This window comes from Mycobacterium sp. E342 (assembly GCF_001667665.1).
Lineage (GTDB): Bacteria > Actinomycetota > Actinomycetes > Mycobacteriales > Mycobacteriaceae > Mycobacterium.
This window is the reverse complement of the sequence record NZ_LZJM01000225.1, coordinates 115344-173014: the sequence shown is the minus strand read 5'-3', so window position 1 is coordinate 173014 and position 57671 is coordinate 115344. Positions and strand designations below refer to the sequence as shown.

Sequence of the window (57671 nt, the reverse complement as noted above, 5' to 3'; positions counted from 1 at the left end):
CAGGCGCTGGCGGTCGGACCCGCCACCGGAAGGGGACCCGTTCGAGCCGTTTTGAGAATCAGACCCGGCTCCGCTGCCGTTCGGATCCACGTATCCGCCTTCCATTCGTTACCCGGATAGGCACTTCGCTGGAGCTTTACGTTACGCGCCGTTCAAGCGAGTCCCGCACCCTCGAGCTGTGTGTCACTAGTGGTACCAATTATGGCACTTTTTTAAGACTCTCTAAGACGAGAATGGCCGTCTCTAAACCGTTGCATACAGCGGTTTTACACCTAAAGCCGATGTCAGCGCGCGGACGGTGGTGCGGGCCGTTCAAAAGTGTGGTATTGGTCACTTTTCACGGGTGCGCTCACGTCTTTCGGCGCCGTCTCCGGCATCGCGACCAGGTAGAGGAGAAAGCCCGCGGCGGCGAGTGCTCCGAGGAAGGCGAAGGCGGCGTTGTAACCGGCTGCCACCACGATCCAGCCGGCCACGAGATTGGACACCGAGGCGCCAACCCCCGTCGCGGCCGTCACGGCACCGAGGCTCACGTTGAACCGGCCGGTGCCGTGCGTGACGTCCTGGACGACGAGGGGGAACAGCGCGCCGAACACGCCGGCCCCGATGCCGTCCAGCAGCTGCACGCCGACCAACCAATACGGGTTGCCGGACAGGGTGTAGAGAAATCCGCGTGCCGCCAGGACCGCGAAACCGAGCAGGAAGATCGGCTTTCGCCCCCACGCATCGGCCTTGGCTCCGGCCAGGTAGGCCACCGGCACCATGACCACCTGGGCGGCCACGATGCAACCGGCCATCAGCGCGGTCCCGATGTCCTTGTTGTGCAGCGCCAGCAGCTGACCGACCAGCGGCAGCATGGCCGCGTTGGCGAAGTGGAAGGCGATGACCGTCGCGGCGAAGATCATCAGCCGGCGATTGTGCAGCAGCACCGCCATCCGGGAGGGCGTCTCGTGCGGCCCACCCGGCACGTGGTCCATGCCCCGGGCGACGTCGTGGTCGATCGCGTCGCCCGGGATCCGTAGCGTGGCAAGCACACTCGCGGCCGCCATGACGGCCAGCACCCAGAACACCACCACCGGGCCGAAGAAGTAGGCCAGGCCGCCGGTGATGGCGGCGGCCGACGCGTTGCCCGCGTGGTTGAACGACTCGTTGCGTCCGATCCGGCGGGCGAAGAAACGCGGACCCACGACGCCCAGAGTGATCGCGGCCAACGCCGGGGCGAAGACCGAGCCGGCGATACCGGTCAGGGCCTGCAGGACCGAGATCGAGTACAGCCCCGGAAACACCGGCATCGCCAACGAACCGGCGGTGATGGTCAACGCGCCGCCGACGATCAACGCCCGCTTGGTTGTGCTTCGGTCCACCAACGCGCCGGCCGGGGCCTGCGCGACGATCGCCCCGATCCCCCCGACCGCCATGACGAACCCGATCGACGCCTGATCCCAGTGGTGGGCCAGCAGCAGGTAGATCGAGAGGTAGGGGCCCAGCCCGTCGCGGACGTCGGCCAGCAGAAAGTTCAGCAGGTCCAGCGCGCGCGTCAGCCGGCGCGGTACGAGGCTGGGGAGCTCAGCGGCGGCCGGCATGCGCATCTAGTACCCAAATGCGCGGCCGCTCGACCGCGAAGTGGGTTAGGCGCTTTTGTCGCGGCGCTCGGTGCGCGACGGCTTGCGCGGCACGATCGTCGGAAGCACGTTGTCTTGCACGGTCTCCTTGGTCACCACGACCTTGGCGACATCGTCCCGGCTCGGGATGTCGTACATCACCGGCAGCAGGACCTCTTCCATGATGGCGCGCAGACCACGGGCACCCGTGCCACGGTGGATGGCCTGATCGGCGATCGCCTCCAGCGCGTCGTCGGTGAACTCGAGCTCGACGCCGTCCATCTCGAACAGCCTGGTGTACTGCTTGACCAGGGCGTTCTTCGGCTCGGAGAGGATCTTGACCAGCGACTCGCGGTCGAGGTTGGTCACCGACGCGACGACCGGCAGCCGCCCGATGAACTCGGGGATGAGCCCGAACTTGATCAGGTCCTCGGGCATGACCTCGGCGAAGTGGTCGGTGGTGTCGATCTCGGCCTTCGAGCGCACCTCGGCGCCAAACCCGAGGCCGCGCTTGCCGACGCGCTCGTAGATGATCTTCTCCAGGCCGGCGAACGCCCCCGCGACGATGAACAACACGTTGGTGGTGTCGATCTGGATGAACTCCTGGTGCGGGTGCTTGCGGCCACCCTGCGGGGGCACCGAAGCCTGGGTGCCCTCCAGGATCTTCAGCAGCGCCTGCTGCACGCCCTCGCCCGAGACGTCGCGGGTGATCGACGGGTTCTCGCTCTTGCGGGCGATCTTGTCGACCTCGTCGATGTAGATGATGCCGGTTTCGGCGCGCTTGACGTCGTAGTCGGCGGCCTGAATGAGTTTGAGGAGAATGTTTTCGACGTCCTCGCCGACGTAGCCGGCTTCGGTCAGTGCGGTGGCGTCGGCGATGGCGAACGGCACGTTGAGCATCTTGGCGAGCGTCTGCGCCAGGTAGGTCTTGCCGCAGCCGGTGGGCCCGAGCATGAGGATGTTGGACTTGGTCAGCTCAACCGGCTCGTGCCGGGAGTCGCGCCCCTTCTCCCCCGCCTGAATGCGCTTGTAGTGGTTGTAGACCGCGACGGCCAGCGTCCGCTTGGCGGTGTCCTGCCCGATGACGTATCCCTCGAGGAATTCCCGGATCTCGACCGGCTTGGGCAGTTCGTCGAGTTTGACGTCGTCGGCGTCGGCCAGTTCCTCTTCGATGATCTCGTTGCAGAGGTCGATGCACTCATCGCAGATGTACACACCGGGGCCAGCAATGAGTTTCTTGACCTGCTTCTGGCTCTTCCCGCAGAACGAGCACTTCAGCAGGTCACCGCCGTCTCCGATGCGCGCCATGGTGCTGAGGGCCTACTTCCTATTCGCCGTTCGTGTGCTGTGCCGCATGTATCCCCCGACGCTACCCGCTAGATCGGGCCCGACGCGACCATTAAGGCCGAATCGCGCCGATGATATTCGGGGGAGTCATGCTGATCCCGTCTGGATGAAACATATAGCCAGACGGTGCCCGTCACTCGTGAAAGACGCGCTTTGCGTGTCTTTGGCGTGTCGCGGTCGTGACCCAACCGAGGCTGATGCGCCGACCGATCCCCACGAAATCTCCCTACAGTGGCCGGGTGGAATCGGCTCCGATCAGCGAGTCGGTCCTCAGGAGGGTGTGGCCGGCAAGCGCGGCCGACCGTCGCCGAGCGTGCACTGAGTGCGACAAATCAGGCGAAGGTTCGCCGCCAGTGCACGCTCGGGGTCGAGAAGGCTAGGCGGTCTGCGCGGAGAGCTTCCGGTATTCCAGGACGGTGTCGATGATCCCGTACTCCTTGGCGTCTTCGGCGGTCAGGATCTTGTCCCGGTCGGTGTCCTTGCGGATCGTCGCGGCGTCTTTGCCGGTGTGGCGGGCCAGCGTGGTCTCCATCAGCGTGCGCATCCGCTCGATCTCGGCGGCCTGGATCTCCAGATCGGAGAACTGGCCCTGGATCACACCCTGAAGCGAGGGCTGGTGGATCAGCACGCGAGCGTTGGGCAGCGCCATCCGCTTGCCGGGGGTTCCGGCGGCCAGCAACACCGCCGCGGCAGAAGCGGCCTGACCGAGGCACACCGTCTGGATGTCGGCGCGGACGTACTGCATGGTGTCGTAGATCGCCATCAGCGAGGTGAATCCGCCGCCGGGTGAGTTGATGTACATGGTGATGTCGCGGTCGGGGTCCAGCGATTCCAGCACCAGCAGCTGCGCCATGATGTCGTTCGCCGAAGCGTCGTCAACCTGGACACCGAGGAAGATGATGCGCTCCTCGAACAGCTTGTTGTAGGGGTTGGACTCTTTGACGCCGAAGCTGGAGTGCTCGATGAACGACGGCAGGATGTAGCGCGCCTGGGGCTGCATGTTGGGGTGCTGGGTGCTCACTGGGCTTCTCCGTTGGTGATGTGGGCGGCGCGGGTGATGATGTGGTCGACGAAGCCGTATTCCAGGGCTTCCGGTGCGGTGAACCAGCGGTCGCGGTCGGAGTCCGCCTCGATGCGTTCGATCGACTGCCCGGTGAATTCGGCGTTGAGCCGGAACATCTCCTTCTTGATGACGTGGAACTGCTCGGCCTGGATGGCGATGTCGGCCGCGCTACCGGTCACCCCGCCCAGCGGCTGGTGCATCAGGATGCGCGCGTGCGGCAGCGCGTAGCGCTTGCCCTTGGTGCCGGCCGCGAGCAGAAACTCTCCCATCGAGGCCGCCATGCCCATCGCGTAGGTGGCGATGTCGCAGGGCGCCAGCACCATGGTGTCGTAGATGGCCATGCCGGCGCTGATCGATCCGCCCGGGGAGTTGATGTACAGCGAGATGTCCTTGTCGGCGTCCTCGGCGGCGAGCAACAGGATCTGCGCGCACAGCCGGTTGGCGACCTCGTCGTTCACCTCCGAACCCAGGAAGATGATGCGCTCGGAGAGCAACCGCTCATAGACCGAGTCCGTGAGGTTGAGCCCCTGCGAGGGCGAACGCATGTCAGACACGACTGGGTTACCTGCTTTCTCGAGTTCTTCTATGCACCGACACTAACCAACCGGGCCCACTGTTTCGCGGTCACGTTCCCCCTCAATTGGGCGCTTTCGCTCACAGCGTCAAGACCGGTCACTCCGCTTCGTCGTCGGACGCTTCGGTTTCCGGGGCCTCGTCGATCTCCTCAGCCTCGCCCGCCGGCTCGGCATCGTCGGCCTCCCCGCGCTTGCCGAAGAACTCATTGGTGTCGATCGCGTTCCCGTCGGTGTCGGTCACCGTCGCCGCCCGCACCACCTCGGCGATGGCCAGCCCGCGCCGCACGTCGGCGAACATGGCCGGCAGCTGGTTGTTCTCCTGCAGGTAGCCCAGCAGCTGCTGCGGCTCGATGCCGTATTGGCGAGACGTCATCATCAGCCGCTCGGTCAGGTCGTCCTGGCCGACCTGGACCTCGAGCTCGTCGGCCAACGCATCCAGCAGCAGCTGCCTCTTGACGTCCGTCTCCGCGGCGGCGCGAGTCTCGGTCTCGAATTCATCGCGCGTCTTGCCCTGCCCGGCGAGCGCCTCGTCGAGCTTGGCCTCGTCGTGATCCAGGCCGTGCAAGGCGTTGTGCAGAGTGCTCTCGACCTGCGCCTTGACGATCGCCTCCGGCAGCGGCACGTCGACCTGGTCCAAGAGAGCGTCCAGCGCGGCGTTACGTATCTGGTCGGCCTGCTGAGCGCGCTTGACCCGGCCCACCTGCTCGCGCAGATTGGCCCGCAGCTCCTCGATGGTGTCGAACTCGCTGGCCAACTGGGCGAACTCGTCGTCGGGCTCGGGGAGCTCGCGCTGCTTGATCGACTTGACGGTGACGGTCACCTGCGCGTCCTGCCCCGCCTGTTCGCCGGCCGCCAGCTGCGCGGTGAACTCACGGGACTCATCGACGGACAGACCGATCAGGGCGTCGTCGAGGCCCGCGATGAGACGGCCGGAGCCCACCTCGTGAGACAGCCCCTCTGCGGACGCCCCCGGCACCTCTTGGCCGTCGATGGTGGCCGACAGGTCGATCGACACGAAGTCGCCGGTGGCCACGGGCCGGTCCACCCCCGTCAGGGTGCCGAACCGGGCGCGCAGCGACTGCAATTCGGCGTCGACGTCTTCGTCGCTGACCTCGACCGGGTCGACGGACACCTTCAGCGTGGCCAGATCCGGAAGCTCGATCTTGGGGCGGATGTCGACCTCGGCGGTGAACGCCAGCTCCTGGCCGTATTCCTTCTTGGTGACCTCGATCTCGGGCTGACCGAGGGGCTGCACTTCCGAATCCACGACCGCCTGGCCGTACCGCGCGGGCAGCGCTTCGTTCACGACCTGGTCCAACAGGGCCTCCCGGCCGAACCGGGCCTCCAGCAACTTCGCGGGCGCCTTGCCGGGGCGGAAGCCGGGCAGCCGCACCTGCTTGGCCAGCTCCCGGTAGGCCCGCTGGAAGTCGGGCTCCAGTTCGGCGAACGGCACCTCCACGTTGATGCGGACCCGGGTGGGGCTCAGCTGCTCGACGGTGCTCTTCACGGGGGTGCTCCTCGGTGGTCGTTCCTGGCGTTCGGTGGGCCGCGTGCATGCGGCGCGGGGTGGTGCTGGTCGGGGTGACAGGATTTGAACCTGCGGCCTTCCGCTCCCAAAGCGGATGCGCTACCAAGCTGCGCTACACCCCGCGCTGACCTCGATGATCCTAAGGCCCGTCGAGTCCGGGTCGGCCACGGCCTTCGCGGCGACCTCACAGACCCTCACGGAGCGATCACAAGACCGCGTCGATTAGATTTGATCTTCGTCGACAGCTACAGTCACGCTCGACCAATACATGCGGGCGTAGCTCAATGGTAGAGCCCTAGTCTTCCAAACTAGCTACGCGGGTTCGATTCCCGTCGCCCGCTCGGGTTAGGGATCTGCTCCACAGAGAGGCGCCATGAGCGACCTGGAAACGGATGCGCCGATCCACGGCTCATGCGCGCCGGACTTCGTCGGAGTGCGCGAGGCATTCGAACTCAACTTCACGCGGGGCGATGAAGTCGGCGCGGCCGTCGCGGTCTGGGTGGACGGGGACCTCGTCGTCAACCTCTGGGGCGGTTGGGCCGACGCCGCCCACACCCGGCCCTGGCAGCAGAACACCCTGACCACGGTGCTGTCCGGCACCAAGGGGTTATCGGCCACCTGTGTCCATCAACTGGCCGACCGCGGCGAGCTGGACCTGCAGGCTCCGGTCGCCCACTACTGGCCCGAGTTCGCGCAAGCCGGCAAACAAGACATCACGCTGGCGATGGTGATGAGCCACCGATCCGGCGTGATCGGACCCCGCACCCGGATGCGCTGGGAAGACGTCGCCGACTGGGACTTCGTCTGCCACCAGCTGGCCGCCGCCGAACCCTATTGGGAGCCGGGCACCGCCCAGGGCTACCACATGACCACGTTCGGGTTCATCCTCGGCGAGGTGTTCCGCCGCGTCACGGGCCGGACGATCGGCCAGTACCTGCGCACCGAGATCGCCGAACCGCTGGGCGCCGACGTCCACATCGGGCTGCCCCTGGCCGAACAACGTCGCTGCGCCGAACGGGTCAACAAGCCGCACGCCCGTGACCTGCTGGCCGACGCGCAGGCCCCCGGCCACCCGGTCAGCCTGGCCGAACATCCCAAGGCCGGGCTGTCGATCTCGATGGGGTTCGCCCCCGACGACGAGCTCGGCTCCCACGACTTGCAGCTGTGGCGGGAACTCGAGTTCCCGGGCACGAACGGGCAGGTGTCGGCCCTGGGGCTGGCGACGTTCTACAACGCGCTCGCCCAGGAGAAGGTGCTCAGCCGCGAGCACATGGACCTGGTGCGGGAGTGTCAGGGTGGCCTGGACACCGACTTGGTGCTGGGGCCACGGGTCGCCGACCACGGCTGGGGCCTGGGCTACATGCTCAACCAGCGGTGCGTCAACGGGCCCAACCCGCGGATCTTCGGCCACGGCGGCCTGGGCGGCTCCTTCGGGTTCGTCGATTTGGAACACCGCATCGGTTACGCGTACGTGGCGAATCGCTTCGACGCCACCAAGGCCAATGCGGACCCGCGCAGCCTCGCGCTGAGCAACGAGGTCTACGCGACGCTGGGAGTCATTGCGGAAGCGCGGACGGCGACCTGACGTTGGGGGTGCGGGCCACGCGCACGCGGCCCGCACCCATCGACGGAATCAGTGTTGCCAGGGCTGCGGCTGATAAGGGCCCGGTCCACCGGGCCAGCCAGGACCGCGTTGGTCGGGTCCCGGGCCATTCCAGTCATGGCTGTGGTCGTTGCCGTCCATGTCGCGATGGCGGTCATCGTGGCAGTTGTTCGAGTCCCAGTTCTGTCCCCAACCCGGGTCCCACCCTTGCCCCGGGCACCAGTGGTAATCGGGCAATGGCGCGGGCTGGGCCTGGGCGCTGACCGCGGCACCCAGCCCAACCAGCCCCAACCCGACGACCGCGGAAACCGTTGCAGCTAAACGTGGAAGAGTATTCACGGCTCCTACCAATACCTCCCCGGAGACGCGCTCAAACAGTAGACGTCAGCGTTTCTTGCTGAGAGTTTCCTGCCAACCGGCGCCACCTTGGGGAATGCGCAATGGTGGTGAGCCGCATCACTTCTGGCACGTCGGGCACCAGAACACGTTGCGCCCCTCGAGCACGGACGTGCGGATCGAATCTCCGCAAACGCGGCAGGCCTCGCCGGCGCGCCGGTAGACGTACGTCCGCGGCCGCCCGGCCCGATACGACGGCGGGCCGTGGTCGTGCTCGGGCCGCACCACGACGATCTGGCCGCGGCGGAAGCCGACCTTCATCAGCGCCACCAGGTCGGTCCACGCCGCATCGAACTCCGCCCGGCCGATGTCCCGGCCCAGGCGGAACGGGTCGATGTTGTGGCGGTACAGCAGCTCGCTGCGGTAAACGTTGCCCACGCCGGCGACGATGGTCTGATCCATCAACAGTGCACCAATGGGCCTGCGGGACTTACTGATTCGCTTCCACGCCCAGGACGGGTCGGCGTCGTTGCGCAGCGGGTCGGGGCCGAGCTTGGCCAGCACATCGGAAACCTGGCCCTCGTCGATCACCTCGCAGACCGTCGGCCCGCGCAAGTCGGTGCCGTACTCGGCGCCGACCATGCGCATCCGCACCTGCCCGACCGGCTCGGGAAGGACCGCGTCCTCGCGTGGCCATTCGGTGAAGGCGCCGTAGAGGCCCAGGTGCACGTGCACGATCGGGCCGCCGTCATAGTGGTGGAACAGGTGCTTGCCCCAGACGCTGGTGCGGCGCAGCACGCGGCCGTCCACCACGGCCGCGTCGGCGGCGAAGCGGCCCTGCGGGCTCGACACCGCGACGGGCGCACCGCCGAACCGGCGCTGGTGCAGCCGGGCCAGCCGGTGCAGGGTGTGCCCTTCGGGCATGGGCGCCTAGGCCCGTGCGCCGGGCACCGGCGGCGCCTGATGGGTGCGTTCGTAGTCGGCGAGAATGTCGATACGCCGTTGGTGACGTTCGGCTTTCGACCACTGCGCGGTCAGGAACGCATCCACGATTGCCAGCGCCTCTTCGACGGTGTGCATGCGACCACCGATCCCGATCAACTGGGCGTTGTTGTGTTCGCGGGCCAGCGTCGCCGTCTCCACGCTCCACGCCAGCGCGCACCGGGCTCCGGGCACCTTGTTGGCCGCGATCTGCTCGCCGTTGCCCGACCCGCCCAGCACGATGCCCAGGCTGTCCGGGTCGGCCACCGTGCGAATCGCGGCCGCGATGCAAAACGCCGGGTAGTCGTCCTCGGCGTCGTACGTGTAGGCACCGCAATCGATCGGCTCGTGCCCGGACGCCTTGAGGTGCTCGATGATCTGCTGCTTGAGCTCGAATCCGGCGTGGTCAGAGCCGAGGTAGACGCGCATGCCCGCAATCCTTACACGGGCCGCTCGCCGCGGCGATCGCGAGTGCGACGATGGGGGCACTCCCCAGATCCGCGGGTACCCCACCCGCTTGCGGAGGACCGGGCGCCGCGGGTCGCCGCCCGATGATCTAGTCGAATTCGGGCTTCTCGGTGCGCGTGCGCTTGAGCTCGAAGAAGTGCGGGTAGGACGCAAAGGTCACCGACGCGTCCCACAGCTTGCCGGCCTCCTCGCCGCGCGGGATCTTCGACAACACGGGCCCGAAGAAGGCCACGCCGTTGACGTGGATGGTCGGCGTGCCGACGTCGTCGCCGACGGCGTCCATGCCGGCGTGGTGGCTCTTGCGCAGGGCGTCGTCGTAGGCGTCGCTGTGCGCGGCCTCGGCGAGCTCGGCGGGCAGGCCGGCGTCTGCCAGCGACAACTTGATGACCTCCTCGAGGTTCTTGTTGTCCTCGTTGTGGATTCGGGTGCCCATCGCGGTGTACAGCGGGTCCAGGACTCCGGCGCCGTGGGCCTGCTCGGCGGCGATCGCGACCCGGACCGGCCCCCAGGCGTGCTTCATCATCTCGCGATACTTGTCGGGCAGGCCCTCGCGGTTCTCGTTGAGGACCGCCAGGCTCATCACGTGGAAGTGCACGTCGATGTCGCGGACCTTCTCCACCTCGAGGATCCAGCGCGACGTGATCCAGCACCACGGGCACAGCGGATCGAACCAGAAATCGGCTTGGTCTTTCCCGGCAGCCTTGTCAGACATAGCGCAGTCCTCTCGTCGGTCGACACACCGTTCAGCACAACCGTAGGCGCCGCGACCCTGTTCCCGCAGTGCCCCGGATGCGATCCGGGCACGTAAGTTGGACGCGTGGCCCTTCCTAATCTCACCCGGGACCAGGCCGTCGAACGCGCGGCCCTGATCACCGTCGACAGCTACCAGATCCAGCTCGATGTCACCGATGGCGGCGGGAACCCGGGCGACCGCACGTTCCGATCCACGACCACGGTGGTGTTCGACGCGCTCCCGGGCGCCGACACGTACATCGACCTCGCCGCCGAGACGGTGCGTGGTGCCACGCTCAACGGTCACGACATCGACGTGTCCGGATACGACGAATCGACCGGCATCGCGTTGCGCGGACTAGAGCAACACAACGTGCTCGTCGTCGACGCGGACTGTCGCTACTCGAACACCGGCGAGGGGTTGCACCGCTTCGTCGACCCGGTCGACAACGAGACGTATCTGTATTCGCAATTCGAAACCGCGGACGCCAAGCGCATGTTCGCCTGCTTCGACCAACCCGACCTCAAGGCGACGTTCGACCTGCGGGTGACGGCCCCCCGGCACTGGAAGGTGGTCTCCAACGGCGCCACGGTGTCGATCGAGGACGGGGTGCACACGTTCGCCGCGACTCCGAAGATGAGCACCTATCTGGTGGCGCTGATCGCCGGCCCATACGCGGAGTGGAAAGACACCTACACCGACGAACACGGGGAGATCCCGCTGGGGATCTTCTGCCGGGAATCCCTGGCGCGCCACATGGACGCCGAGCGGCTGTTCACCCAGACCAAACAGGGATTCGGCTTCTACCACAAGAACTTTGGACTGCCGTACGCGTTCGGCAAGTACGATCAGCTGTTCGTCCCCGAATTCAACGCCGGCGCAATGGAAAACGCGGGCGCGGTGACCTTCCTGGAGGACTACGTCTTTCGCAGCAAGGTCACCCGCGCCTCCTACGAGCGGCGCGCCGAAACCGTGCTGCACGAGATGGCACACATGTGGTTCGGGGACCTGGTCACCATGACCTGGTGGGACGACCTGTGGCTCAACGAGTCGTTCGCCACCTTCGCCTCGGTGCTCTGCCAGGCGGAGGCGACCGAATTCACCGAGGCCTGGACGACGTTCGCCACGGTCGAGAAGTCGTGGGCGTACCGCCAGGACCAACTGCCGTCGACGCACCCCATTGCCGCCGACATCCCCGACCTGGCCGCGGTCGAGGTGAACTTCGACGGCATCACCTACGCCAAGGGCGCCTCGGTCCTCAAGCAGCTCGTCGCCTACGTCGGGCTGGAGCAATTCCTGGCCGGTCTGCGCGACTACTTCCGCGCCCACGCATTCGGCAACGCCACCTTCGACGACCTGGTCGCCGCGCTGGAGAAGTCGTCGGGCCGGGACCTGTCGGACTGGGGGCGGCAATGGTTGAAGACGACCGGGCTGAACACGCTGCGCGCCGACTTCGACACCGACGGCGACGGGAGGTTCACCCGATTCGCGGTGACGCAGAGCGGTGCCGCGCCCGGGGCCGGCGAGACCCGGGTGCACCGGCTGGCGATCGGCATCTACGACGACGACGGCGCCGGCAAGCTGGTGCGGGTGCGGCGGGAAGAACTCGATGTCGAGGGCCCTGTCACGGAAGTCCCTGCGCTGGCAGGTGTTTCGCGCGGCCAGCTGGTGTTGGTCAACGACGACGACCTGACCTACTGCTCCCTGCGGCTCGATCAGGAGTCACTGCAGACCGCGCTGCGGCGCATCGCCGACATCGCCGAGCCGCTGCCACGCTCCCTGGTGTGGTCGGCGGCGTGGGAGATGACCCGCGAGGCCGAAATGCGGGCGCGCGACTTCGTGGCCCTGGTCTCGACCGGGGTGCACGCCGAAACCGAGGTCGGGGTGGCGCAGCGGCTGCTGCTGCAGGCGCAGACGGCGCTGGCTTCCTATGCCGAGCCGGGCTGGGCGCGCGAGCAGGGTTGGCCGCAGTTCGCCGACCGGCTGCTGGAGCTGGCGCGCGCGGCGCAGCCCGGCTCCGATCACCAGCTCGCCTTCGTCAACAGCCTGTGCTCGTCGGTGTTGTCGACCCGGCACGTCGTGACGCTGGCGGACCTGCTCGACCACGACCTGGCCGAGCTGGGGCTGCCCGGCCTCGAGATCGACACCGACCTGCGGTGGCGCATCGTGACCGCGCTCGCCGGCGCGGGCGAGATCGACGCCGACGGGCCCGGCACGCCCTTCATCGACGCGGAGGTGCAGCGCGACCCGACCGCCGCCGGCAAGCGGCACGGCGCGCAGGCGGCGACGGCGCGGCCGCAACGGCAGGTCAAGGAGGAGGCCTGGACCACGGTGATCGAGGACGACACCCTGGCCAACATCACGGCCCGGTCCATCATCGCGGGCTTCGCCCCGCCCGGGCAGCACGCCTTGCTCGCATCGTTCACTGACCGCTATTTCGAGGCGATATCCGGCGTGTGGGCACGACGGTCCAGCGAGGTCGCGCAGACCGTGGTGATCGGGCTTTACCCGCACTGGAACATCAGCGAGGGCGGCATCGCGGCCGCCGACAGGTTCCTGTCCGACCCCGAGGTGCCGCCCGCTCTACGACGGCTGGTGCTGGAGGGCCAGGCCGGCGTGAAACGGGCCCTACGGGCCCGCCGGTTCGACGCGGCCTGATAACGCCTGACGCGAGCGCGTGTTTGTACGGCGACACGCCGCGCTCGGCGTGCATTTGCGCACCCTCGCGCGATGGGCGGAGCAGTTAGGCCGGGGCGATTCCCGCGCTCAGGACGCGGATCGCGCTGACCAGCCCGTCGACCAGGTCGCCCCGCTGAAACGCCGACGACGCGGCGGCAACCCCGAGGGGCGCGGACGACTCGGCGCCGCGGCCGCGGACCTGCGAGCCGTAGACCACCTCGATGACCTTCTGGTCGGGTGAGACCGCCAGCAGCACCGCGTTGTCCGGCGTCGGCACCTTGGCCAGGATCTCGCGGGCCCGCGCGGCGGTGTCGTTGCCCAAGTCGCCGAGGTAGATGGCGAACCTCGCCTTCGACGCCCGCGAGCCGAACTTCAGGGCGTCGTCGATGGCGACGAGGTCCTTGATCGGGAACGGGTAGTGAACGGACAGCTCGCCCGGCTCGGTCACCCCGGAGATCCGCCCGCTGGTGGTGATCACCCACCCGTTGGGCAGCTCGCCGGGCTCGATCGTCGCTACGTCACCACGTGCCACTGGCGCCACCTCCGACTGCGAATTCCGGTGTGTCGTGCCCGCCGTGCGCGTGACCGACGTCTTCGTCCGTGGCCGCCCACAGGATCGGCGGGTGCGTCCACTTCTCGCCCAGTTTGTAGGTCGCCGGGTGCGGCCCCCTGCGGGCCACGGTCAGCAACGCCAGCACCGCCACCAGCAGCAAAGGTATCCCGAGGAAGTACAGGTGAATCTGCAAAAGGCTCACGACGAGAACCGTATCCCACGCGGTGAGCTCTCGGCACACTCGGACACGAGATGTCGTGCGATCCGGGCGCTACGCCGCGCCTTCGCCGAGGTAACGCGCCCACGCCGGGTCGAGCTCCTTGACCGTCGACAGCAGTCGCCAGTGCTGGCCCGTCGGCGGCAGCGGCGTCCGGCGCAGCACCCAGCCGAGCTCGGTGAGCAGCTTGTCGCCCTTGCGGTGGTTGCACGCCGAACAGCAGGCGACGCAATTCTCCCAGGAGTGGTCGCCGCCGCGGCTGCGTGGCACCACATGGTCGACGGTGTCGGCCTTGGCCCCGCAGTAGGCGCAGGAGAACCGGTCCCGATGCATCAGCGCGGCCCGGGTCATCGGGACCCGGGCCCGGTACGGAACGCGGACGTAGGACCGCAGCTGAATCACCGACGGCACCAGGATCGAGCTGGTGGCCGAGTGGATCACCGGTCCGCTGGGGTCATGGTGCACCACGTCGGCCTTGCCGCAGATCACCATCACGATCGCCCGCCGCATCGGCAGCGCGGTCAGCGGCTCGTAGGTCGAATTGAGCAGCAGCACCCGCCTACGACTCCACAGGGAAGCGCTGTCCTGACGGGTGGGGGGATGGGTATCGACGCTATGCAGGCATGACGCGGTCGGGGGCCCGGTTAACCCTGCCGCGGCACCGGAACTGCGGTGGCTGCGGCGTCTCTTGCCCTGCGCCATAGATCCTCCGCGGATAGTCCACCATGATTCGTCGCCAATCGCACCCCTATTGCAGGTGAACGGCATGTCGTCCGGGTGAACAGCGGTAGCGCCCACGGCCCGCCTCGGCCGGATGCCGACGCGATGGACCACAATGGAGGGGATGGATTCCGAGCCCCAGTCCTTCTATGACGCCGTCGGCGGTGCCGAGACCTTCCATGCGATCGTGTCCCGCTTCTACGCCCAGGTGGCCGAGGACGAGATCCTGCGCCAGCTGTACCCCGAGGACGACCTGGCGGGCGCCGAGGAACGATTGCGCATGTTCCTCGAGCAGTACTGGGGCGGCCCGCGCACCTACTCAGACCGCCGGGGCCATCCCCGGCTGCGGATGCGGCACGTCCCGTTCCGGATCACACCCATCGAGCGGGACGCCTGGCTGCGCTGCATGCACACCGCCGTCGCCTCGATCGACTCGCAGACCCTCGACGACGAGCACCGGCGCCAGTTGCTCGATTACCTCGAGATGGCCGCCCACTCGCTGGTCAATTCGCCCTTCTGATACCCAACCGAACGGAGCAGGATGAGCCCCGGATCATGGTGGTCAAACGCGGTGTTCTATCAGGTCTATCCCCGGTCGTTCGCCGACAGCGACGGCGACGGCGTGGGCGACATCGACGGGTTACTGGCCCATCTGGATTACCTCGAGCGGCTCGGGGTGGACGCGATCTGGCTCAACCCGGTCACCGTCTCGCCGATGGCCGACCACGGCTACGACGTCGCCGACCCCCGCGACATCGATCCGCTGTTCGGGGGGATGGCGGCCATTGAGCGCCTGATCCCGGCGGCGCACGAGCGGGGCATCAAGATCACCATGGACGTGGTGCCCAACCACACCAGCTCGGCGCACCCGTGGTTTCAGGCCGCGCTGGCCGCGGGGCCGGGCACCGAGGCGCGGGAGCGGTACTACTTTCGCGACGGCCGGGGTCCGGATGGGGAGTTGCCGCCGAACAACTGGACGTCGGTATTCGGTGGGTCCGCCTGGACGCGGGTGGTGGAGCCGGACGGCAATCCGGGCCAGTACTACCTCCACCTCTTCGACACCGAGCAGCCGGACCTGAACTGGGAACACCCGGACGTCTTCGACGATTTCGAGAAGACGCTGCGGTTCTGGCTGGAGCGCGGCGTGGACGGCTTCCGCATCGACGTCGCACACGGCATGGCCAAGCCGGCCGACCTGCCGGACGCGAAGGACGACGTCAAAGTGCTCAGTCACAGCGACGACGACCCGCGTTTCAATCATCCGAGCGTGCACGAGATCCACCGCGGGATCCGCAAGATCGTCGACGACTATCCCGACGCGGTGACCATCGGGGAGGTGTGGGTGCTCGACAACCTCCTGTGGGCCGAGTATTTGCGGCCCGACGAACTGCACCTCGGCTTCAACTTCCGGCTGACCAAGATCGACTTCGACGCCGGCCAGATCCGCCACGCGATCGAGAATTCGATGGAGGCCATCGCGATCGAAAACGCCATCCCCACCTGGACGCTGTCCAACCACGACGTGGGGCGGGAGGTCACCCGTTACGGGGGCGGCGAGGTCGGGCTGAGCCGGGCGAAAGCGATGGCGATGGCGATGCTCGCCCTGCCGGGCGCGGTGTTCATCTACAACGGCGAGGAGCTGGGGCTGCCGGACGTCGAGCTGCCCGACGAGGTGCTGCAGGACCCGACGTGGGAACGCTCCGGGCATACCGAGCGCGGCCGCGACAAGTGCCGGGTTCCGATCCCGTGGTCGGGCGACGCTTCCCCGTTCGGGTTCTCCAGCTCGCGCGACACGTGGTTACCGATGCCGCAGGAGTGGGCGGCGCTGACCGTCGAGCGCCAGCTCGCAGACCCCGAATCGACGTTCTCGTTCTTCCAGCGCGTCATCAAATTGCGCAAGGAGTGCACCGAATTCGCGGGCGACGAGATCGACTGGTTGGACGCGCCGCGGGATGCGCTGATCTTCCGGCGCCGCGGCGGCGGGGCGGTGTGCGCGGTGAACGCCGGCCGCCGACCGATCCCACTGCCGCCGGGCGAGCTCATCATTGCCAGCGCCCCGCTGGTCGACGGCGAACTCGCACCGGACGCTGCGGCGTGGCTGGCCTGAACGGCGGATCCAAAGCCGCGGCAGTCCAGTCGTATTCGCATTCCGGTTGCCGGACCGCCGGGGTGGCTCCGAGGCGGAGATACCCTGTGGGGGTACTCTCGTGCCATGACCGAGATCGAACCGCCGATTCCGGGCACTAAGTTGACGCCGTGCGAGCCCACCGGCGAAAGGCGGGTTGGTGGATAACACGTTGCGATGGCTGGTGACGGCGCTGTTCGCCGTGAGCTTCGCAGCCTACGGGTATTTCCTTGTCGCTCAACGCCGCTGCTGGACCAGCAGCGTGAGCCAGCTGCTGCACCTGGCGATGTCGGCGGTGATGATCATGATGGCGTGGGGTGTGGGCATGAGCATCCCTACCATCGTTGCCGCGACGTGTTTCCTGCTTGGCGGCGCGTGGTTCGTCGGCATCGCCGGCTACCCGCCCTGGGCCGCCGACGGCAGGCTGACCAACTACTACTACGCCCTGATGATGGTGGCGATGGCCTGGATGTACGGGGCGATGAAGGGCAGCTTGCCGGGACGCGCAGGTCATCCGGACGACGTTGCGATGAGCATGCCGGCGGATAGCGCCGCGTCGGGGATGCAGCACGCGGCGCACGGCATGTCCCAGGCCACACCGGACTGGGTCAGCATGGTGAACTGGACCGCGGCCCTGGGGTTCGGCGCGGTGGCCATTTTCTGGGCGTACCGCTGGATGGCGCAGCGCTGGACGAAACTGATGCCGCGCACCGTTAAACTCACGTACGCGCAAATCGTCACTCAGACGGTCACCGCCGCAGGTACGGCGCTGATGTTCGCCGACATCGTGTGATCCGATCCCGCCCTTCCGGCTCGGCGCCTGGCTTGCCGCTCCTCTATACCTAGTACATGGCGACCTACGCGTGGACGGTGATCGGGGCGGGACCCGCGGGTATTGCCGCGGTGGGAAGGCTGCTCGATCAGGGCATACCGCCCGACAAGATCGCCTGGGTGGATCCCGCCTTTGCCGCAGGAGACTTGGGCGGTAAGTGGCGCTCGGTGTCCAGTAACACCATCGCCGGGACTTTTATGAGCTTCTTGAATGGCTCTGCGGCCTTTGGGTTCTCACATGCTCCGCCATTGCCGCTGGCCGAAGTCGACCCCGAGGAGACCTGCGCCCTTGCCCTGGTTGCCGACCCGTTGGTGTGGGTGACCGAGCAGCTGCGCCAACGGGTGCACGTGTTCGAGACGATGGCCACCAAGCTGACCCTGGCGCAACGGCGGTGGCGGATCGAAACACGGGATCGGGAATTGAGCTCGGAAAACGTGGTTCTCGCGATCGGCGCGGTACCCAGGAGGCTCGACTACCCCATCGACGAGATTCCGGTCGAGGTCGCCCTCGATGCCGACAAGCTCGCCGAGGTGCCGCTGGATGGGGCGACGGTTGCGGTCTTCGGCTCGTCGCACTCGTCGATGATCGCGTTGCCGCACCTGCTGCGGCGTCCGGTCGCCAAGGTGATCAACTTCTACCGCAGTCCGCTCAAATACGCTGTCTACCTGGATGATTGGATCCTGTTCGACGACACCGGCCTCAAGGGGCGGGCGGCCGTGTGGGCTCGCGAGAACATCGACGGGGTGTGCCCGGATCGGCTGGAGAGGTGCCTGGTGTCGAGCCCGGATTTCGACGAGAAGGTCGCCGAGTGTGACCGCGTCGTCTACACCGTCGGTTTCGAGCCGCGGAAGCTGCCCGAGACGCCCCAATGGGGCCCGCTGGGCTACAACCGGATGAACGGAATCATTGCCCCCGGCCTGTTCGGGTTAGGCATCGCCTTCCCCGAGTACGCCGAAGACCCCTACGGCTACGGGCAATATCGCGTGGGCCTCAAGAAGTTCATGGACTACCTCGACTCGGTTCTCCCGCTATGGATGGTCTACGGCACGTGACCCGCGGTGATCGCTGCCTGACACCTCAGCGCAGCAGCAACGCCGGGTCGCCGCGGCGCCGGTGCACCGAGCCGAACCGGGCATCGATGCGCAGCCAGGTGGGCAGCATCCGGACCCGGATCATCTCGTCGGCGCCGACGGCGTCGGGGGACTGCGGCAGGAAACCCATTGCGGTCAAGGCGAACACGCACCGCATGGGCAGCCCGACGCTGGCGTCGGGCGCGCTCACCTGAATGACCTCCTGGTCGAGCAGCGACACCGGCGGGCCGTGAGAACTGCCGTGTTCCTTGGCAAGTCGCGCGCCGCGCTGCGCCAGATCCAGCACCACCCGGGCGGGGATGTCCTCGAGATGGGTGAAGCCGGTGTCCGGGGGCAACGCCCCCCGCCACGCGGAGTCCATCGCGAACCCGGGATCGACGTGGCCGGAGTCGTCCATCGCGGTCAAGCCGCGCGCCAGGGCGTCGGCACCCACGGACAGATCCTCGGGCCGCACCTGGCCGCCCACCACGCGGCTGGCCAGCACATCGAAACCGGTTGCCACCCAGGCCGTCAGCAGCCCTGCGGATCGGTTGCGGAGGCGAATGACCGCGGCGTCGTCGAGGCGCAGCGCGTGATCGACGAACGCGGCCAGATCCCTGCGCTGGGCGGCCCGGTCCTGTGGACCCAGCCAAAGCCCGCGGTCGACTATCGGATCCACCGCTGCAGATACTCCCGATGGTGTGGCGAGAGCCGCACCAGCCGCTCCTCCTCGATATGGACGGCGGCCAGTTGCGACTCGGCGATGACGGCGGGCTTGGATTCCGGATCCGCGGACACCGAGCGCACCTCGTAACCCAGCGTGAAGTCCACCGCCCGCAACCGCTTGGTCCACATCGTCACCTGCAGCGGTGAATCGACCAGCCGCAGTTGACCTTTGTAGGTCACCTTGACCTCGGCGATCAGCAAGCCGATGGTCAAGATGTCGACCTCGAACGCTTCACGCAGGAACTGGACCCGGGCCTCCTCCAGGATCGTGACCATCGTGGCGTGGTTGACGTGCTGGTACATGTCGATGTCCGACCACCGCACCGGTACGGGGGCTACAAAGCCGACGCTCAACTGGACGATCCCCTCCCGCTGGTGCGGGTCATGCGCCGGATCTGGCGCGCGGCCACCGAGAGTGTCGCAAGATCCTTCTCCCCGCTTTCCTGGATTTCGATCAGGGTGCGGCGGGCCCGCTCCACCCGCGACGCGGACAGGTGTTCCCACTCGGCGATCTTCTCCTCGCCGCTTTCGTCCGGCTCCCCCACCGCGAGCACGTCGAAGCACAGCGACCGCAGCGATGCGTAGATGTCATCGCGAATCGCCAAGCGCGCCAAGGAATGCCAGCGGTCGTTTCGGGGCAGTTCGGATACCGCCGTCAGCAGGCCGTCGGTGCCAAGCCGGTCCATCAGGGCGAAGTAGGTGTCCGCGACCTCGGCGGCGTCGATGTCGTTGATGTCACCGATGTCGATGATGTCCAGCAGGCTGAAGCGGTAGAGGCCGGCGGCGATCATGTACGCCAGGTCCTCGGGTGTTCCCTGCGACGCGAACTCGGCGGCCTCCTTTTCGACGATCGCCTTGTCGTCGCCGCGCAGCCACTCCGACATCCGGGGGCTCAGTTCTTTGACCTTCGCGGCGAACCGGTTGATCTCGGCGCCGACGGCCAGCGGCTGTGGACGGTAGTTGAGCAGCCAGCGGCCGGCACGATCGATGAGCCGTCGGGTATCCAGCGTCAGGCGGTCGGACAGGGCGACCGGGAGATTGGCCGCGCGGATGCGCCGCCAGATCTGGCCCACGCCGAAGATGGCGTCGGTGGCCACGTACGTCCGCACCGCGTCCACCGGCCCGACGCCGACGTCCTCGGTGATTCGGAAGGCGTAGCTGATGCCGGCGGTGTCGACCAGGTCGTTGATCAGCATGGTGGTGACGATCTCGCGGCGCAGCTGGTGGGTGCGGATCTCCGGGGTGAACCGTTCCCGCAACGGCGTCGGGAAGTACAGGGGCAGCCGGGAGGCGAACACATCCTGCTCGGTCAGTTCGGTGTTCAGCATCTCTTCTTTGAGCCCGAGTTTGACGTGCGCCATCAGGGTGCACAGCTCGGGCGAGGTGAGGCCGATGCCGGCCTCGCATCTGCGGTCGATCTCCTTCTCCGACGGCAGCGCTTCCAGTTCGCGGTTGAGCCCCCGGTGGTCGACCAGGTACTGAATCTGCCTGCCGTGCACCGGCAGCAGGCTGGCCGCGTTGGCGCGGCTGGTGCCGATCAGGTCGTTCTGGTCCTCGTTGTCGGTGAGCACCAGCTGGGCGACCTCGTCGGTCATCGACTCCAGCAGCTCTTTGCGTTCGCCGGGATCGACCCTGCCCGCGGTGACCAGCGAGTCGATCAGGATCTTGATGTTGACCTCGTGGTCCGAGCAGTCCACGCCGGCGGAATTGTCCATGGCGTCGGTATTGATGCGCCCGCCCGACAGGTCGAACTCGACGCGGCCCAGGGCGGTCACCCCCAGGTTGCCGCCTTCACCGATCACCTTGGCGCGCACCTGGCTTGCGTTCACCCGCACCGGATCGTTGGCGCGATCGCCGACGTCGGCGTCGGACTCGGATTCGGCCTTGATGTAGGTGCCGATGCCACCGTTGAACAACAGGTCGACCGGTGCCTGCAGGATCGCCTTGATCAGGTTGGGCGGGGTCATCTCGGTGATGTCGCTGTCGAAGCCCAACGCCTCGCGCACCTGGGGGCTGACGGGGATGGATTTGTGTTCGCGGCTGTAGACCCCGCCGCCCTCGCTGATCAACGACTTGTCGTAGTCGTCCCAGCTGGAGCGCGGCAGGTCGAACATGCGCCGGCGTTCCTCCCACGAGGCGGCGGGGTCGGGGTCGGGGTCGAGGAAGACGTGCCGGTGGTCGAAGGCGGCGATCAGCTTGACGTGGTGGGACAGCAGCATGCCGTTGCCGAACACGTCGCCGCTCATGTCGCCGATGCCCACCACCGTGAAGTCCTCGGTCTGGGTGTCGACGCCCATCTCCCGGAAGTGGCGTTTGACGGCCTCCCACGCGCCCCTGGCGGTGATGCCCATGGCCTTGTGGTCATAGCCCACCGATCCGCCGGAGGCGAAGGCGTCCCCCAACCAGAATCCGTAGGACTTGGCGACGTCGTTGGCGATGTCGGAGAAGGTGGCGGTGCCCTTGTCCGCGGCCACCACCAGATACGCGTCGTCCCCGTCGCGCCGGATCACTTCGGGCGGCGGGCTCACCTTCTTCGTTTTGTGATCGACGTTGTCGGTGACGTCCAGCAGCCCGGAGATGAACAGCTGATAGCAGGCGATGCCTTCGGCGCGGGCGGCTTCGCGGTCCTCCGCCTGATCGCCGGTGGGCATCGGTGGCCGCTTGACGACGAAGCCTCCCTTGGCGCCGACCGGCACGATGACGGCGTTCTTCACCGCCTGCGCCTTGACCAGGCCGAGGATCTCGGTGCGGAAATCGTCGCGCCGGTCCGACCAGCGCAGCCCGCCCCGCGCCACCGGGCCGAAGCGCAGGTGCACGCCTTCGACGCGGGGCGAATAGACGAAGATCTCGTATTTGGGTCGCGGCAGCGGCAACTCGTCGATGAGCTGGGCATCGAGCTTGACGGCCAGCACGTTTCGGGCGCGGGCCGAACCCTCTCGCGTCACGAAGTAGTTGGTGCGCAACGTCGCCTGCACCAGCGAGGCGAACGCCCGCAGGATACGGTCGGTGTCCAGGCTCATCAAGGCGTCGATGTCGGCGGCGACCGCGGCCGCCGCCGCCTGGGCGTCGCGGTTCGCCGATGCACCGGACGGGCGAGGATCGAAGAGCGCTTCGAACAGGACGACCAGCGATCGCGCGGTGGAGGGGTGCTCGTTGAGCACCGACTCGATGTAGGACTGGCTGTACGGAAAACCCGCCTGCCGTAGATATTTCGCGTAGGCGCGCAGCAGCACGACTTGCTGCCAGCTCAGCCGCGCGCGCATGACGAGCTCGTTGAACCGGTCGATCTCGACGCGGCCGTGCCAGATCGCGGTGACCGCGTCGGCGAATCGTTGCGCGGTCGCCTCCCGCTCGGCCGTCGTCGTCGCGGGCGCGATGGTCGGGTGAGTGGAGATCTTGAACTGGTAGATCCACACCGGCAGCCCGTCCGGGCGGGTCACCGTGAAGGGCCGCTCCTCGAGCACCACCACACCCATGCTCTGCAGCATGGGCAGCAGCTGGCTCAGCGAGGCGGTGCGCCCGCCCAGGAACCAGGTCAGCTGGGCGGCGCCCTCCTCCCCCCGTTCGGAGAACACCAGTTTGACCGAGTTGTCTTGCAGCTCTTTGATGATCGCGATGTGCTCGATGGCATCCGCGGGGGTGACGGCCTGTTTGTACACCTCGGGGAAGGCGGTCGCGTAGTGCTCGGCGTCGTCATGCTCGACGGAACCTTCCGCGGCCGCGGCGATCAATCGGTCGGTCCAGGTGCGCGCGGCCTCGCTCAGCAGGCTTTGGATACGGACCCGGTTGTCCTCGGAGACGTCGACCTGCGACGCGTTTTCGGGCAGCCGGACCATGAAATGCATGAGAGCCCAAGGTGATTCGCTCACCCGCGCGGTGAATTCCAGTCGCGTGCCACCGAATTCGCGGACCAGGATGTCCTCGATCTGCAGTCGCACCTGCGTGGTGTAGCGATCCCGGGGCAGGTAGACCAGGCACGAGACGAAGTATTGGAGCCGGTCGGCCCGTAAGAACAACAGCGCCCGCCGCTGGGACCCCAGGTCCACCACCGCTTTGGCCATCGTCAACAGCCGTTCAGCGCTCAGCGTGAACAGTTCCGAGCGCGGGACGGTCTGGATGACGTCGAGCAGTAGTTGGCCGGGGTGGATCGGGTCGCTGTCGGCCAGGGTGAGCGCCTGGCGCACCCGTGTGGAAACCATTGGGATCTCCAGGACGTCCGCGTTCATCGCGGCGACGGTGAACAGCCCGACGAAGCGGTGCTCGACGACGCCGTCGCCATCGTTCTCCCGAACCGCGATGGCGTAGGGGTAGGCGCCGTAGCGCAGATAGCTGCCGACGACCGATTGGGCCAGCACCAGCAAGGTGTCGTCGTCGGTCAACCGGGGCCGGGAACCGGTACGGGTGCGCAGGACGCCCAGGCCCGGTGACCCGTCGCCGGAGACCAGGCCGTCGTGCACGCGGCAGCGTTGGTAGCCGAGCAGCAGGAAGTTACCGTTGCCCAGCCAGCGCAGCAGCGCCGCGACGTCCTCGCGGTCGGGCGCCGAGAAGTGGCCCTTCGCGTTGGCTTCGACTTTCGCGGCCAGCCCGCTCAGGGTGTCGATCAACGCGCCCGCGTCGCTGGCGACCTGTTGCACGTCGGACAGGACCTTGGGCAGCAGTCGTTCGACTTCGGCGAGGCCCTTGCTGTCGACCGACGGCAGCAGTTGCACGTGTATCCACGCCTCGCCCACGTATTGCGGGGCGCCGGGGGGTTTCGAGTCGACACTGACCAACTCACCCGTTGGTTTGCGGTGCACCTCGAAGACCGGAGTCATGATGGCGGCGTAGGGCACGCCGAGCCGGTGCAGCAGCACGGTGACGGAGTCCAGCAGCATGCCGCCGTGATCGGTGACGACTTGCAGGGCGGGCCCGAATCCGGCCGGGTGATCCGGCGGGTAGACCGCGACCCGGCTCTCACCGGAGGGGCGGTGCCGGCCGAGCTGATAGTGGGCGCCGAGCATCCCGGGCGTCACGATGGCCGTGGGGACGGTCAGGTCGATCGGACCGGATTCCGCCGCCCCGGGGTCGTCGCCGTGCGGACCGCGGTAGCTCTCGATGTAGGCCCGCGCGATCCAGTCCGGTATGTCCTGCTGCTGGGTGAAGGCGGTCCACGGCTCGAGGGCCTGCTTGGCTCCGGGATCGATCGTCATGCCGATGACTCCCAACTCATACACATCCCTGTGCTCAACCGCCCACTCTGCCCCGCAGCGGGGGCGCCCCCACCGCGGCCATCGGGGCCGCTTCGTCGGGGCTGCGCAGCTGACACTAGTCGCGCGTGAGCTTCCGGTGGGTCACTCTGTGCGGCCGCGCCGCGTCGGCACCGAGCCGTTCGACCTTGTTCTCCTCGTAGGCACCGAAGTTGCCCTCGAACCAGAACCACTTGGCCTCGTTGTCCTCGTCACCCTCCCAGGCCAGGATGTGCGTACACGTGCGGTCCAGGAACCAGCGATCGTGGGAGATCACCACCGCGCAGCCCGGGAATTTCTCCAGGGCATTCTCCAGCGAACCCAGCGTCTCGACGTCGAGGTCGTTGGTCGGCTCGTCGAGCAGGATCAGGTTGCCGCCCTCTTTGAGGGTGAGGGCCAGGTTCAACCGGTTGCGCTCGCCACCGGACAGCACGCCGGCCGGCTTCTGCTGGTCCGGGCCCTTGAAGCCGAACGCCGAGACGTAGGCCCGTGACGGGATCTCGTTCTGGCCGACCTCGATGTAATCCAGGCCGTCCGAAACGACTTCCCAGACGGTCTTTTTGGGATCGATACCGGCGCGGGACTGGTCCACGTAGCTGAGCTTGACGGTTTCGCCGACCTTGACCGTCCCGCTGTCCGGCTGCTCGAGCCCGACGATGGTCTTGAACAGCGTCGTCTTGCCGACACCGTTCGGGCCGATGACGCCGACAATGCCGTTCCGGGGCAGGGTGAAGGACAGGTCCTTGATCAGGGTCCGCCCGTCGTAGCCCTTGTCGAGGTGGTCGACCTCGACGACGAGGTTGCCCAGCCGCGGCCCGACCGGGATCTGGATCTCCTCGAAGTCGAGCTTGCGCGTCTTCTCCGCTTCGGCGGCCATTTCCTCGTAGCGCTGCAGGCGGGCCTTGTTCTTCGCCTGCCGCGCCTTGGCCCCCTGCCGCACCCAGGCCAGCTCCTCGGTGAGCCGCTTCTGCAGCTTGGCGTCCTTGCGGCCCTGCACAGACAGCCGCTCGGCCTTCTTCTCCAGGTATGTCGAGTAGTTGCCCTCGTAGGGATAGGCACGACCGCGGTCGAGCTCGAGGATCCACTGGGCGACGTTGTCCAGGAAGTACCGGTCGTGGGTCACCGCCAGCACCGCACCGGGGTAGGCGGCCAGGTGTTGTTCCAGCCACTGCACGCTTTCGGCGTCCAGGTGGTTGGTCGGCTCGTCGAGGAGCAGCAGGTCGGGCTTGGACAACAGCAGCTTGCACAGCGCCACGCGGCGCCGCTCACCACCGGACAGATTCGTCACCGGCTCATCCGGCGGGGGGCAGCGCAGCGCGTCCATCGCCTGCTCGAGCTGCGAGTCGAGGTCCCAGGCGTCGGCGTGGTCGAGCTCCTCCTGCAGCCGGCCCATCTCCTCCATCAACTCGTCGGAGTAGTCGGTGGCCATCAACTCGGCGACCTCGTTGAAGCGGTCCAGCTTGACCTTGATGTCGCCGAGCCCTTCTTCGACGTTGCCGCGCACCGTCTTCTCTTCGTTCAGCGGCGGCTCCTGCTGCAGGATGCCGACACTGGCGCCGGTGGCCAGAAAGGCCTCGCCGTTGTTCGGCTTGTCCAGCCCGGCCATGATCCGCAAGACGCTCGACTTGCCGGCGCCGTTGGGGCCGACGACACCGATCTTGGCGCCCGGATAGAAGCTCAACGTGACGTCGTCCAGGATCACCTTGTCGCCGTGCGCCTTGCGGACCCTTTTCATCGTGTAGATGAACTCAGCCATGCCGCGGTCATGCCTTTCTGGTTTTCGAGAGAGTTCTCGCGACCATCCTAGGCATCGCGCGGGGGGACGGATTCCGCAGCTAAGCCGACATCGGCAGCGGTCCCGTTTCCGCGGAGTCGACGCTGGCATCGCGATCGGCGTCCTCACCAGGGCTGGCGGCCGCATCCGCGGGTGGCTTGGTGGCTTCGCCGGCAGCCGGGCCGGTGTAGCCCGGCCTCTCGATGCGCACGATCGCGCGGGACACGTCGGGCCCGACGGAGGTGGCGCGCATCTCCAGCGATGAGCGGCGGTTGCCGTCGCGGTCCTCGTACTCGCTGGTGTACACGTGGCCCACCACGATCACCGGTGCACCCTTGCCCAACGCTGCGCCCACGCCGGTGACCAACTTGCCCCAGCAATTGACGTTGATGAACAGCGAGTTGCCCGGCTCCCAGCCGCCGTCGGCCGTGCGTCGCCGGGAATTGCTGGCGACGCGGAACTTGATCACTTCCAGCGCGCCGACCTGTCGCCGTTCGGGGTTGGTGACGATGTGTCCGACGACCGTTAGCGGTGTTTCAAACATTGGCTGATCCCTTCTCGGTTGCTATCGGGCGGCGAACGCGTCACCGCCCGTCCTGGTTGCCATTGAGCTCGGCGCCACCGACGTGCCGGCGGGCAAGAGCGGCTCAAACCGTGTCCAGGTCGGCGGCCCTGTGGAAGGAAGCGGGACTGTGGAGTAGTCCGCAGGTCAGTCCCAGCGCGAAATCGGCAGCCGAAACTCGTCGTACCCCGCTGCGATGATGGGTCCATGTCTTCCACCGCACCGGCTAGCCCTGTGGCAGTGAGCCCTGCCGAGCGTTTGGAGATGATGTTCGAGGAGTTGGCGGAGTTGGCCGGCCAGCGCAATGCCATCGATGGGCGCATCGTGGACCTGGTCGCCGAGATCGAGCGTGATGAGCTGTGCGGCATGACCGGCGCGCGCTCGGTCGCGGCGTTGGTGGCCTGGAAGCTGGGGTTGTCGTCGACCACCGCGCACACGATCGCCACCGTCGCGCACCGGGTCGAGGAGTTCCCCCGCTGCACCCAGGGTCTGCGCGACGGGCGGCTGTCGCTGGACCAGGTCGGCATCATCGCCGCACGCGCCGGCGACGGCTCCGACGCGCATTATGCGGAGTTGGCGCGGGTGGCCACGGTGCACCAGCTGCGAACCGCGATCAGCCTCGAACCGCGCCCTGACCCAGAACCCCGGCGCGAGCCCGAGCGCTCGTTCAGGAAGACTTCCACCGAGCAGGGCAGCTGCTATCGGATCACCCTCCCGCCTCCGGACGCTGCGAAATTCGATGCCGCGTTGGCCTCGCACCAGGACGCGCTGATCGCCGAATGGAAGCACGACCGCGCCGACGGAGCGTCGGAAAGCGCGCCGCCGCTGCCGGGCACTGTCGAGGCCTTCATGCGCCTGGTCGAGGCCGGGTGGGACGCGGAGGCGGCCCGCCGGCCCCACGGACAGCACACCACCGTGGTGGTGCACGTCGACGCTGAAACGCGCACCGCGGCTCTGCATCTGGGTCCGCTGCTCACCGACGCCGAGCGCCAATACCTGACCTGTGACGCCACCTGTGAGGTGTGGTTCCACCGCGACGGCCAGCCCATCGGCGCCGGCCGAATCACCCGCCTGATAAACCGGCGACTGCGCCGCGCGCTGGAGCACCGCGACCGCACGTGCGCGGTTCCCGGCTGTGGCGCCACCCGCGGCCTGCACGCCCACCACATCCGGCACTGGGAAGACGGCGGCCCCACCGAGCTGACCAACCTCGTGCTGGTCTGTCCTCATCACCACCGGCTGCACCACTCCGGGGGCATCACCATCGTCGGACCCGCACCCGATCTCACCGTCACCGACGGCGCCGGGCGCACACTGAGTCCGGGGTCGCTGGCGCGCCCACCCGCCCAACCGCCGCCCGCCGTCCCGCCGTGCCCGGGACCGATCGGCGAACGCGCCGAATGGTGGTGGTACGACCCCTTCCGTCCCCAACCACCACCGTCCAGGAATTAGCCCGGCGCCGAAGCGAAACGGGTTGGCGGGGAGGCGAGTCGTTCGCAGTATCCGTCAACGGGGTGTTGTCAGGGACAAAGAGCCGCTCGAGCTCCGCAACTCAAGCACCTTGTCACCGCGGCTTGGCATGTCCCGGCGTGCCGCGCCGCGCCAGCTCGGCGAGCATCGCGTTGTAGGCGACCAGCTCGGCGTCGTCATCGCGTTCGGCGGCGCGGTCCAGCCGGCGGGCCGTGCGGTCGTCGCTGCGCGCCCACTGCACCAACAGCGCCAGCATCACGATCACCAAGGGCACCTCCCCCGCCGCCCAGGCGATGCCACCACCCAGTCGCTGATCACCCAGCAGGTCGGTGTGCCAGCTCAACCCGAGGGAGCGGTAGTAGTCGGCGCCGAGGACCTTCCGGGTGCCCATCAGCACCACGCCGAAGAACGCGTGCAGCGGCAGGGACGCGAACACCACGCCCACCTTGGCCAGCGGGGGGATCGGGCGCGGCGTGGGGTCGACCCCGATGACGATCCAGTAGAAGACATAGCCGCTGACCAGGAAGTGCACGTTCATCGCCAGGTGCCCCGCGTGACTGCCCACGGCCGTGTCGAACAGGTTCGAGAGGTACAGCCCGTAGAAACCCGCGACGAACAACACCGTGGCGACCACGGGGTTGGTGACGAAGCGTGAATAGCGACTGTGCAGCGCGGCCAGAAGCCATTCCCGCATCCCGGGCGGCTCGTCACGACCGGCGGCGGGCAGCGCCCGCAGCGCCAGGCTGACCGGGGCGCCCAGCACCAGCAGGATCGGGACCAGCATCGACAGGCCCATGTGCGCGATCATGTGCACGCTGAACATCGCCGGCATGTAGCGGCCGATCCCCGACGAGGTGACGAACAGCAACGCGAAACAGCCGAGTAGCCACGCCGCCGTCCGGCCCGGCGGCCACGCATCGCCTCGGCGACGCAGCCGCAGCACGGCGGCCACGTAGAGGACTGCGAAGACGATGGCGGCCGTGCCGAAGATCAAGTCGAATCGCCAGTCGAACAGGATGCGCGCCGGCGTCGGCGGCCCGTCGAAGTCGTAGCCGATCTCGGCCTCGGGGATCGAGGGCAGCCGGCTCGGCGGGGGCGGCGGCGCGGTGCGGCCCAGCCCGACCGCGACGCCGAACGTCAGCCCGAAGACCGCGGCCTCGGCGAGCGCCAGCCGGAGCAGGGCGCGACGCGCGTCGGGGAGGTCCGGCTGCACCTGCAGCCGGGCGACCGCCGAGCGCCGCTGGCGCCAGCCGAGGATCCCGAGGACGCACAGCGCGGCGAACTTGGCGACCACCAGGCGCCCGTAGTCGGACGTGAACAGGTCACCGAGCGGGACGCGCACCACCGCGTTCATCACCCCGCTCAGCGCCATCGCGACCCAGCACCACAGCGCGATCGCGGAGAACCGCCGCGCCGCCAGGGCGACATATCCCCCGCCGCGCAGCCCGTACGCGGCGAGCGCCAGCAGGCCACCTGCCCACAGCGCGGCGGCCACGAGGTGGATCAGCAGGCTATTGGTGGCCAGGTCGTGTGACCCGCCCGCGGACGAGTGGCCGGTCAATCCCAGCGGGATCAACGTCAGCAGCGAGCCGGCGAACAGCAGCGGCGTCCACGACCAGCGCAGCACCGGCAGGCTGGCCAGCATCACCACCGCGGCCAGCGCCGCGGTCCAGCGCCAGGCGGAGGCGGTGGTGACCAGGCCGGCCACCGACCAGATCCGCACCGGATCGAGGAGTGCGACCAACGGCCGGCCCGACACGTCGGAAATGGTGAGCGGGACCAGCAGCGCGGCGCACACCGCCCACACCCCCGACGCCACCGTTCCCAGGCGAAGCGCCCGATAGCCGTCGGCGTCCAGGACGCCGCTGCGTTGCGGCGGCACGAAAAACGCCGCGAACAGGAACGACCCGGCCGCGAGCACCGCGGCGATCTCCCCGGCCGCCCGCACGAACGGCAGCCCCAGCGTGGTCGCGGGGCCGGGGTTCGGCAGGCCCGTGGCGGTCAGCGCGTCAGCCAGTGACAGGGCCCCGATACCGGCCGCCGTGCAGCCGGCCAGCACGGCGACGCCGGTCAGCATCGGCCACACCAGCGCGCGCCGGGGGGCCACCGACCGATCGACCGTCATACAGCCAGGGTATGGCCGCGCACCGGCGGCTACCGAGGCAGGCGCTCCTGACGCTCCTTCTTCTCGCGGGCGACGAACTGGTTGCGGGCGATCCGGCCGATGTGATCGGAGTCCCGCAGGATGTCCCGCAGTTCCTGCCGGAAAGCGATCCGCCGTTCGGCCAGCTCGGGCGCGGGTGCTGTCAGGTCCTGATCGGCGGCCACCTGGTAGGCGGTGGCGAACAGCAGCGTCGACACCGATTCGCTGCTGCGGACCCGGGTCTGCGCCACGTATTGGCGGCCCACGCCGAGCGCCGATTTCGTCAATTCCTTCTGATCGACGTCGGGCGGCGCATCCCGCAGCACGTCGGCGACGATCTCGTAGGCCTCGAAGAAGACCCGCACCATCGCGTCCGCCATCAGCGGCCGCTTGGCGAACAGCAGCGCGTCGATCTCGTCGCCGCCGGCGGCGACGTGGGCTTCCCAATCGTCGTGCCAGGCCATCTCTTCGGCGATGTTGTCCCGGAACGACGCCGAGTCCGCGAAGTAGAAGTCGAACTTCAACAGGTCGCGCAGCCGCATCGCCTGATCCCAGAAGGCCTGCATGCGGTCGCCCTCGACATGCCGGGCGTGTGCCAGCGCCAACTCGACGATCGAGGTCTCCAGGAAGGCGTGGATCAGGGAGTTGCGGTAGAACGCCGCCGCGTGCTGCTGGTCGGGGGCGATGCGCCACACGGGCTCCCGGCCACCGTCGACCCGGGTGACCGGATGCCCGTTGGACAACGCGTCGACCGCCGCCCGCACCCCGTCGCGCGAGCGCAGCCGCAACGCGCTCGTCGACATCGGGGTTTGCTTGCGTTCCAGATAGTCGAGCGAGTCCTGCAGGGTGTGGTGCAGCTGGGCGAGCGTCAACGCCGCGCCGCGGGTGGTCAGCAGCAACGCGCACACCAGGCCCGTCGCGGTCACCGGCGTCGCCTGCAGGATCCGCCAGGCCACCTCGAATGACATCTTCTGCAGCGCAAGCCGTTTGGCGTCCTGGTCGTGGGTCAGCGGCCCGTGGGCCGGGCCCAGGTACTGGCGCATCGACACGGCTTCCGGGAAGCGGACGTAGATCTTGCCGTAGTTGCGCTCGCCCTGCGCCCGGATGAAGTTGTACAGCCAGCTGACGCCTTCGGGCGTCTTCTCGCCGCCGCGGGCGTAGGCCGCATACTCGTCGGTTTCGTGCAGCTGGTCGAAGCTGATGGACACCGGCTGCAACAGGATGTCCTCGCTGCGGCCGTCCAGGTAGGCGTCGGCGACGTAGGACAGCAGGCCGAGTTTCGGGGGCAGCATCTTGCCGGTGCGCGAGCGAGTGCCCTCGATGGACCAACTCAGGTTGAACCGCTTTTCCACGATGTAGCCGACGTATTCGCGCAAAACATACTTGTAGAGCGGGTTTCCGCCGATGTTGCGGCGGATGAAGATGACCCCGGATCGGCGCAACAGCGGACCCATCGCGCCGAAGGACAGGTTGATGCCGGCGAACACGTGCACGGGCGGCAGCCGGTTCTCCTGCATCGCCACCGGGACCACCGCGCCGTCGATGTAGGACCGATGCGAGAACAGCAGCACGGCCGGATGGGTTTCCAGGGCGGCGCGCATAGCCGCGACCTGATAGCCGTCGTAGTCGATTTCCGGATCGAAGCCGCGGCTGATCGCCCTGCTGAGGACAGACACGAGGTCGACGGACACCCTGCTCCAGCCGGTGGAGAGTTCGTCGAGCATCTCCCCGGCTTCCTCGACGGTCGCGCCGGGGATTTTCTTCAGTCCGGCGCGAAACCGGCTGGACTCCAAGATCTCCGGCTTCACCAGCCGCGGAGACTTGTACTGCGGCCCCAGGATTCGGTACTCGACGCGTTCAAGCGCCAGCAGTGCGCGGCGGATGACGAACCGGGCGAAGTCGGTTTCGTTCTCACCGACGGTGATGTCGCGCCACTGCTGGCGCAGTTCGGAGACCTTCGCCGGTTCGCCGGCCACCACCCGGGCCCGCTGCGGGGTGTTGCGGATGATATGCAGTTGCTGACGTTCGTTGGGGTGGTAGGGATCCCGTCCCGGGAGCAGGCCGGCCAGCTTGGCGACCCTGCCGCGATCCGGCGGCGGCAGCCAGAACACCCGCACCGGCACGATGGAACGGTCGGCGGTGGCGTCATCGTCGCCGGCCTCGAGCCGCTCGATCAGCGCGGTCAGCGCGTCGGGCGCGGCGTTGGGCGGTGGCAGTTCGAGGACGTCGAATCTGGCCTCCGGTTGGTCGGCGCACTGCTGGGCCATCCAGGCTGTCACCAATTCCCGCTCGACCGGCGACGCCATGGACGCCAACACCAGCGAGTCCTCGCCGGTGAGGACCGCGGTGGTATCCGCGGCCGGTTCGGTCACGGCTGCCCTTCGGGCGGTTCGGCGTTGACCGCCGCTTCGGCGGGCCGATGCGCCTCGCCGTCTTTGAGGGCGGCCTGGGACTCGTGCGGATTCGCCTTGGCCGGCTTGGCTTTCGGCGCGGCCTTCTTTGCCGCCGCCTTCTTCGCCGCAGCCTTCTTCACCGGCGCCTTGGAAACGCCTTTAGCCGCAGCCTTTTTCGCCGGTGCCTTCACCTTCGTCGCGGCGTTGTTCTCCGCGTACGGGCCGACCTCGGGCAGCTCGTCGCCGACGGGCCAGTTGGCCAGCGTGTCCAGGTAGAGCTGCCGGACTTCGGCGATGCGCTCCGGCAGGTTCTCGACGGTCCAGTCCTGCACCGAGATCGGCGGAAACACCGCGACGTCGACCGTGCCGGGGTTGACGACGGTGGAGTTTCGGGCGGCGACGAGCTCGGCGTTGCGGATCACGATCGGCACGATCGGGATTCCGGCGGCCATGGCCAGGCGGAACGGCCCCTTCTTGAACGGCCCGACCTCGGTGGTGTCGACCCGGGTGCCTTCGGGGGCGATCACGATCGACAGTCCCTTCCTGGCCCGGTCCTCCACCTCGTGCATCGTCTCGACCGCGGCGGCGGGATCGTCGCGATCGATGAACACGCCGTCGAGCAGCTTGCCGAGCGTGCCCATGATCGGGTCCTTCTGCAACTCCTTCTTGCCCACGCCGATCCAGTTGTCGCGCACCAGCGCGCCGGCGATGACGGGGTCGACCTGGTTGCGGTGATTGAAGATGAACACCGCCGGCCGCTGCGCGGTCAGGTTCTCCTGGCCGATGACATTGAGATTCACGCCGGTGATCGCCAGCGACAGCTGGGAGAAGGTCGAGGTGAAGAAGTTGACGCCGCGCCGCCGGTTGCGCGTCAGCACGCCGATGCCTACGGCGCCCGCGGCGACCGGGAACATCGAGCCGAAGCCGGCGAGGGTGCGCAGCTGGCGCCGCAGACCCACCGGCCCCCGGCTGCTGAACCGTAGGATGGGCCAACCGCGCCGCTTGGCCACGGCGGCCATCTTGCCCTCGGGATTGGTCGGGCGCGGGTTGCCGACCAGGTACATCAGGGCGACGTCCTCGTCCCCGTCGGCGTAGAAGTAGCTGTCCTTCAGGGCGATGCCGTTCTCGGCCGCAAATCGTTGCACCGCAGCGGCTTTGCCGGGTCCCCACAGGATCGGCTTTTGCACGCCGCCGGTCAGTATCCCGTCCTCGGTGGTCTCGAACTTGTTGGTGAGCATGTTCGAGATGCCCAGAAACCTGGCCACCGGGTTGACCTGAATGGTCAGCGCCGACGAGCTGAGGACCACGGTGTGCCCGCGAGCCACGTGCGCCCGCACCAGCTCGCGCATCTCGGGGTAGATCCGCGACTCGATGCGCTGGACGAACAGCCGCTCACCGATCTCCTCCAGGTCGTCCAGCACGCGGCCGGCCAGCGCGGCGGCGGCCTTGCCGATGAGGTCCTCGAACTCGATGCGCCCCAGTGTGTGGCTCAGGCCGGCCTGCACCATGCCGAGGAGTTCACCCACACCCATGTCGCGGCGCAGCAGCCGCTCCTGGGTGAGGATCACCGCCGTGAAGCCGGCCACCAGCGTCCCGTCGAGGTCGAAGAACGCACCGATCTTGGGGCCCGGCGGGCTGGCCATGATTTCGGCGACCGAGCCGGGCAGACGCATGTCGCCGCCGGTTGCCCCGCCCTGGTCTCCCTGGTCCTTGGTGGCGCTCATGAGCCCGCCACCGTCCGCGCCGACGTCGCCGGTTCGGTGAACGAGGCGGGCACCGCGCGGGGCGCCCCATCTCCGGCCAGCGCCAGGATTTCGTCGAAGCCCTCCAGCAGGCATTGGGCGAACAGCGGCTCGTTGCGCACCGCCGCCCGGTCGTAGCGCACGGTGATGGTGCACCACCCGCCGCGTGAGATCAGCACGACCATCATCGCGACCCCCGGCAGCGGGCCGATGCCGTACTGCCGCAGCACCTTTGCACCGGCGATGTAGGTGTCCCCGGGGTACACCGGGACGTTGCTGGCCTGCACGTCGGAGCCGATCACCGACCCGGTGATGCCCTCGAGCACCGCGGTCGGCAGGACGCTGAGCAGAGGCGCGACGGAACCGATGATGTTCATCGCGGGCTCGTCGCGACGCTGCGTCATCTGCGCGCGGATCTTCTTCATCCGCGAGACCGGGTCGACCGTACCCACGGGCGCGGCCAGGTTGACCCCGGTGAACCGGTTGCCCCCGGCCGTGTCGGCCTCGGCCCGCAGGTTGACCGGCACCGCCATCGGCAGCGTGCTGATGGGCACGCCGAGCGCCTCGTGGTACCGGCGCAACGCGCCGCACAGGCCCGCGAGGTAGGCGTCGTTGATCGATCCCCCGCCGGCCTTCGCGGCCCGGTGCAGGTCGGCGAGCGGGATGTCGATCGCCTCGGTGCGGGTGGCCAGGCTGCGCCGCCGCAGCAATGGCGATGGCTCGGCCGCCCGGTTGAGCACCCGCATGCCCGAGAGGGCGTAACCCACGACGCCCGAAACGGTGGACGCGGGCTCGAGGACCGCACGCCCGGCGACCGAGACCGCCCCGGAGACCGCGCTGACGACGCCGCCGACCACCGCGGCGGGTAGGTGGTTAATGCCTTGGCGCATCAAATCATTGGGCGTGAGGTCCTGCGGAACGGGCAGCGGGGGTGTCGCCTTGGCCGGTGGGTTGCGCTCGAGGTCGTAGATCTCGGCGAACATCTGCACCCCGCCGACGCCGTCGGTGACCGCGTGGCTGACGTGCAGGAGCGTCGCGGCCTTCCCGTCGGCCAGCCCCTCGACCAGGGTGGCCGTCCACAGCGGCCGGGAGATGTCCATCGGCGACTGCAACATCACCTCGGCGAGGTTGAAGACGTCGCGCAGCGTGCCGGGTTCGGCCACCCGCATCCGCCGCACGTGAAACTCGAGGTTGAAGTCGGGGTCCACCACCCAGCGCGGTGACGCCGTCGGCAGGGTCGGCACGACCACCTTCTGCCGCAGCCGCAAGACCCGGCGGGAGGCGTTTTCGAAACGGGTCAGAAACCGGTCCCAGTCCGGCGTGGTGTCGAGGAGCTCCAGCGCCATGATGCCCGATCGCGTCCGGGGATTCGCTTCGCCGCGATGCATCAGATAGTCGACGGGTCCCAGCTGGTCGGACAATTTCACGACCCCATCGGACTCAGTCATGGCTCTTAGACCGACGCGCCAACCCTGTCACCGAAGATCAAGCCTCCTGCCTCGGACCCACCACCAACCCCACCGCCAACACAACGCTAGTCGGGTTGCCGCGCTGGTGAAAGGAGCGGTCGGCGCCGGGCGCCGGTTTACCGGGGCCCGGGCTCAGCTGGCCGACGTGGCCGCCAGCGGGACGAAGTCCAGCAACGGGCTGACGCGCCGGCCGTAGACGACCCCCAGGAAATCCGCGACGGCGTCGGCGGCCAGCCGCGAGCGCACCGTCGAGAGGATGTCGAACGCATGGTGGGCGTTGGCGAGTTCGGCGTGGGCCACCGTGGCAGCACCGGCCGCGCGCAGCGCGGCGCAGAAGGCGCGGGCCTGGCCGCTGGGCACCAATTCGTCCTTCTCGCCGTGCAGCACGAAGAAGGGTGGCGCCCCGCTGTGCACGTAGGAGACGGGCGATGCCGCCCGGAACCGCTCGGGCTCGTCGGCGTAGCGGGCCTTCATGACGAAATGCTCCAGGAACGGCAGCATCAGGTCGTGCATATGCGCGGAGTCGGTGAAGTCGTACACCCCGTAGTAGGGCACGACGGCCTGAACGGTGGTGTCTGCGCTTTCGAATCCGGGCTGGAACGCCGGGTCGTTCGGGGTGAGCGCGGCCAGCGAGGCCAGATGCCCGCCCGCCGACCCGCCGGTGATCGCGATGAAGTCTGGATCGCCGCCGTAGTCGGCGATGTTTTGGCGGACCCAGGCGATCGCCCGCTTCACGTCGATGAGGTGCGCCGGGAACGTCGAACGCGGGCTCTTGCAGTAGTTGATCGAGACGCAGATCCAGCCGAGCTCGGCCATGCGGCTCATCAGCGTGTAGGCCTGCACCCGTTTGTCGCCGACGGTCCACGCCCCGCCGGGAACCTGGATCAGCACCGGCGCCCGCCGCCCCGGGGCGAGGTCGTGGCGCCGCCAGATGTCGAGCAGGTTGTCGCGCCCACCCGGACCGTAGGGGATGTCGGACGTCTGGGCCGCGTATCGGCGGTGCGGTCCGGGCCTGTTCAACACGCCGCCGCGCGGCGCGCAGACGGGCTTGATGCCGGCCGGGTGGCAGACCTGCTCGCGGAAGTCGGGACCGAGGGCTTCCTCGAGCGCCGCGGTGAGGGCCCGGTCCGCCCGCTGCGCCGCCCAGCTGGTGCCGACCCGCCCGATGGACGGGTGCGCGACGCGCGACAACGCGTGCCCGGTCACGACGTGCGGGGGAAACTCCGTGGAGAGCCAGCCGGCGACAAAGCCGAGCGCGAGCGGCGAGCCGCGCAGCAGCAGCGTGCCGGCCCGATACGCATCCATCGCGTCGCCCGCCAGGCGTAACGCCTGGCTACCGGCCCACGAGCACCGGGAAGTCACCTGCGTGGTCACGCTCATAGCTACGCCACCCCTCGACGGTATGCACACGCGTCGTTGCGGTTAACGGCCGATGACCGGCCGGTGTTCTACGTGTGTCGAGGTTCCCAACCATAGCCGATAACGCCGGGGCGGGAACGCTTTTCGCGCGCGGCGCGGCGGCGAGTCGGGTTACGACACGCCGGTGGAATAGACTGACCTGCACATTGCCTCCGTAGCTCAGGTGGATAGAGCAAGGGCCTTCTAATCCCTAGGTCGCACGTTCGAGTCGTGCCGGGGGCACTCATCGGCGCTAACCGGCGATTCCGGCCAGTTCGCGTGCCACCGCATCGAAGGCGCGCAGCGTGTCCAGCATGTGCGGCTCATGGGAGTGCGGTTGGGCGGACACCTTGACGGCGACCAGCTCGGCGGGGCGGTTGACGTAGATCATCTGGCCACACATGCCCAGGCACAGCACGATGTCGTTGCCCGGGTAGGGGAACCACATCTGGTTGCGGTACATGCCGCCGGGCAGATCGGTGTCGTGGTCGGGGCTGGCGGCAAATGCCTCGCGCGAGTCGGGGCCGCCGTCGAGGGTGTCGGCGATCCATGCCGCCGGCACCACCCGCCGGCCGGTCAGGGACACGCCGTCGCGCAGGAACAGCGATCCGAACCGGATCATGTCGATCAGGCATGCGCTGATGCCGCCGTCGAAAAATCCGGTGCCGACGGGATCGACACCGATGGTAGCGTCGCTTTGGGCGCCGATGCGGCTCCACAGCAGTTCGGACATCAGGTCGGTCATCCGCTGGCCGCCGGCCACCTCGCAGATCCACCCCAGTACGTCGGTCTCACACGAGCGATATTCGAATGGGCCGCCGTGTGGCGACTTCTGCCGCAGCGTCAGCAGGAAGTCGTGCACCGTGGCGGGGTCGTCCGCAGACCGCCGGGGAGCCCAGCCCATCGCGCGGTCGAGGCGGTGTATCTCTGCGGCCGGGTCGTCGTAGTTCTCCGAGAACTTGATGCCCGACCTCATGTCCAGCAGGTGGCGCACCGTCGCACCGGCGTAACCGCAATTTGCCAGGGCGGGAACGTATTTCGTGACCGGTGCGTCGAGCTCGATGGCGCCGGAGCCGTGCAGCGCGCCGGCGACGGCCGCCACCATGGACTTGCTCACCGAGAACAGCAGATGTCGGCTGTCCGCCCTGAGGTGATCGAGGTACTCCTCGGCCACCAGTGACCCGCGGTGAGCCACGGCCCAGCCGTCGGTAACGGTCGCGGCCATCACTCCGCCTACGGTGCTGGCCGCGCCGTCGGTGCTGGTCAATCGGATCTCGGCCACCGGCGCAGGGGCCGTGGGCAGCACGGCGGCCGGCCCCGTCCCACGCGAGATGATCGCCGTCGGCACCATGTCTTCGACGTGCTGGAACGACCACCGCGCATACGGCGGCGACAGCCAGTTGTCCAGTGAGATTCCCGCCGGGACGCTCACGCGCGCGCGACGAGCCGCGAGACGATCGGCGCGGCGGGCGTCAGGGGCGTTGAGGTGAACTTCGCCTTCATACCCTTGACCCAGCGCTGGCAGCGCTCGCTGAGCTGGTAGTCGTCCGTCTGCAGGTGTGCGCGGGTGACGAGCACGCCGAGTTGGGCGCCTTCGGAACGCAAGTCGCCGGGCGCCGCGACCCGCATGTAAAAGGCCTCGGAGCCGTCGAGCAGCGTGGCCCAGTCGTTGGCGGTCCGCGAAAAGGAGACCCGGCCGTCGTCGTCGATGCGCCACACGCCGGTGCGTGGCGTCGCGGTGAAGATCTCGATGTCCGGCGAGGTCTCGGTGAGGATCACCTGGCCCCAGACCTCGTCCTCGCCGTAGCCGCGCTCCCAGCGTGAGTTGATCTCGTCGATGTCGAGCTCGTACTCCACGTCCATGTACTCGAGCAGGTGAAAGAGGAACAGCGGCATGTCGGCGTAGGCCTCGGTGGTCAGGTTCGTCATCGGACTCGCGCCACTCAGGCGCGGATTCACCTCGCCGAGGTAGAGCTCGTCGGAGTCGAGGTCGTGCAGCAGGTCCACCTCGAAGTAGCCGAGGTAACCCTCGCGGCGCATGACGTCGCCCAGCTTTGTCACCATCTCCCGGGCGGCGTGCGTCTGGGCGGGCGGCAGCACCTCGTGCCAGATGTCATTGCCACACCAGCTGCCCCGGCTCGGCGTCAGCTCCGAATAACCGACGAGACTCGTCATCGCGGGGCCGACCACGGTGCCGTGGCGGGTGACGGCGCCCTCGAGGCATACCTCGACATTGCGGATGCGCTTCATGACCTTGAGGTCCTGCCCGACCAGGTCACCGGCGTGCTCATCCCAGTCGCGCTGACCGTGCACGAAGAACGTCCCGCTGCCGGCATTGCCATACGCGATCGAGATGACGAGGTCGTCTCCCAAGCCGGCGCCTTGTGCGAGCGCCAGCAGTTCGTCGTACGAGCCGGCCCGCCCGATCGTGTTGGGCACACTGGGCACCCCCGCCTCGTCGGCCAGGCGCGTCATGACGATCTTGGAGCCCAGGCGATTGCGCAGCTCGATCGGCGGATGCATGACCTCAAGACCCGCGGACCGCGCGAGCGCCTGGATTTCCTCGTTCATCATCACAAAGCAGCACTTGCCACCTGGACCTTTGCCGGCGATGAACTCGAGCGTCTCGGGGTCGGACAGCAGGTGGCTGCACACCTCGTCCATCGAGTCGAAATCGCGGCGGTCGCGTCGCCGCGGCACGAACACGCGCGAGTGTGTGCCCTCGAAAGAGTCGAAGTAGGTGAGGTAGAAGAAGTTTCGTATCCAGCGGTCGACACCCAGCAGGTTGAACGGGGTCGGCGAGATGAAGTACAACGGCACCTTGTTGGTGTGGAAGAACGCGCGTATGTCCGAGAGGCCTTTCAACGGGCGGCGCTGCTCCGGGCCGAACCCGCCGGCGGGCACGCTCACGCCGCCCGGGTTGACGTCGGCGCCTGCTGCCAGCGCTGTCGTCGGAGGGCCGGGGGCGACCCGGTCGGCGGGTGGGCGGTGAGCTCAGGTGTCTTCATGCCACAAGTCTGGCCCGGCGCATCGCCGGGCGAAAGTGCGGAGTACTGCAGCGTCGGCGTCAACTTTCGTCTTTGCGCCAAACAACGCCCGCGTCCCGGGCGCATGCACGGCGATCAGCCACCGAACGCGTTGGCGCCCATGACCAGCGCCGCGGTGCCACCGAAGAGATATCCGACCTCGACCGCCTCGGTCACCTCGGGCTCCGAGGCGCCCGCGGCGCGCGCGTTCCCGGCGAGCGTCCTGACGCCGTCCGGATGTGCGGCGATCGCGTCGGTCACCATCGCCATGAGGAGCTTGTATTTGGCCGGAATAGCGCCATCTCTCAGAATCCGTTCGCGCATCGCCAGGTAGGAATCGGCGAATTGCGGGTCGCGCTGCTCGATGGCCCCGAGCCACGGCGGCTTGGCAGGACCCGGGGCCGGTGGGCCCGCGACGGGGTTGCCCGGGTCGGGACAGCCACCCGCCGGAACGGCAGCGCCGTCACCGCACACGTCGGCGCGGCTGGGCGGCGCGCCGTGCGCGAGCAAGAAGGCGCCCACGATGAGCGTCACGATCCACAGCACCGTGCACGCCCGGAAATCCGCGACCACCACCGGCAGCGCGTGTCTTCTGCGCATCGTGGTGGCACGAACGGCGCGGCCGAGCCTGACCGCCTCGGCGATTTCGGCCGCCGACGCGCCCGCCGCGAGGGCGTCGCCGGCCAGCGCGTCGACCCCGCACCGACGTGCACAGACCGCACCGGCGGCTATCGCCATGAGCGCCTCGTACTTGGCCGGAATGGCGGCGCTGTGCGGGTCCGCGCACGGGACCCGGCGAGGATCAAGGCGGCGCGCGGGAGTGGTCGGCGCCGGGCGGGATCTGACGGTCATTGCCGCAACGTACGCCCGGGCATTGCCCGGCGCAACCGAAAGATGTTGCCGCCCTTCGGCTTAAGCCAGCTCCTTCATGAACTCCTTCGCCAACGGGCCCGCGGACGCCGGATTCTGGCCGGTGAACAGGTTGCGGTCCTTTACCGTGTAGGGCTTCCAGACCTCGCCGCGGGAGAAGTCGACACCCATCTTCACCAGTTCGTCCTCGGCGGTCCACCGCGCCTTCGCCCGCAGCCCGACGGCGTCCTCCTCGTCGTTGGTGAAGGCCGTGACCTGGTAGCCGGCGAACGGGGAATTGCCGTTGCGTCGAGTCGCCATCATCGCGACCGGCGCGTGGCAGACGATGGACAGGGGCTTGCCGGAGGCCAGCGCCGCGGTCAGCAGCCGACCTGAATCGGCGTCCTGCCAGAGGTCCTCCATCGGGCCGTGACCACCGGGGTAATAGACGGCGTCGTAGTCCTCGAGGCGGGCGTCGGCCAACTCGATCGGGCGACGCAACTCCTCGGCGGACCGCAAGATCTCCTCGAGTTCCACAGCAATCTCTTCGCTGCCGGCCATCGACGGACGCAGGCTCATCACATCCACATGCGGGACAACGCCTTTCGGCGTGGCCACCACGACCTGGTGCCGCGCGTCCGTGAGTGCGCGATACGGGGCCGCGAATTCCTCGGCCCAGTAGCCGGTCGGATGTCTCGTCCCGTCCCGGAGCGTCCAGTAGCTTGCGCCGGTCACCACGAAAAGAACCTTCGCCATCGCGCTCCCCCTCGATTGCCCCGCAACGTATCGACCCGCCCCAGCGTTGCCCATCTGCTCTCGGCCCGCAATACCCGCCCGCGCCGGCGCAGCCGATGACACCCGACGGAAATGGTTTTTAACAACGGCTTCACCGCTGCTTGTCGCCCAGAGTTTGCCTATTAGACGGTTCGGGAACCACAATTGGCGTGTCGTGCGAGCAGTGACGCTAGTCGGGGGATTATGACTTAGGGCGTCTCTATTCGAGGGGTGGTCGATGATGACGTCGGACGACTGGCAACCGGTGGTGCGAGTTGGAGAACCAAAGTTCGTAGCCGGCCTGGGAAATAGGATCAAAGTCGAGGTCAAAACACGGGGGTGGCTGAGCCGGGACTGGCGCGGCTACTTCGGTCTACAGGTGTCGCAGCAACGGCTCGATGCCCGGTACTCCTCTTATCCCTGCTGGGATGAGGTCCAGCGCATCGAGGGCACGTGCGCCCTCGACGAGGCGGAGCGTTACATCGAAATGATCGATGCCGCAATCCACTACGCGAACACCAGATTGCGAAACGACGCGGTGCCAAAGACGGTCGTTTCGGCCGCGCAGCCGGATCAGCGGGCGTGGGCGGTGCGACGGCGCCAGGCGGCGCTCGATGAACTGGCTAAGAAGTTGGCGAAACCCGAGGTCGGCGAGAACGTCGCCTCTTTAAATACATCCTTGTAATCAGCGCCGTGCGATCGCGCGCATGCGATCGGGGCCTGGACGAGGAAACCGCAAACGCATTCGCGTGTGCACAACCATTCTTTGCCAAATTCCGACGCCACCTCAATGGCGTTCGCGTTGTTGCAGCCAGGCAATCCCGGAGGGACGCAACGCGAAGGCGATTAATCGGCGGTTCATGACCGAGTGGCACGGCACCCCTACACCGACTTGGCGAAACCGACCGGGACGCCCGCAGTACCCTTACCCCTGCCCCGAGTCGCAGCCGCGGCACCGTAATCGTGCGTCGCCAAGACGCGCCAACTCCAAGCCACGGAGGTACCCGATGGCCCAGTCAGACCTCGTCTTGTTCACCGTCGACAATCGCGTAGCGCTCATCACGGTCAACGACCCCGACCGGCGCAATGCGGTCACCGCCGAGACGTCGGCACGTCTGCGCGCGGCAGTCGAGCGGGCGGAGGCCGATCCCGGCGTGCACGCCGTGGTGGTCACGGGTGCCGGCAAGGCCTTTTGCGCCGGCGCGGACCTGAGCGCGCTCGGCGCCGCCGGCGGTGACAAAGCCGAGACCGGTCTGCAGCAGCTCTACGACGGCTTCATGGCCGTCAGTAGTTGCCGGCTGCCCACCATCGCCGCGGTCAACGGCGCGGCCGTGGGCGCGGGCCTGAATCTCGCATTGGCGGCCGACGTTCGCATCGCCGGGCCCGCGGCGTTGTTCGACGCCCGATTCCAGAAGCTGGGGCTGCACCCCGGCGGCGGTGCAACGTGGATGCTGCAGCGGGCGGTGGGCCCCCAGGTCGCCCGCGCGGCATTGCTCTTCGGCATGCGTTTCGACGCCGAAGCGGCCGTGCACCACGGCTTGGCGCTGGCCGTCGCCGACGATCCGGTCGCGGCGGCGCTGGAGCTGGCGGCGGGGCCCGCGACCGCCCCGCGCGAGGTCGTCCTGGCGACTAAGGCCACCATGCGCGCCACCGTCAGCCCGGGATCGCTCGATCACGAACAACACGTGTTCGCCATGCGCACCGAACTCGGGCCGCAGGCCTACTCCATCCAGTCTCCGGAGTTTGCCCAGCGATTGGCGGCCGCGCAGCGCCGGTAGTGCGAACGCGGGCTGTTCCGGTATCCGGTGCCGCCGCCCAACGGTCTACAGGTCGAGCAACGCTGTCATCGGCGATTCGACCAAATCCCTTAGCTCGGTGACGAACTGGGCCGCCTGGGCGCCGTCTGCGACGCGATGGTCGAACACGCAGGTGAGCGTCATGGTCGGGCGCACCGCGACCTGATCACCCACGGCCACCGGGCGCGGTTTGATCGCCCCCATCCCCAGGATGGCCGCTTCCGGGTGGTTGATCACCGGCACGCCGTCGTCGGCGCCCAGCGCCCCGAAGTTCGACACCGTGAAGGTGGAGCCGCGCAATTCGGCCGGGGTCAGCGTTCCCTCCCGCGCGCCGGTGATCAATTCGTTTGCCCGTCTTGCCAATTCGCGGGTGGTCTTGGTGTGCGCGTCGGTGATCACCGGGACCAGCAGCCCGCGCGCGGTGGCCACTCCGAATCCGAGGTGCACACGTCGCTCGACGCGAACCGCCGGACCCTCTGCCGAGTCGACCCATGTCGCGTTGAGAATCTGGTTGTGGCGCAGCGCAATGAGTAGTAGTCGCATCGTCAGGATGAACGGCGTGATCTTCTCGTCCGTCGACACCCGGTCCGATAGCCGCATCAATTCGGTGCAGTCGACCGCGACGCTGACTTTGGCGGCCGGGATCTCGCGGTGCGACAACGCCATCTTCTCGGCCATCCGCGCCTGCACGCCACGGACCGGTCGGACGTCGTCGGCACCGTTCTGACCGGCGGCCGCCAACACGTCCGCGCGGGTGATGATGCTGTCGGGATCGTGTGGTAGCGAGCGCAGGTCGACCATCAGGTCCTTGGCCAATTTGCGCACCGGAGGGGCGGCGAGCGGGCGGCGGGTTCGCCGGCTGGTGTCGATGCCGGCGTCCGCGCCGTAGCCGACGAGTGTGGGGACCGTCCCGGCAGCCGAGTGCTCGTCGCCGTTCAGCGGTGCGGTGTCGATGCGGACCAGTACCGCCCCCACCGGCAGCACATCGCCTACTCCGCCGTTTGTTTCGACGATCCGACCCGCGTACGGGCTGGGCAGCTCCACCTCCGCCTTGGCCGTCTCCACCGAGCACAGCACCTGGTTGAGTTCGACGTCGTCGCCCGCGGCGACGTTCCAGTGCGTCACGGTCACTTCCTGCAGTCCCTCGCCGAGGTCGGGGACGCGGAATGACTTCAGCCGCTCGTCGGCGCTCATGGCTGACCCAAGGCACGCTCGACGCAGTCCAATAGCCGGTCGGGGCCGGGCAACCACAGTCGCTCCAGCCGTGCCGGCGGGTACGGGGTGTCGAATCCGCAGGCGCGCAGCACCGGCGCCTCCAACTCGTAGAACATCTCCTCCTGTATCCGGGCTGCCAACCCGGCGCCATATCCCAGGCTGCGCGGCCCCTCGTGCATCACCACACAACGTCCGGTCCGATGAATCGACGCGGCCACGGTCTCGAAGTCCAACGGGACCAGTGATCGCAGGTCGATGACCTCGATGTTCCAACCACGTTGGCGCTGAGCCTCTTCCGCTGCACCGATCGCGGTGCCGACCAGGCTGCCATAGGTCACGACCGTCACATCCGAGCCGGGGCGGCGCACCATCGCCCGCCCAATCGCCGGTTCGGGCCGGTCGGTGTCAACCGTGCCGCGGACCTGATAGCGCCGCTTCGGCTCGAGGTACATCACCGGGTCCGGGCAGGCGATCGCGTGGCGAAGCAGCCAGTACGCGTCGGCCGGGGTGGACGGAACCACCACCTTCAGGCCGGCGGTATGAGCCCAATACGACTCGGTGGAGTCCGAATGATGTTCGGCGGCACCGATTCCACCGAAGGACGGGATCCGCACCGTTACCGGCATGTTGACCTCGCCGCGGGTGCGGGTGCGGTACTTCGCCAGATGGCTGACCACCTGATCGAAAGCGGGGTAGGAAAACCCGTCGAATTGAATCTCCGGTACCGGGACGAAGCCGCGCAACGCCAGCCCCACCGCGATGCCGATGATGGCGGACTCGGCCAGCGGCGTGTCGAAACAGCGCGTGTCACCGAATTTTTCGGCCAGCCCTTCGGTTACCCGGAACACCCCACCCGCGACCGAGACGTCCTCACCGAACACCAGCACCCGGTCGTCGGCGGCCATCGCGTCATGCAGGCTCCGGTTGAGCGCCTGCACCATGGTCATCGACTGCGCACTCAGCGCCACGTTCTGCGTTGCCGCAGTGAGGGTTTCGGCGGGACCGGCGGGCCGATCGGCGAGCTGGGTCATTCGACCCTCCCCAGTTCGGCCCGCAGCTGTTGGCGTTGCGCCTCCAGCCCGGGCGTCATTTCGGCGTACACGCTGGTGAACACCTCGTCGATGTCGAAATCGGGTGCACCGAACACCGCGTCGCGCAACTCGGTGCGCATCCGCTTGGAGCGGGCAGCGACCCGCTCCTCCAAGCGGTTCGACCACAGGCCCTGCCCCTGCAGGTAGGCGCGGTAGCGCGGGATCGGGTCGAGCGCCGCCCAGCGGTCCACCTCCTCCTGGGTCCGGTAGCGGCTGGGATCATCCGAGGTGGTGTGCGGGCCGAGCCGGTAGGTGACCGCCTCGATCAGGGTCGGCCCACCGTCGGCCCGGGCGCGGGCGGCGGCCTCGGCCATCACCGCGTAGCAGGCCAGCACGTCGTTGCCGTCCACCCGGATCCCGGGCATGCCATAGCCGATTGCCTTGTGCGCGATGGACGGCGCCTTGGTCTGCTTGTGGATCGGCACCGATATCGCCCACTGATTGTTCTGCACGAAGAACACACACGGCGTGGCGAACACGGCCGCGAAGTTCAGCGCCTCGTGCACGTCCCCCACGCTGGTGGCACCGTCGCCGAGGAAGGCCACCGTCACCGAGTCCTCGCCGAGCCGCTGCGCGGCCATCGCCGCGCCGACGGCATGCAGCGTCTGCGTGCCGATCGGGATCGAGGTCGGGGCGCAGCATTTCTTGGTTAATTCCAGTCCGCCGTGCCAGGTCCCGCGCCATACCGCGCCGACGTGCCCGGGCGGGATGCCGCGCACCAGATACACGCCGAGCTCCCGGTATTGCGGAAACAACCAGTCCGTCTTGCGCAAACAGGCCGCCGCACCCACCTGGGCGGCTTCCTGACCGCGGCAGGACGCGAACAACGCCAACTCCCCCTGGCGCTTGAGGTTGACGAACTCGGTGTCCAGCTCTCGGGTGACCACCATCATCTCGTAGAGCCAGCACAGCGTCTCCGCGGGAAGGTCGCGGCAGAAGCGGACTTCGGACGTCGGTGTGCCGTCCGGAGCGACAAGTTGCACCGGCTCGAGGTCGACGGTCATCGGTAGTTGAGGCACGTCCGCCATACCGTCTCCCTACTTCGGTGCCGCAGGGGTCACAGCAAAAGCTCAACCGGGACCCGCCGCGAGCCGAAGTCGACCGCCAGCCACACGAAAGGCTCCGCTCGCCGCGACACTGGCGTACCCACCATTATGCGCGCAAATGCGAAGAGACCGGGGCGATCGCGACCGTGTCGCACCCTGTGGCAACGCGGTTCTGGTGGAACTCAGGCGGTCACCCGCCGGACTGTCCCGCCCTGCGCACCAGCATCTCGGCGTGCTTGAGCACCGGCGAGTCCACCATCTGGCCCTCGAAGGCGAACACGCCGCGCTCGGTCCGCGCCGCCGCCAATACCCTTCGCGCCCAGTCGACTTTGTCCTCGCTGGGGCGATAGGCGTCGCGCACGACCGGAATCTGGGTCGGGTGAATGCAGACCGTCCCGTGGAAGCCCACCGCGACGGCGTCGTAGGCTTCCACCCGCAACCCGTCGAGGTCACGGATGTCCAAATGCACCGCGTCGAGGGCAATCCGGCCGAAGGTGGACGCCGCCAGCAGGACCGTCGACCGCACATGGCGGGCAACGTCGCGGTAGGCGCCGTCGGCCAGCCGGCTGGAGCTGCCCCCGAGCGCGGCGACCAGGTCCTCGGCGCCCCACATCATCGCGACGGTGCCGTCGGCGGCGGCGATCTCGGTGGTGAACACCGCCCCGCGGGGCGTCTCGATCAGCGCGATGACGTCGCGCGGTGCCAGCGCGGACACCTGCGCGGCCGACTCGGTCTTGGACAGCATCACCGTCGTGTAGGGCGTCTCGGCCAGGGCGTCCAGGTCGCGGCCGTACTCGTCGGTGCCGGCCGCATTGATGCGTACCACGGTGCGCTCGGGATCCAGCGGACTCTCCCGCAGCGCCTTGCGCGCGGCGGCCTTGTCCGCCTCGGCCACCCCGTCCTCGAGGTCGAGGATCACCACGTCGGCCGCGGCGGCGGCCTTGGCGAACCGCTCGGGACGGTCGGCGGGGCAGAACAGCCAACCCGGCCCGGCGGACTGCAGGTTCACATGGCCTCCTGGTCGCTGGGGCGCTTTTGGACCAGCGTGGTCCGCACCGCGCGCGCGATGACATCGCCGTGCTGGTTTCGACCGGTGTGCTCGAGGGTGACGATCCCTTCGCCGGGCCGGCTCTTGGACTCGCGCTTGCCGGTGCACACCGTCTCCGCGTACAGGGTGTCGCCGTGGAACACGGGCTTGGGGAAGGACACCTCGGAGAAGCCCAGGTTGGCGACGATGGTGCCCAGCGTCAGCTGCGAGACCGACAGCCCGACCAGCGTGGACAGGGTGAACATCGAGTTCACCAACCGCTCGCCCCGAAAGCCCGGCTGCTCAGCGGCCCACGCCGCGTCCAGGTGCAGCGACTGGGTGTTCATCGTCAGCGTGGTGAACAAGACGTTGTCGGCCTCGGTGACGGTGCGGCCCGGCCGGTGCAGGTACGTCGTGCCCATCTCGAACTCTTCGAACCACAAGCCCCGCTGAATGATCGACTTGCCTTCCGCCATCAGCGCCGCTCCTCCTCATCGCTACGCTCTGCATCGTCGACGGCGCGCGTCATGACAGCCCCAGCGATCGCGCGATGAGCATCAGCTGCACTTCGGTGGTTCCCTCACCGATCTCGAGGATCTTGCTGTCGCGGTAATGCCGCGCCACCGGATATTCGTTCATGAAGCCGTACCCACCGTGGATTTGGGTGGCGTCGCGCGCGTTGTCCATGGCCGCCTCCGACGAGATCATCTTCGCGATCGCCGCCTCCTTCTTGAATGGCTTGCCCGCCAACATCTTCGCTGCGGCATCGTAGTACGCGGTGCGGGCGACGTGGGCACGCGCTTCCATCCGGGCGATCTTGAAGCTGATGGCCTGATACGAGCCGATCGGCTGGCCAAAGGACTGCCGCTCCTTGGCGTACTTGACGCTCTCGTCGACGCAGCCCTGGGCGGCGCCGGTCGCCAGCGCCGCGATCGCGATGCGGCCCTCGTCGAGGATGGACAAGAAGTTGGCGTAGCCGGTGCCGCGGGCTCCCAACAGGTTTTCCTCCGGGACGCGGGCGTCGGCGAAGCTCAGCGGATGGGTGTCCGAGGCGTTCCAGCCGACCTTGCTGTAGACCGGTTCGACGGTGAATCCCGGTGTGCCGTTGGGCACGATGATCGTCGAGATCTCCTTCTTGCCGTCACCGACCGTTCCCGTGACCGCGGTGACCGTCACCAGTCTGGTGATGTCAGTGCCGGAGTTGGTGATGAACTGCTTGCTGCCGTTGATCACCCACTCGCCGTTGTCGAGGCGGGCCGTGGTCCGGGTGGCGCCCGCATCGGAGCCGGCGCCCGGCTCGGTGAGCCCGAAGCCGGCCAGCGCCCGGCCGGCCGTCAGATCCGGCAACCACTTCTGCTTTTGTTCTTCGGTACCGAACCGGTAGATCGGCATGGCGCCGAGGCCGACGCCGGCCTCCAGCGTGATGGCCACCGACTGGTCGACCTTGCCGAGTTCCTCGAGCACCAACGCCAGCGCGAAGTAGTCACCGCCCATGCCGCCGTATTCCTCGGGGAACGGCAGGCCGAACAGCCCCATCTCGCCCATCTTGGCGACGATCTCGTACGGGAAGCTGTGCTCTTCATCATGTTTGGCCGAGACCGGCGCGACCACGGTGCGCGCGAACTCGGCGACGGTGTCGCGAAGATCCTCGTATTCCTTGGGTAGCGTTCCCGCGGTAATGGATGTGGTCATGTCTCGTCCTTACTCGAATCGGCTGTTGTGTCGGGCTCTTCGGGGACCAGTCGGGCCAGCACCTGGTCGACGGTGACCTGATCGCCGACGGAGACCAACACCTCCACCCGTCCCGAAACAGGTGCGGACAGCGAATGTTCCATCTTCATCGCCTCCACCACCACCACGACGTCACCATCGGATACCTCGGTGCCCGAGGGGACCTGGACCGCGATCACGCTGCCGGGCATGGGGCTGAGGATCTCGGCCTGCTGCGCGCCCGCCGCGCGGTGAATCTTGTGCTCCTCGGCCTCGCGCAGGTGCCAGGCCCCCCGCTCGTCGGCGATCCACAGGTGCCGGTCGGCCTCCGCCCACCGGTATTCGCGGCGCACGCCGTCCAGAGTGACGTCCATGCGGGAACCGTCGACCTGCACGCTGGCCGAACGGATCTCGCCCGCACCCACCTGCACCCGGGCCGCGTCCGGTGTGCCCCATACCGTGACGGTGTCGTTGCGCAACGGAGTCTGCATCTCGGTGCGGACGGGCGCCGGCACCCCACCGACCCGCCATCCGGTGGGCACCGCCCAGGCGTTGCCCGCGGCCCGGCGGTCCAGGGCCCACTGGCGGTAGAGGCCCCCGGCGGCGAGCACGTCGTCGGGGGCCGGCAGCGGTGCGAAGTCCGCCACCCGCTCGTCGAGCAGCGCCGTGTCCAGGTCACCGGCGCGGACGCGCCCGTCGGCCAGCAGGAACCGGAGGAATTCGATGTTGGTCTGGACCCCGAGGATCGCCGTGTGTGCCAGCGCCCCGTCGAGTTTCGCCAGCGCCTCGTCGCGGTCCTCCCCGTGGGCGATGACCTTGCTCAGCATCGGGTCGTAGTCACTGCCGACCAGGGTGCCCGCCAGCAGCGATGAGTCGACGCGGACCCCGGCCCCCGAAGGTTCGACCACCTGCAGCACCCGGCCGCCGGTGGGCAGGAAGCCGCGTGCGGGATCCTCGGCGTACACCCGCGCCTCGATCGCGTGGCCGTGCAATTCGATGTCGTCCTGCGCGAAGCCCAGCTTCTCACCGGCGGCCACGCGTAGCTGCCACTCGACCAGGTCCAGACCGGTAATCGCTTCGGTGACCGGGTGTTCCACCTGCAGCCGGGTGTTCATCTCCATGAAGAAGAACTCGTCCGGCCTGTCGGCGGAGACGATGAACTCCACCGTGCCCGCGCCGACGTAGTCGACGCTGCGGGCGGTGTTGCAGGCCGCCGCCCCGATGCGGGCGCGGGTCTGTGGGTCGAGCAACGGCGAGGGCGCCTCCTCGATCACCTTCTGGTGGCGCCGCTGCAGGCTGCACTCGCGCTCGCCGAGGTGCACCACGTTGCCATGCGTGTCGGCCAGCACCTGCACCTCGATGTGCCTGGGCCGCAACACGAATCGCTCCAGGAACAGGGTGTCGTCGCCGAACGACGAGGCGGCCTCCCGGCGTGCGCCCACCAGGGCGTCGCGCAGCCCGCCCGGGTCTTCCACCAGGCGCATGCCTTTGCCGCCGCCGCCCGCCGACGGTTTGATCAACACCGGGTACCCGACCTCTTCGGCGGCGGCGACTAGCTCGTCGTCGCTGAGTCCGGGCTTGGCGACCCCGGGAACCACCGGCACGTCGAACTCGGCGACCGCATTCTTGGCGGTGATCTTGTCGCCCATCACCTGTATTGCTCGCGGCGGCGGGCCCAGGAACACCACACCGGCGCGCTCGCAGGCGGCGGCGAATTTCGCGTTCTCCGAGAGGAACCCGTAGCCCGGGTGGATCGCCTGAGCTCCAGTGCGCGCCGCCGCGTCCAGCACCTTGCCGATGTCGAGGTAGCTCTCGCGGGCCGCGGCGGGCCCCAGGCGCACGGCCGTGTCGGCCTCCAGGACATGGCGGGCGTTGACGTCGGGGTCGCTGTACACCGCGACCGAGCGGATGCCCAGCCGGCGCAGGGTCGACATCACCCGGACCGCGATCTCGCCGCGGTTGGCCACCAATACGGTCTCGAACATGGTCATCACATCCGGAAGACGCCGTAGGAGACCGGCTCCAGCGGGGCGTGGGCGCATATCGAAAGGGCCAGCCCGACAACCGTTCTGGTGTCGGCCGGATCGATGATGCCGTCGTCCCAGAGGCGCGCGGTGGAATAGTACGGGTTGCCCTGGTCCTCGTATTGGGCGCGGATCGGCGCCTTGAAGGCCTCCTCCTCGTCGGGCGGCCAGGGCTTGCCGGACGCGGCGAGCTGTTCGCCGCGCACCGTGGCCAGCACGGATGCGGCCTGCTCGCCGCCCATCACCGAGATCCGGGCGTTGGGCCACATCCACAGGAAGCGGGGTGAGTACGCCCGCCCGCACATCGAATAGTTGCCCGCACCATAGGATCCGCCGATCACGACGGTCAGCTTGGGCACCCGGGCGCAGGCCACCGCGGTCACCATTTTGGCGCCGTGCTTGGCGATGCCGCCCGCTTCGTAGTCGCGGCCGACCATGAACCCGGCGATGTTCTGCAGGAACAGCAGCGGGATCTTGCGTTTGTCGCAGAGCTCGATGAAATGTGCGCCTTTCAAGGCGGATTCGCTGAACAGCACGCCGTTGTTGGCGACGATGCCGACGGGATGGCCGTGGATGCGGGCGAAGGCGGTCACCAGCGTCTTGCCGTAATTGGTCTTGAACTCGCTGAACTCACCGCCGTCGACCATTCGCACGATCACCTCGTGCACGTCGTAGGGCACTCGGGGGTCCGGCGGCACCACGTCGTAGAGCTCGGTCTGCGCATGCTTGGGCTCGACCGTGTGCCGGACGTCCCATTGGCTGGGCTCCCGTGGGCCGAAGGTGGCCGCGATCGCGCGCACGATGCGCAGCGCGTGCTCGTCGTCGTCGGCGAGGTGGTCGGTGACACCGGAGATCCGCGAGTGCAGGTCGCCGCCGCCGAGGTCCTCGGCCGAGACGATCTCACCGGTCGCCGCCTTCACCAGGGGTGGACCGCCGAGGAAGATGGTGCCCTGCTCGCGGACGATGACGGCCTCGTCGCTCATGGCGGGCACATACGCGCCGCCCGCCGTGCACGAACCGAGAACGGCGGCCACCTGCGGGATTTCCTTGGCGCTCATGGTCGCCTGGTTGTAGAAGATGCGGCCGAAGTGCTCGCGGTCGGGGAAGACCTCGTCCTGCCGCGGGAGGAAGGCGCCCCCGGAGTCCACCAGGTAGATGCAGGGCAAGCGGTTCTGCAGCGCGACCTCCTGCGCGCGCAGGTGCTTTTTGACCGTGATCGGGTAGTAGGTGCCACCCTTGACCGTGGCGTCGTTGGCGACGATCACGCACTCACGCCCGGACACCCGGCCGATCCCGGTGATGATTCCCGCGCCCGGGGACTCGTCGTCGTACATGCCGTTGGCGGCCAGCGGGGCCAGCTCCAAGAACGGGCTGCCCGGGTCGAGCAGTCGATCCACCCGCTCGCGCGGCAGCAGCTTGCCGCGACTGACGTGGCGTTCGCGCGCGCGTTCGTTGCCGCCCAGCGCCGCGGCCGCCAGCTTGGCGTTCAACTCGGCGACCAGTCGGCGGTGCTCGTCGGCGAACGATGGCGCGGTCATCACGGTTGAAGTCACGAATGCCTCCCGGTTGTCGCCAGCACAAGCGGCGGTTCGGTTTTGTCCAGCACCTCGTCGGCCGAGACGCCGGGGGCGGTCTCGACCAAGTGCAAACCGTCGTCGCAGACGTCGATGACGGCCAGATCGGTGATGATCCGGTCGACACAGCCCGTGCCGGTCAACGGAAGAGTGTACCGCGCAACGATTTTCGGGCTGCCGTCGCGTGCGGTGTGCTCCATCATCGCAATCACCTTGCGGGCGCCGTGGACCAGGTCCATCGCGCCGCCCATGCCCTTCACCATCTTTCCGGGAATCATCCAGTTGGCCAGGTCGCCGGTGGCCGAGACCTGCATCGCCCCCAGCACGGCGACGTCGAGGTGTCCGCCGCGGATGATCCCGAACGAGTCCGAGGAACCGAAGAAGGCCGCACCCGGCATCGTGGTGACCGTCTCCTTGCCCGCGTTGATCAGATCCGCGTCGGCGTCCTCGGGCCGCGGATAGGGCCCGACGCCCAGGATTCCGTTCTCCGAATGCACGACGACGGTGACGCCGGGCGGGATGTGGTTGGGCACGAGAGTGGGCATCCCGATGCCGAGGTTGACGTATTGGCCGTCCTCGAATTCGGCCGCCACCCGCGCCGCCAAACCCTCTCTGCTCCAACTCATCCCCGCACCGTCAGCTTCTCGATCGGCTTGACCGGGTCGGGCACATGAACGACCCGTTGCACGAAGACGCCCGGGGTATGAACCGCCGCGGGGTCGATCTCTCCCGGCTCGACGAGGTGCTCAACCTCGGCGATGGTGATGGTGCCAGCCCGCGCGCAGTCGGGGTTGAAGTTGGCAGCGGCCCGGCGGTAGACGAGGTTGCCGTGCCGGTCGCCCTGCCAGGCGTGCACTAGCGCGAAGTCGGTGCGGATGGCCCGTTCCAGGACATAGGTGACGCCGTCGAATTCCCGGGTCTCCTTCGGCGGCGACACCACGGCCACCCCGCCCGAGGCGCCGTAGCGCCACGGCAGCCCACCGTCGGCGACGGGGGTCCCGACGCCGGCCGGGGTGTAGAAGGCCGGGATTCCCATCCCGCCGGCGCGCAGTCGCTCCGCGAGCGTGCCCTGCGGAGTGAGCTCCACTTCGAGCTCACCCGCGAGGAACTGGCGGGCGAACTCCTTGTTGTCCCCGACGTAGGAGGCGACGGCCCGGCGAATCCGCTTGTGCTCCAACAGGTGAACCAGCCCGACGCCGTTTCCGCCGCAGTTGTTGGACACCGTCTCCAAGTCACGCACGCCGGTGGTCACCAGCGCGGCGATCAGCGCCTCGGGGATGCCGCAGAACCCGAAGCCCCCCACCGCCAGGGAGGATCCGTCGGTTATGTCGGCAACCGCCTCGGCGGCCGTCGCCACCACCTTGTCCATCGCCGCAGCACCCTCCTTGCCGTCGAGCGGGGTTTTGAGTTAATGCTCATTAACTCGCCGCCGAGAATACCATCGCCGACCCCACCGGTCCAGAAACGCCGTCCCGGCACCGTACCGTCCGTTGTCGCAGGTTAATCGTGAATAACTCGTGCTAAGTTAGTGACGATTAACCAACTGGACCGGGGGTTCGCGATGACAACGTCCACCTCCGACGGGCCGCCCGGCCCTCCCGACGCCCCGAAGCGTCGCAGCCAGCTCAAATCCGACCGGCGCCTGCAGCTGCTCTCGGCCGCCGAGCGGCTGTTCGCCGAGCGCGGCTTCCTCGCCGTGCGGCTGGAAGACATCGGTGCCGCCGCCGGCGTCAGCGGGCCGGCGATCTACCGGCACTTCCCCAACAAGGAGTCGTTGCTGGTCGAACTGCTGGTGGGCATCAGCGCGCGGTTGCTCGCCGGCGCCCGCGATGTCCGGGCCCGCAATTCCGACGCTGCCGCGGCGCTGGACGGATTGATCGACTTCCATCTGGACTTCGCGCTCGGCGAGCCGGACCTGATCCGCATCCAGGACCGCGACCTCGCGCACCTGCCCGAGGCGGCCGAAAAGCAGGTGCGCAAAGCGCAACGCCAGTACGTCGAGGTGTGGGTGGGCGTGCTGCGCGAACTGAACCCCGACCTGGCCGAGGCCGATGCCCGGCTGACCGCCCACGCGGTGTTCGGCCTGCTGAACTCGACGCCGTACAGCATGAAATCGCCGGATGCCTCGCGCGGCAAACCCGCCCGCGCCGCACGATCCCGCGCCGTCATGCGAGCGATGACGATCGCCGCGCTCGCCGCCGGCGGCGATTGCCCCTGAGTCCCCGCCATGAGGTGATTCGCCGTTCCTGCGTTCGACGCAGGTACTCTGCATTCCATGAGGTGGACATGAACGATTCACGTCCCACCGACCGGTTCAGTCCGTCTCTGCCGGGATCGGGGCAGCAGGGCCCGTGGTACCCGCCGCCGGCTGATCCGGCCTACGCCGATCAGACGCCCTACGCGCCCGCCTATGGCGGGCAGGCCCCGCCGTGGGCAAACGACACCAACACCACCAAACAACTGCCGGCGTACTGGCAACACGAGCTTCCCCCGTCGGGCCAACTGCCTCACCCGGGCCTGGCTCCCCCGCAGCCGGAGGGTCCGAAACCGCCACCGCGTTGGCTGTGGATCGTCGCCGGCGCGGCCGTGCTGCTGGTGGTCGCCTTGGTCGTCGCCCTGGTGCTGGTGAACGACGCGATCAAGACGCAGACCGCCGTACCGCCGCTGCCCGCCATGCCCGAGACGACTCCGACCATGCCGAGCCCGTCGACGCGCCCATCCCAGCCGCGCATCCCAGCCCCGGTGCCCCCGACCGGCGGCTCGCCGGCGCCCAGCGAGTCACCCGGCCCGGCCGGGATGCAAGACATCGTCTACAGCGTGGCCGGCGAGGGCCGGGCGATCAGCATCATGTACATCGACACCGGGGACCTCATCCAGACCGAATTCAACGTCGCGTTGCCCTGGAGCAAAGAGGTCAGCCTGCCCAACACCGCCGCGCACCCGGCCAACGTCACCATCGTCAACATCGGCCACAACGTCACCTGCTCGGTCACCGTCAACGGGGTGCAGATGAGCAAGCGCGTCGGCGCAGGCCTGACGATCTGCGACGCCAGGGGCTGAGCGCCTACGTCGGTTCGGCCGCGAGGGCACCGCGCGCCGGAACCCGAACCGCCAGCATGGCGAGCAGTCCGGCGATCAGCACCAGCGAGATGCCGCCCAGGCCGGCGCGCACGGCGCCGAATATGTCCACGAACACGGAGAACAACCACGGCGCGACGAAGGCCACCGCCCGCCCGGTCATGGTGTACAGGCCGAAGGCGACGCCTTCCCGCCCGTGCTTGGCCATCTGCAGCAGCAGTGCGCGTGAGGACGACTGCGACGGCCCGATGAACATGCACAGCAGCAGACCGCATGTCCAGAAGGCCACCGAACCCGACAGCAGCATCAGCGTGAGGCCCAGAACAACGATCGCGGCCAGCGACCCCACGATGACGGGCTTCGACCCGATCCGGTGATCGACGAACCCGCCCAACACCGCGCCCACCGCCGCGACCACGCTGGCCACCACTCCGAAGATGAGCACGTCGCCCTGGGAGATGCCGTAGACGTTGACGCCGAGCACGGCGCCGAAAGCGAAGATCGCCGCCAGCCCGTCCCGGAACAGCGCGCTCGCGAAGAGGAAGTAGACCAGGTTGCGGTCGCGCCGCCATTCGGCGGATACCTCGGTGAACAGCTTGCGGTAGCCGCCGAGCATGCTGGTCGGCTCGTGCACCTCGGCCGAGTCGGGAAGCCGGTGCGCGACGAACAGCAATGGCAGGGCAAAGATCGCCAGCCACGCCGCCGCGACCAGCATCGCCTCCCGGACGTAGAGGCCGTCGTGGAGAGGCACCCGCAGCAGCCCCCGCGTCGCGTGCGGACCCGAGCCCGAGCCGGAGATGAATCCGCTGTAGACCACCAGCAGCAGCAGGACGCTGCCGACGTAGCCCGCGGCCCAGCCCAATCCGGAGATCCGGCCGGCGGTCTGCGGCGTCGAAAGTTGGCGCAGCATCGCGTTATACGGGACGCTGGCCAGGTCACCGCACGCCGCCGTCGCGCCCATCAGCACCAGCCCCACCCACAGGTAGCCGGGGCGGTCGTGGACGAAGAACATCCCACAGGTGAGCGCAACGGCCAGCGCGGTCAGCACGCTCAGAGCCACGCGCCTGCGATGCGGTGACTCCACCCAGACGCCGACTGCGGGCGCCAGCAGCGCGACGGTCAACCCGGCGA

Annotated in this window: 48 protein-coding genes and 3 tRNA genes (2 of these 51 cut by a window edge); 13 read left to right on the top strand and 38 right to left on the bottom strand. The window is 68.1% G+C overall.

Annotated elements, in window-relative coordinates; translation table 11 throughout:
- From A5692_RS17535 to A5692_RS17505, 7 genes are all read right to left on the bottom strand, one after another.
- Positions 1–90, bottom strand: the beginning of a protein-coding gene (locus tag A5692_RS17535; protein ID WP_156766133.1) for a 2-oxoacid:acceptor oxidoreductase subunit alpha. It extends 1884 nt beyond the left edge of the window; 90 of the gene's 1974 nt are visible here — the first part of the coding sequence; the start codon lies at positions 88–90; the stop codon falls past the left edge of the window.
- A gap of 194 nt (positions 91–284) precedes the next feature.
- Positions 285–1580, bottom strand: a complete 1296-nt coding sequence (locus tag A5692_RS17530; RefSeq protein ID WP_068058055.1) for an MFS transporter — start codon at positions 1578–1580, stop codon at positions 285–287.
- Positions 1581–1625: 45 nt separating this feature from the next.
- Positions 1626–2906: an ATP-dependent Clp protease ATP-binding subunit ClpX gene (gene clpX, locus A5692_RS17525; protein ID WP_055400128.1), complete on the bottom strand. Its 1281-nt coding sequence runs from the start codon at positions 2904–2906 to the stop codon at positions 1626–1628.
- Positions 2907–3321: 415 nt separating this feature from the next.
- On the bottom strand, positions 3322–3945 hold the full coding sequence (clpP2, locus tag A5692_RS17520; RefSeq protein WP_068058112.1) for an ATP-dependent CLP protease proteolytic subunit ClpP2: 624 nt from the start codon (positions 3943–3945) through the stop codon (positions 3322–3324).
- A gap of 17 nt (positions 3946–3962) precedes the next feature.
- On the bottom strand, positions 3963–4553 hold the full coding sequence (gene clpP1 / locus A5692_RS17515) for an ATP-dependent CLP protease proteolytic subunit ClpP1 (RefSeq protein ID WP_066958374.1): 591 nt from the start codon (positions 4551–4553) through the stop codon (positions 3963–3965).
- A 127-nt stretch (positions 4554–4680) separates the two neighbouring features.
- Positions 4681–6090 (bottom strand): trigger factor, encoded by a 1410-nt coding sequence (gene tig, locus A5692_RS17510; protein ID WP_068058053.1) that lies wholly within the window; start codon positions 6088–6090, stop codon positions 4681–4683.
- Positions 6091–6156: 66 nt separating this feature from the next.
- A tRNA-Pro gene (locus A5692_RS17505) sits at positions 6157–6233 on the bottom strand.
- Between the two features lie 148 nt (positions 6234–6381).
- On the opposite strand from A5692_RS17505, the gene A5692_RS17500 reads away from it, so the two are divergent.
- Positions 6382–6452, top strand: a tRNA-Gly gene (locus A5692_RS17500).
- 32 nt (positions 6453–6484) lie between these two features.
- Positions 6485–7696: a serine hydrolase domain-containing protein gene (locus tag A5692_RS17495; protein WP_068058051.1), complete on the top strand. Its 1212-nt coding sequence runs from the start codon at positions 6485–6487 to the stop codon at positions 7694–7696.
- A gap of 474 nt (positions 7697–8170) precedes the next feature.
- On the opposite strand, the gene A5692_RS17490 is transcribed toward A5692_RS17495, so the two are convergent.
- The 3 genes from A5692_RS17490 to A5692_RS17480 form a co-directional block, all read right to left on the bottom strand.
- Positions 8171–8974 carry an Fpg/Nei family DNA glycosylase gene (locus A5692_RS17490; RefSeq protein WP_068058049.1) on the bottom strand — a complete coding sequence of 268 codons (804 nt, stop codon included), beginning with the start codon at positions 8972–8974 and terminating at the stop codon, positions 8171–8173.
- A 6-nt stretch (positions 8975–8980) separates the two neighbouring features.
- Positions 8981–9460 (bottom strand): ribose-5-phosphate isomerase, encoded by a 480-nt coding sequence (locus tag A5692_RS17485; protein ID WP_068058047.1) that lies wholly within the window; start codon positions 9458–9460, stop codon positions 8981–8983.
- 127 nt (positions 9461–9587) lie between these two features.
- Positions 9588–10211, bottom strand: coding sequence for a DsbA family protein (locus A5692_RS17480; protein WP_068058045.1), 624 nt, complete (start codon positions 10209–10211; stop codon positions 9588–9590).
- A gap of 105 nt (positions 10212–10316) precedes the next feature.
- On the opposite strand from A5692_RS17480, the gene pepN reads away from it, so the two are divergent.
- Positions 10317–12890, top strand: a complete 2574-nt coding sequence (pepN, locus tag A5692_RS17475) for an aminopeptidase N (protein ID WP_068058043.1) — start codon at positions 10317–10319, stop codon at positions 12888–12890.
- A gap of 85 nt (positions 12891–12975) precedes the next feature.
- On the opposite strand, the gene A5692_RS17470 is transcribed toward pepN, so the two are convergent.
- From A5692_RS17470 to A5692_RS17460, 3 genes are all read right to left on the bottom strand, one after another.
- Positions 12976–13443, bottom strand: a complete 468-nt coding sequence (locus A5692_RS17470; protein ID WP_067921988.1) for a DUF5130 domain-containing protein — start codon at positions 13441–13443, stop codon at positions 12976–12978.
- Positions 13430–13657 (bottom strand): hypothetical protein, encoded by a 228-nt coding sequence (locus A5692_RS17465; RefSeq protein WP_068058110.1) that lies wholly within the window; start codon positions 13655–13657, stop codon positions 13430–13432. Before A5692_RS17465 ends, A5692_RS17470 begins: the two co-directional genes overlap by 14 nt.
- A gap of 78 nt (positions 13658–13735) precedes the next feature.
- Positions 13736–14383: an HNH endonuclease gene (locus A5692_RS17460; protein WP_068058041.1), complete on the bottom strand. Its 648-nt coding sequence runs from the start codon at positions 14381–14383 to the stop codon at positions 13736–13738.
- A gap of 142 nt (positions 14384–14525) precedes the next feature.
- Between A5692_RS17460 and A5692_RS17455 the strand changes: the two genes are divergently transcribed.
- From A5692_RS17455 to A5692_RS17440, 4 genes are all read left to right on the top strand, one after another.
- Complete coding sequence (locus A5692_RS17455) at positions 14526–14921, top strand: globin (protein ID WP_068058107.1); 396 nt, start codon at positions 14526–14528, stop codon at positions 14919–14921.
- Positions 14922–14942: 21 nt separating this feature from the next.
- On the top strand, positions 14943–16508 hold the full coding sequence (locus A5692_RS17450) for a glycoside hydrolase family 13 protein (RefSeq protein WP_068058040.1): 1566 nt from the start codon (positions 14943–14945) through the stop codon (positions 16506–16508).
- A gap of 202 nt (positions 16509–16710) precedes the next feature.
- Positions 16711–17319 carry a DUF5134 domain-containing protein gene (locus A5692_RS17445; protein ID WP_156766131.1) on the top strand — a complete coding sequence of 203 codons (609 nt, stop codon included), beginning with the start codon at positions 16711–16713 and terminating at the stop codon, positions 17317–17319.
- A gap of 77 nt (positions 17320–17396) precedes the next feature.
- On the top strand, positions 17397–18410 hold the full coding sequence (locus A5692_RS17440) for a pyridine nucleotide-disulfide oxidoreductase (RefSeq protein ID WP_068058105.1): 1014 nt from the start codon (positions 17397–17399) through the stop codon (positions 18408–18410).
- A 25-nt stretch (positions 18411–18435) separates the two neighbouring features.
- Here A5692_RS17440 and A5692_RS17435 read toward each other — a convergent pair whose 3' ends face one another.
- From A5692_RS17435 to A5692_RS17415, 5 genes are all read right to left on the bottom strand, one after another.
- A complete protein-coding gene (locus A5692_RS17435) occupies positions 18436–19098 on the bottom strand; it encodes a hypothetical protein (protein ID WP_369830300.1) in 663 nt (220 codons plus the stop codon).
- Entirely contained in the window at positions 19095–19508 is a 414-nt protein-coding gene (locus A5692_RS17430; protein WP_055400158.1) for a thioesterase family protein, read from the bottom strand. Before A5692_RS17430 ends, A5692_RS17435 begins: the two co-directional genes overlap by 4 nt.
- Positions 19505–24343, bottom strand: a complete 4839-nt coding sequence (locus A5692_RS17425; RefSeq protein WP_068058103.1) for an NAD-glutamate dehydrogenase — start codon at positions 24341–24343, stop codon at positions 19505–19507. Before A5692_RS17425 ends, A5692_RS17430 begins: the two co-directional genes overlap by 4 nt.
- Positions 24344–24458: 115 nt before the next feature.
- Entirely contained in the window at positions 24459–26135 is a 1677-nt protein-coding gene (gene ettA, locus A5692_RS17420) for an energy-dependent translational throttle protein EttA (protein ID WP_068058034.1), read from the bottom strand.
- A gap of 79 nt (positions 26136–26214) precedes the next feature.
- Positions 26215–26697, bottom strand: a complete 483-nt coding sequence (locus tag A5692_RS17415; protein WP_068058032.1) for a single-stranded DNA-binding protein — start codon at positions 26695–26697, stop codon at positions 26215–26217.
- 225 nt (positions 26698–26922) lie between these two features.
- On the opposite strand from A5692_RS17415, the gene A5692_RS17410 reads away from it, so the two are divergent.
- On the top strand, positions 26923–28167 hold the full coding sequence (locus A5692_RS17410) for an HNH endonuclease signature motif containing protein (protein ID WP_068058030.1): 1245 nt from the start codon (positions 26923–26925) through the stop codon (positions 28165–28167).
- A 112-nt stretch (positions 28168–28279) separates the two neighbouring features.
- Here A5692_RS17410 and A5692_RS17405 read toward each other — a convergent pair whose 3' ends face one another.
- The 5 genes from A5692_RS17405 to A5692_RS17385 all read right to left on the bottom strand — a co-directional run bounded on the left by A5692_RS17405 (position 28280) and on the right by A5692_RS17385 (position 37312).
- Positions 28280–30310 carry a cytochrome c oxidase assembly protein gene (locus A5692_RS17405; protein ID WP_068058028.1) on the bottom strand — a complete coding sequence of 677 codons (2031 nt, stop codon included), beginning with the start codon at positions 30308–30310 and terminating at the stop codon, positions 28280–28282.
- A 29-nt stretch (positions 30311–30339) separates the two neighbouring features.
- Positions 30340–32700: a glycerol-3-phosphate 1-O-acyltransferase gene (locus A5692_RS17400; protein WP_068058026.1), complete on the bottom strand. Its 2361-nt coding sequence runs from the start codon at positions 32698–32700 to the stop codon at positions 30340–30342.
- Entirely contained in the window at positions 32697–34445 is a 1749-nt protein-coding gene (locus A5692_RS17395; protein ID WP_068058023.1) for an HAD-IB family hydrolase/lysophospholipid acyltransferase family protein, read from the bottom strand. The genes A5692_RS17400 and A5692_RS17395 overlap by 4 nt, the downstream gene beginning before the upstream one ends.
- Positions 34442–35911, bottom strand: a complete 1470-nt coding sequence (locus A5692_RS17390) for a wax ester/triacylglycerol synthase family O-acyltransferase (protein ID WP_068058021.1) — start codon at positions 35909–35911, stop codon at positions 34442–34444. The genes A5692_RS17395 and A5692_RS17390 overlap by 4 nt, the downstream gene beginning before the upstream one ends.
- A gap of 153 nt (positions 35912–36064) precedes the next feature.
- Positions 36065–37312 carry an alpha/beta hydrolase gene (locus A5692_RS17385; protein ID WP_068058019.1) on the bottom strand — a complete coding sequence of 416 codons (1248 nt, stop codon included), beginning with the start codon at positions 37310–37312 and terminating at the stop codon, positions 36065–36067.
- 187 nt (positions 37313–37499) lie between these two features.
- Here A5692_RS17385 and A5692_RS17380 point away from each other — a divergent pair.
- Positions 37500–37573: transfer RNA gene (locus A5692_RS17380), tRNA-Arg, on the top strand.
- Positions 37574–37583: 10 nt separating this feature from the next.
- Here the strand turns inward: A5692_RS17380 and A5692_RS17375 are convergent.
- The 4 genes from A5692_RS17375 to A5692_RS17360 all read right to left on the bottom strand — a co-directional run bounded on the left by A5692_RS17375 (position 37584) and on the right by A5692_RS17360 (position 41961).
- Complete coding sequence (locus tag A5692_RS17375; RefSeq protein ID WP_068058017.1) at positions 37584–38762, bottom strand: serine hydrolase domain-containing protein; 1179 nt, start codon at positions 38760–38762, stop codon at positions 37584–37586.
- Positions 38759–40240, bottom strand: a complete 1482-nt coding sequence (locus A5692_RS17370; protein ID WP_156766130.1) for a biotin carboxylase — start codon at positions 40238–40240, stop codon at positions 38759–38761. Before A5692_RS17370 ends, A5692_RS17375 begins: the two co-directional genes overlap by 4 nt.
- A gap of 212 nt (positions 40241–40452) precedes the next feature.
- A complete protein-coding gene (locus A5692_RS28420; RefSeq protein WP_082962819.1) occupies positions 40453–41208 on the bottom strand; it encodes a carboxymuconolactone decarboxylase family protein in 756 nt (251 codons plus the stop codon).
- Positions 41209–41268: 60 nt separating this feature from the next.
- Positions 41269–41961 (bottom strand): type 1 glutamine amidotransferase domain-containing protein, encoded by a 693-nt coding sequence (locus A5692_RS17360; protein ID WP_068058014.1) that lies wholly within the window; start codon positions 41959–41961, stop codon positions 41269–41271.
- A 259-nt stretch (positions 41962–42220) separates the two neighbouring features.
- Between A5692_RS17360 and A5692_RS17355 the strand changes: the two genes are divergently transcribed.
- Together A5692_RS17355 and A5692_RS17350 are read left to right on the top strand one after the other, a co-directional pair.
- Positions 42221–42664: a hypothetical protein gene (locus tag A5692_RS17355; RefSeq protein WP_068058013.1), complete on the top strand. Its 444-nt coding sequence runs from the start codon at positions 42221–42223 to the stop codon at positions 42662–42664.
- Between the two features lie 322 nt (positions 42665–42986).
- Positions 42987–43757, top strand: a complete 771-nt coding sequence (locus A5692_RS17350) for an enoyl-CoA hydratase (RefSeq protein ID WP_068058011.1) — start codon at positions 42987–42989, stop codon at positions 43755–43757.
- Positions 43758–43802: 45 nt separating this feature from the next.
- Here the strand turns inward: A5692_RS17350 and A5692_RS17345 are convergent, their stop codons facing one another.
- From A5692_RS17345 to A5692_RS17300, 10 genes are all read right to left on the bottom strand, one after another.
- A complete protein-coding gene (locus A5692_RS17345; protein WP_068058009.1) occupies positions 43803–44969 on the bottom strand; it encodes a dihydrolipoamide acetyltransferase family protein in 1167 nt (388 codons plus the stop codon).
- A complete protein-coding gene (bkdB, locus tag A5692_RS17340) occupies positions 44966–46021 on the bottom strand; it encodes a 3-methyl-2-oxobutanoate dehydrogenase subunit beta (protein WP_068058007.1) in 1056 nt (351 codons plus the stop codon). The genes A5692_RS17345 and bkdB overlap by 4 nt, the downstream gene beginning before the upstream one ends.
- Positions 46018–47109 carry a pyruvate dehydrogenase (acetyl-transferring) E1 component subunit alpha gene (pdhA, locus tag A5692_RS17335; protein WP_068058005.1) on the bottom strand — a complete coding sequence of 364 codons (1092 nt, stop codon included), beginning with the start codon at positions 47107–47109 and terminating at the stop codon, positions 46018–46020. The genes bkdB and pdhA overlap by 4 nt, the downstream gene beginning before the upstream one ends.
- A 208-nt stretch (positions 47110–47317) precedes the next feature.
- Positions 47318–48136: a CoA ester lyase gene (locus A5692_RS17330; protein ID WP_068058003.1), complete on the bottom strand. Its 819-nt coding sequence runs from the start codon at positions 48134–48136 to the stop codon at positions 47318–47320.
- Entirely contained in the window at positions 48133–48630 is a 498-nt protein-coding gene (locus tag A5692_RS17325; protein WP_068058001.1) for a MaoC family dehydratase, read from the bottom strand. Before A5692_RS17325 ends, A5692_RS17330 begins: the two co-directional genes overlap by 4 nt.
- Positions 48631–48679: 49 nt before the next feature.
- Positions 48680–49846 (bottom strand): acyl-CoA dehydrogenase family protein, encoded by a 1167-nt coding sequence (locus A5692_RS17320; protein ID WP_068057999.1) that lies wholly within the window; start codon positions 49844–49846, stop codon positions 48680–48682.
- Entirely contained in the window at positions 49843–51849 is a 2007-nt protein-coding gene (locus A5692_RS17315; protein WP_068058097.1) for an acetyl/propionyl/methylcrotonyl-CoA carboxylase subunit alpha, read from the bottom strand. The genes A5692_RS17320 and A5692_RS17315 overlap by 4 nt, the downstream gene beginning before the upstream one ends.
- Positions 51850–51854: 5 nt before the next feature.
- Entirely contained in the window at positions 51855–53426 is a 1572-nt protein-coding gene (locus A5692_RS17310; RefSeq protein WP_068057997.1) for a carboxyl transferase domain-containing protein, read from the bottom strand.
- 11 nt (positions 53427–53437) lie between these two features.
- Complete coding sequence (locus A5692_RS17305; RefSeq protein WP_068057995.1) at positions 53438–54088, bottom strand: 3-oxoacid CoA-transferase subunit B; 651 nt, start codon at positions 54086–54088, stop codon at positions 53438–53440.
- Positions 54085–54831 (bottom strand): CoA transferase subunit A, encoded by a 747-nt coding sequence (locus A5692_RS17300; RefSeq protein WP_068057993.1) that lies wholly within the window; start codon positions 54829–54831, stop codon positions 54085–54087. Before A5692_RS17300 ends, A5692_RS17305 begins: the two co-directional genes overlap by 4 nt.
- A 192-nt stretch (positions 54832–55023) precedes the next feature.
- Here A5692_RS17300 and A5692_RS17295 point away from each other — a divergent pair, with 192 nt between their 5' ends.
- Positions 55024–55680 carry a TetR/AcrR family transcriptional regulator gene (locus tag A5692_RS17295; RefSeq protein ID WP_068058095.1) on the top strand — a complete coding sequence of 219 codons (657 nt, stop codon included), beginning with the start codon at positions 55024–55026 and terminating at the stop codon, positions 55678–55680.
- Positions 55681–55742: 62 nt separating this feature from the next.
- A complete protein-coding gene (locus A5692_RS17290; protein WP_082962818.1) occupies positions 55743–56522 on the top strand; it encodes an MmpS family transport accessory protein in 780 nt (259 codons plus the stop codon).
- Between the two features lie 4 nt (positions 56523–56526).
- Here A5692_RS17290 and A5692_RS17285 read toward each other — a convergent pair whose 3' ends face one another.
- Positions 56527–57671, bottom strand: partial view of an MFS transporter gene (locus A5692_RS17285; RefSeq protein ID WP_068057989.1) — the 3' portion only. Its footprint extends 196 nt past the window's final position; 1145 of the gene's 1341 nt are visible here — the last part of the coding sequence; its start codon lies beyond the right edge, outside the window; the stop codon is at positions 56527–56529.

Excerpts from the sequence above, each read along its gene's own strand:
- A5692_RS17350 (WP_068058011.1), top strand. The coding sequence starts at position 42,987 with ATGGCCCAGTCAGACCTCGTCTTGTTCACCGTCGACAATCGCGTAGCG.
- clpP2 (WP_068058112.1), bottom strand. The coding sequence starts at position 3,945 with ATGCAGCCCCAGGCGCGCTACATCCTGCCGTCGTTCATCGAGCACTCC.
- A5692_RS17405 (WP_068058028.1), bottom strand. The coding sequence starts at position 30,310 with ATGACGGTCGATCGGTCGGTGGCCCCCCGGCGCGCGCTGGTGTGGCCG.
- A5692_RS17310 (WP_068057997.1), bottom strand. The coding sequence starts at position 53,426 with ATGACCGCGCCATCGTTCGCCGACGAGCACCGCCGACTGGTCGCCGAG.
- A5692_RS17295 (WP_068058095.1), top strand. The coding sequence starts at position 55,024 with ATGACAACGTCCACCTCCGACGGGCCGCCCGGCCCTCCCGACGCCCCG.
- A5692_RS17320 (WP_068057999.1), bottom strand. The coding sequence starts at position 49,846 with ATGACCACATCCATTACCGCGGGAACGCTACCCAAGGAATACGAGGAT.
- A5692_RS17385 (WP_068058019.1), bottom strand. The coding sequence starts at position 37,312 with ATGAGCGTGACCACGCAGGTGACTTCCCGGTGCTCGTGGGCCGGTAGC.
- clpP1 (WP_066958374.1), bottom strand. The coding sequence starts at position 4,553 with ATGCGTTCGCCCTCGCAGGGGCTCAACCTCACGGACTCGGTCTATGAG.
- A5692_RS17360 (WP_068058014.1), bottom strand. The coding sequence starts at position 41,961 with ATGGCGAAGGTTCTTTTCGTGGTGACCGGCGCAAGCTACTGGACGCTC.
- ettA (WP_068058034.1), bottom strand. The coding sequence starts at position 26,135 with ATGGCTGAGTTCATCTACACGATGAAAAGGGTCCGCAAGGCGCACGGC.
- A5692_RS17315 (WP_068058097.1), bottom strand. The coding sequence starts at position 51,849 with ATGTTCGAGACCGTATTGGTGGCCAACCGCGGCGAGATCGCGGTCCGG.
- A5692_RS17485 (WP_068058047.1), bottom strand. The coding sequence starts at position 9,460 with ATGCGCGTCTACCTCGGCTCTGACCACGCCGGATTCGAGCTCAAGCAG.
- A5692_RS17415 (WP_068058032.1), bottom strand. The coding sequence starts at position 26,697 with ATGTTTGAAACACCGCTAACGGTCGTCGGACACATCGTCACCAACCCC.
- A5692_RS17460 (WP_068058041.1), bottom strand. The coding sequence starts at position 14,383 with ATGGCGCAGGGCAAGAGACGCCGCAGCCACCGCAGTTCCGGTGCCGCG.
- pdhA (WP_068058005.1), bottom strand. The coding sequence starts at position 47,109 with ATGGCGGACGTGCCTCAACTACCGATGACCGTCGACCTCGAGCCGGTG.
- A5692_RS17410 (WP_068058030.1), top strand. The coding sequence starts at position 26,923 with ATGTCTTCCACCGCACCGGCTAGCCCTGTGGCAGTGAGCCCTGCCGAG.
- A5692_RS17480 (WP_068058045.1), bottom strand. The coding sequence starts at position 10,211 with ATGTCTGACAAGGCTGCCGGGAAAGACCAAGCCGATTTCTGGTTCGAT.
- A5692_RS17305 (WP_068057995.1), bottom strand. The coding sequence starts at position 54,088 with ATGAGTTGGAGCAGAGAGGGTTTGGCGGCGCGGGTGGCGGCCGAATTC.
- A5692_RS17455 (WP_068058107.1), top strand. The coding sequence starts at position 14,526 with ATGGATTCCGAGCCCCAGTCCTTCTATGACGCCGTCGGCGGTGCCGAG.
- A5692_RS17395 (WP_068058023.1), bottom strand. The coding sequence starts at position 34,445 with ATGAGCGCCACCAAGGACCAGGGAGACCAGGGCGGGGCAACCGGCGGC.
- A5692_RS17390 (WP_068058021.1), bottom strand. The coding sequence starts at position 35,911 with ATGACTGAGTCCGATGGGGTCGTGAAATTGTCCGACCAGCTGGGACCC.
- clpX (WP_055400128.1), bottom strand. The coding sequence starts at position 2,906 with ATGGCGCGCATCGGAGACGGCGGTGACCTGCTGAAGTGCTCGTTCTGC.
- A5692_RS17300 (WP_068057993.1), bottom strand. The coding sequence starts at position 54,831 with ATGGACAAGGTGGTGGCGACGGCCGCCGAGGCGGTTGCCGACATAACC.
- A5692_RS17450 (WP_068058040.1), top strand. The coding sequence starts at position 14,943 with ATGAGCCCCGGATCATGGTGGTCAAACGCGGTGTTCTATCAGGTCTAT.
- A5692_RS17345 (WP_068058009.1), bottom strand. The coding sequence starts at position 44,969 with ATGAGCGCCGACGAGCGGCTGAAGTCATTCCGCGTCCCCGACCTCGGC.
- A5692_RS17425 (WP_068058103.1), bottom strand. The coding sequence starts at position 24,343 with ATGACGATCGATCCCGGAGCCAAGCAGGCCCTCGAGCCGTGGACCGCC.
- A5692_RS28420 (WP_082962819.1), bottom strand. The coding sequence starts at position 41,208 with ATGACCGTCAGATCCCGCCCGGCGCCGACCACTCCCGCGCGCCGCCTT.
- A5692_RS17325 (WP_068058001.1), bottom strand. The coding sequence starts at position 48,630 with ATGGCGGAAGGCAAGTCGATCATTCAGCGGGGCTTGTGGTTCGAAGAG.
- A5692_RS17495 (WP_068058051.1), top strand. The coding sequence starts at position 6,485 with ATGAGCGACCTGGAAACGGATGCGCCGATCCACGGCTCATGCGCGCCG.
- bkdB (WP_068058007.1), bottom strand. The coding sequence starts at position 46,021 with ATGACCCAGCTCGCCGATCGGCCCGCCGGTCCCGCCGAAACCCTCACT.
- A5692_RS17490 (WP_068058049.1), bottom strand. The coding sequence starts at position 8,974 with ATGCCCGAAGGGCACACCCTGCACCGGCTGGCCCGGCTGCACCAGCGC.
- A5692_RS17530 (WP_068058055.1), bottom strand. The coding sequence starts at position 1,580 with ATGCCGGCCGCCGCTGAGCTCCCCAGCCTCGTACCGCGCCGGCTGACG.
- A5692_RS17355 (WP_068058013.1), top strand. The coding sequence starts at position 42,221 with ATGACGTCGGACGACTGGCAACCGGTGGTGCGAGTTGGAGAACCAAAG.